Annotated in this window: 51 protein-coding genes, 1 tRNA gene and 1 pseudogene (2 of these 53 only partly in view); 34 read left to right on the top strand and 19 right to left on the bottom strand. The window is 67.4% G+C overall.

What is annotated here, in order from left to right:
• From ABD743_RS17935 to ABD743_RS17925, 3 genes are all read left to right on the top strand, one after another.
• Positions 1 to 794 carry the end of an NADH-quinone oxidoreductase subunit M gene (locus tag ABD743_RS17935; RefSeq protein WP_344723218.1) on the top strand. The gene continues 835 nt to the left of window position 1, outside the view, so the window shows 794 of its 1,629 coding nt (coding positions 836-1,629); its start codon lies beyond the left edge, outside the window; it ends in the stop codon at positions 792 to 794.
• A gap of 23 nt (positions 795 to 817) precedes the next feature.
• The gene (gene nuoN / locus ABD743_RS17930) at positions 818 to 2,386 is read left to right on the top strand and encodes an NADH-quinone oxidoreductase subunit NuoN (protein WP_379658903.1); all 1,569 of its coding nucleotides are present in this window, start codon (positions 818 to 820) and stop codon (positions 2,384 to 2,386) included.
• A gap of 98 nt (positions 2,387 to 2,484) precedes the next feature.
• Positions 2,485 to 3,468 (top strand): polyprenyl synthetase family protein, encoded by a 984-nt coding sequence (locus ABD743_RS17925; protein WP_344723234.1) that lies wholly within the window; start codon positions 2,485 to 2,487, stop codon positions 3,466 to 3,468.
• Here the strand turns inward: ABD743_RS17925 and rarD are convergent.
• Positions 3,444 to 4,373, bottom strand: coding sequence for an EamA family transporter RarD (gene rarD, locus ABD743_RS17920; RefSeq protein ID WP_344723217.1), 930 nt, complete (start codon positions 4,371 to 4,373; stop codon positions 3,444 to 3,446). The two genes, ABD743_RS17925 and rarD, sit on opposite strands and share 25 nt — an antisense overlap.
• Before the next feature lie 243 nt (positions 4,374 to 4,616).
• On the opposite strand from rarD, the gene ABD743_RS17915 reads away from it, so the two are divergent.
• Entirely contained in the window at positions 4,617 to 5,135 is a 519-nt protein-coding gene (locus tag ABD743_RS17915; RefSeq protein WP_344723216.1) for a hypothetical protein, read from the top strand.
• A gap of 74 nt (positions 5,136 to 5,209) precedes the next feature.
• On the opposite strand, the gene ABD743_RS17910 is transcribed toward ABD743_RS17915, so the two are convergent.
• From ABD743_RS17910 to ABD743_RS17900, 3 genes are all read right to left on the bottom strand, one after another.
• A complete protein-coding gene (locus ABD743_RS17910; RefSeq protein ID WP_344723214.1) occupies positions 5,210 to 6,283 on the bottom strand; it encodes a 2-oxoacid:ferredoxin oxidoreductase subunit beta in 1,074 nt (357 codons plus the stop codon).
• Complete coding sequence (locus ABD743_RS17905) at positions 6,280 to 8,211, bottom strand: 2-oxoacid:acceptor oxidoreductase subunit alpha (protein ID WP_344723213.1); 1,932 nt, start codon at positions 8,209 to 8,211, stop codon at positions 6,280 to 6,282. The genes ABD743_RS17910 and ABD743_RS17905 overlap by 4 nt, the downstream gene beginning before the upstream one ends.
• 129 nt (positions 8,212 to 8,340) lie before the next feature.
• On the bottom strand, positions 8,341 to 9,108 hold the full coding sequence (locus tag ABD743_RS17900) for an enoyl-CoA hydratase (RefSeq protein WP_344723212.1): 768 nt from the start codon (positions 9,106 to 9,108) through the stop codon (positions 8,341 to 8,343).
• Between the two features lie 124 nt (positions 9,109 to 9,232).
• Between ABD743_RS17900 and htpX the strand changes: the two genes are divergently transcribed.
• On the top strand, positions 9,233 to 10,096 hold the full coding sequence (gene htpX / locus ABD743_RS17895; RefSeq protein WP_344723211.1) for a zinc metalloprotease HtpX: 864 nt from the start codon (positions 9,233 to 9,235) through the stop codon (positions 10,094 to 10,096).
• Between the two features lie 15 nt (positions 10,097 to 10,111).
• Here the strand turns inward: htpX and ABD743_RS17890 are convergent, their stop codons facing one another.
• Genes ABD743_RS17890 through ABD743_RS17875 form a run of 4 tightly spaced genes read right to left on the bottom strand, consistent with a single transcriptional unit; the run spans position 10,112 to position 12,502 of the window.
• Positions 10,112 to 10,906 (bottom strand): SRPBCC family protein, encoded by a 795-nt coding sequence (locus ABD743_RS17890; protein ID WP_344723210.1) that lies wholly within the window; start codon positions 10,904 to 10,906, stop codon positions 10,112 to 10,114.
• Complete coding sequence (locus tag ABD743_RS17885; RefSeq protein WP_344723209.1) at positions 10,903 to 11,526, bottom strand: ArsR/SmtB family transcription factor; 624 nt, start codon at positions 11,524 to 11,526, stop codon at positions 10,903 to 10,905. Before ABD743_RS17885 ends, ABD743_RS17890 begins: the two co-directional genes overlap by 4 nt.
• Before the next feature lie 50 nt (positions 11,527 to 11,576).
• The gene (locus ABD743_RS17880) at positions 11,577 to 11,933 is read right to left on the bottom strand and encodes a nuclear transport factor 2 family protein (protein ID WP_344723208.1); all 357 of its coding nucleotides are present in this window, start codon (positions 11,931 to 11,933) and stop codon (positions 11,577 to 11,579) included.
• Positions 11,930 to 12,502 carry a TIGR03086 family metal-binding protein gene (locus ABD743_RS17875; protein ID WP_344723206.1) on the bottom strand — a complete coding sequence of 191 codons (573 nt, stop codon included), beginning with the start codon at positions 12,500 to 12,502 and terminating at the stop codon, positions 11,930 to 11,932. Before ABD743_RS17875 ends, ABD743_RS17880 begins: the two co-directional genes overlap by 4 nt.
• Positions 12,503 to 12,609: 107 nt before the next feature.
• On the opposite strand from ABD743_RS17875, the gene ABD743_RS17870 reads away from it, so the two are divergent.
• Both ABD743_RS17870 and ABD743_RS17865 read left to right on the top strand, forming a co-directional pair.
• On the top strand, positions 12,610 to 13,437 hold the full coding sequence (locus tag ABD743_RS17870; RefSeq protein WP_344723205.1) for a DUF6597 domain-containing transcriptional factor: 828 nt from the start codon (positions 12,610 to 12,612) through the stop codon (positions 13,435 to 13,437).
• A gap of 28 nt (positions 13,438 to 13,465) precedes the next feature.
• Positions 13,466 to 14,191, top strand: coding sequence for an alpha/beta fold hydrolase (locus ABD743_RS17865; RefSeq protein WP_344723204.1), 726 nt, complete (start codon positions 13,466 to 13,468; stop codon positions 14,189 to 14,191).
• Between the two features lie 24 nt (positions 14,192 to 14,215).
• On the opposite strand, the gene ABD743_RS17860 is transcribed toward ABD743_RS17865, so the two are convergent.
• The gene (locus tag ABD743_RS17860; RefSeq protein WP_344723203.1) at positions 14,216 to 15,889 is read right to left on the bottom strand and encodes an alpha/beta hydrolase fold domain-containing protein; all 1,674 of its coding nucleotides are present in this window, start codon (positions 15,887 to 15,889) and stop codon (positions 14,216 to 14,218) included.
• Positions 15,890 to 16,011: 122 nt separating this feature from the next.
• Between ABD743_RS17860 and ABD743_RS17855 the strand changes: the two genes are divergently transcribed.
• Entirely contained in the window at positions 16,012 to 16,626 is a 615-nt protein-coding gene (locus ABD743_RS17855) for a PadR family transcriptional regulator (RefSeq protein WP_344723202.1), read from the top strand.
• Between the two features lie 141 nt (positions 16,627 to 16,767).
• Entirely contained in the window at positions 16,768 to 17,199 is a 432-nt protein-coding gene (locus ABD743_RS17850; protein ID WP_344723201.1) for an SgcJ/EcaC family oxidoreductase, read from the top strand.
• A gap of 88 nt (positions 17,200 to 17,287) precedes the next feature.
• Here ABD743_RS17850 and ABD743_RS17845 read toward each other — a convergent pair whose 3' ends face one another.
• Positions 17,288 to 17,779, bottom strand: coding sequence for a YajQ family cyclic di-GMP-binding protein (locus ABD743_RS17845; protein WP_344723200.1), 492 nt, complete (start codon positions 17,777 to 17,779; stop codon positions 17,288 to 17,290).
• Positions 17,780 to 17,859: 80 nt separating this feature from the next.
• Here ABD743_RS17845 and ABD743_RS17840 point away from each other — a divergent pair.
• The 4 genes and pseudogenes from ABD743_RS17840 (at position 17,860) to ABD743_RS17825 (ending at position 25,216) form a co-directional block, all read left to right on the top strand.
• Positions 17,860 to 17,941 (top strand) — tRNA-Tyr (locus ABD743_RS17840).
• A gap of 208 nt (positions 17,942 to 18,149) precedes the next feature.
• A pseudogene (locus ABD743_RS17835) lies at positions 18,150 to 18,297 on the top strand (integrase core domain-containing protein); the annotation flags it as partial.
• Between the two features lie 108 nt (positions 18,298 to 18,405).
• On the top strand, positions 18,406 to 20,751 hold the full coding sequence (locus ABD743_RS17830; protein ID WP_344723199.1) for a hypothetical protein: 2,346 nt from the start codon (positions 18,406 to 18,408) through the stop codon (positions 20,749 to 20,751).
• Positions 20,752 to 21,352: 601 nt separating this feature from the next.
• Positions 21,353 to 25,216, top strand: a complete 3,864-nt coding sequence (locus ABD743_RS17825; protein WP_344723198.1) for an AAA family ATPase — start codon at positions 21,353 to 21,355, stop codon at positions 25,214 to 25,216.
• An 85-nt stretch (positions 25,217 to 25,301) separates the two neighbouring features.
• On the opposite strand, the gene ABD743_RS17820 is transcribed toward ABD743_RS17825, so the two are convergent.
• Positions 25,302 to 26,048, bottom strand: coding sequence for an HNH endonuclease (locus tag ABD743_RS17820; protein ID WP_344723197.1), 747 nt, complete (start codon positions 26,046 to 26,048; stop codon positions 25,302 to 25,304).
• 580 nt (positions 26,049 to 26,628) lie between these two features.
• Between ABD743_RS17820 and ABD743_RS17815 the strand changes: the two genes are divergently transcribed.
• The gene (locus tag ABD743_RS17815; protein ID WP_344723196.1) at positions 26,629 to 27,318 is read left to right on the top strand and encodes a Panacea domain-containing protein; all 690 of its coding nucleotides are present in this window, start codon (positions 26,629 to 26,631) and stop codon (positions 27,316 to 27,318) included.
• Between the two features lie 34 nt (positions 27,319 to 27,352).
• Here ABD743_RS17815 and ABD743_RS17810 read toward each other — a convergent pair whose 3' ends face one another.
• Positions 27,353 to 27,637 carry a hypothetical protein gene (locus ABD743_RS17810; protein ID WP_344723195.1) on the bottom strand — a complete coding sequence of 95 codons (285 nt, stop codon included), beginning with the start codon at positions 27,635 to 27,637 and terminating at the stop codon, positions 27,353 to 27,355.
• 885 nt (positions 27,638 to 28,522) lie between these two features.
• Between ABD743_RS17810 and ABD743_RS17805 the strand changes: the two genes are divergently transcribed.
• From ABD743_RS17805 to ABD743_RS17795, 3 genes are all read left to right on the top strand, one after another.
• Entirely contained in the window at positions 28,523 to 28,828 is a 306-nt protein-coding gene (locus ABD743_RS17805; protein WP_344723194.1) for a nucleoside triphosphate pyrophosphohydrolase, read from the top strand.
• A gap of 285 nt (positions 28,829 to 29,113) precedes the next feature.
• A complete protein-coding gene (locus ABD743_RS17800) occupies positions 29,114 to 29,521 on the top strand; it encodes a nucleotide pyrophosphohydrolase (RefSeq protein WP_344723193.1) in 408 nt (135 codons plus the stop codon).
• A 5-nt stretch (positions 29,522 to 29,526) separates the two neighbouring features.
• Entirely contained in the window at positions 29,527 to 30,552 is a 1,026-nt protein-coding gene (locus tag ABD743_RS17795) for a hypothetical protein (protein ID WP_344723192.1), read from the top strand.
• 89 nt (positions 30,553 to 30,641) lie between these two features.
• Here the strand turns inward: ABD743_RS17795 and ABD743_RS17790 are convergent, their stop codons facing one another.
• Positions 30,642 to 30,950 carry a hypothetical protein gene (locus tag ABD743_RS17790; RefSeq protein WP_344723191.1) on the bottom strand — a complete coding sequence of 103 codons (309 nt, stop codon included), beginning with the start codon at positions 30,948 to 30,950 and terminating at the stop codon, positions 30,642 to 30,644.
• Between the two features lie 559 nt (positions 30,951 to 31,509).
• Here ABD743_RS17790 and ABD743_RS17785 point away from each other — a divergent pair.
• Together ABD743_RS17785 and ABD743_RS17780 are read left to right on the top strand one after the other, a co-directional pair.
• Complete coding sequence (locus ABD743_RS17785) at positions 31,510 to 32,841, top strand: HEPN/Toprim-associated domain-containing protein (protein ID WP_344723190.1); 1,332 nt, start codon at positions 31,510 to 31,512, stop codon at positions 32,839 to 32,841.
• Between the two features lie 187 nt (positions 32,842 to 33,028).
• Positions 33,029 to 33,610, top strand: a complete 582-nt coding sequence (locus tag ABD743_RS17780; protein WP_344723189.1) for a hypothetical protein — start codon at positions 33,029 to 33,031, stop codon at positions 33,608 to 33,610.
• 274 nt (positions 33,611 to 33,884) lie between these two features.
• Here the strand turns inward: ABD743_RS17780 and ABD743_RS17775 are convergent, their stop codons facing one another.
• A complete protein-coding gene (locus ABD743_RS17775; RefSeq protein WP_344723188.1) occupies positions 33,885 to 34,949 on the bottom strand; it encodes a YaaC family protein in 1,065 nt (354 codons plus the stop codon).
• A gap of 405 nt (positions 34,950 to 35,354) precedes the next feature.
• Between ABD743_RS17775 and cutA the strand changes: the two genes are divergently transcribed.
• On the top strand, positions 35,355 to 35,693 hold the full coding sequence (gene cutA, locus ABD743_RS17770; RefSeq protein ID WP_344723187.1) for a divalent-cation tolerance protein CutA: 339 nt from the start codon (positions 35,355 to 35,357) through the stop codon (positions 35,691 to 35,693).
• Here the strand turns inward: cutA and ABD743_RS17765 are convergent.
• Positions 35,631 to 36,935, bottom strand: a complete 1,305-nt coding sequence (locus tag ABD743_RS17765) for an NsdA family TPR-like regulatory protein (RefSeq protein WP_486362891.1) — start codon at positions 36,933 to 36,935, stop codon at positions 35,631 to 35,633. The genes cutA and ABD743_RS17765 overlap by 63 nt on opposite strands.
• Before the next feature lie 211 nt (positions 36,936 to 37,146).
• On the opposite strand from ABD743_RS17765, the gene ABD743_RS17760 reads away from it, so the two are divergent.
• Complete coding sequence (locus ABD743_RS17760) at positions 37,147 to 37,350, top strand: hypothetical protein (RefSeq protein WP_344723185.1); 204 nt, start codon at positions 37,147 to 37,149, stop codon at positions 37,348 to 37,350.
• A gap of 5 nt (positions 37,351 to 37,355) precedes the next feature.
• On the opposite strand, the gene ABD743_RS17755 is transcribed toward ABD743_RS17760, so the two are convergent.
• Positions 37,356 to 37,694 carry a helix-turn-helix domain-containing protein gene (locus ABD743_RS17755; RefSeq protein ID WP_344723184.1) on the bottom strand — a complete coding sequence of 113 codons (339 nt, stop codon included), beginning with the start codon at positions 37,692 to 37,694 and terminating at the stop codon, positions 37,356 to 37,358.
• 145 nt (positions 37,695 to 37,839) lie between these two features.
• Between ABD743_RS17755 and ABD743_RS17750 the strand changes: the two genes are divergently transcribed.
• The 12 genes from ABD743_RS17750 to ABD743_RS17695 all read left to right on the top strand — a co-directional run bounded on the left by ABD743_RS17750 (position 37,840) and on the right by ABD743_RS17695 (position 48,911).
• Positions 37,840 to 38,088, top strand: coding sequence for a hypothetical protein (locus ABD743_RS17750; protein WP_344723183.1), 249 nt, complete (start codon positions 37,840 to 37,842; stop codon positions 38,086 to 38,088).
• 92 nt (positions 38,089 to 38,180) lie between these two features.
• Positions 38,181 to 38,333 (top strand): hypothetical protein, encoded by a 153-nt coding sequence (locus ABD743_RS17745; protein ID WP_344723182.1) that lies wholly within the window; start codon positions 38,181 to 38,183, stop codon positions 38,331 to 38,333.
• Positions 38,334 to 38,412: 79 nt separating this feature from the next.
• Positions 38,413 to 38,685: a hypothetical protein gene (locus tag ABD743_RS17740; RefSeq protein WP_344723181.1), complete on the top strand. Its 273-nt coding sequence runs from the start codon at positions 38,413 to 38,415 to the stop codon at positions 38,683 to 38,685.
• Positions 38,682 to 39,515 (top strand): ABC transporter permease, encoded by an 834-nt coding sequence (locus ABD743_RS17735; protein WP_344723180.1) that lies wholly within the window; start codon positions 38,682 to 38,684, stop codon positions 39,513 to 39,515. Before ABD743_RS17740 ends, ABD743_RS17735 begins: the two co-directional genes overlap by 4 nt.
• Positions 39,512 to 41,656 carry a cell division protein FtsK gene (locus tag ABD743_RS17730; protein ID WP_344723179.1) on the top strand — a complete coding sequence of 715 codons (2,145 nt, stop codon included), beginning with the start codon at positions 39,512 to 39,514 and terminating at the stop codon, positions 41,654 to 41,656. The genes ABD743_RS17735 and ABD743_RS17730 overlap by 4 nt, the downstream gene beginning before the upstream one ends.
• A 233-nt stretch (positions 41,657 to 41,889) precedes the next feature.
• Positions 41,890 to 42,333: an RRQRL motif-containing zinc-binding protein gene (locus ABD743_RS17725; RefSeq protein ID WP_344723178.1), complete on the top strand. Its 444-nt coding sequence runs from the start codon at positions 41,890 to 41,892 to the stop codon at positions 42,331 to 42,333.
• Positions 42,330 to 43,472, top strand: coding sequence for a deazapurine DNA modification protein DpdA family protein (locus ABD743_RS17720; protein WP_344723177.1), 1,143 nt, complete (start codon positions 42,330 to 42,332; stop codon positions 43,470 to 43,472). Before ABD743_RS17725 ends, ABD743_RS17720 begins: the two co-directional genes overlap by 4 nt.
• Entirely contained in the window at positions 43,469 to 44,437 is a 969-nt protein-coding gene (locus ABD743_RS17715; protein ID WP_344723176.1) for a bifunctional DNA primase/polymerase, read from the top strand. The genes ABD743_RS17720 and ABD743_RS17715 overlap by 4 nt, the downstream gene beginning before the upstream one ends.
• A gap of 124 nt (positions 44,438 to 44,561) precedes the next feature.
• A complete protein-coding gene (locus ABD743_RS17710) occupies positions 44,562 to 46,172 on the top strand; it encodes a hypothetical protein (protein WP_344723175.1) in 1,611 nt (536 codons plus the stop codon).
• Positions 46,173 to 46,542: 370 nt separating this feature from the next.
• Positions 46,543 to 46,737, top strand: a complete 195-nt coding sequence (locus ABD743_RS17705) for a helix-turn-helix transcriptional regulator (RefSeq protein ID WP_344723174.1) — start codon at positions 46,543 to 46,545, stop codon at positions 46,735 to 46,737.
• A complete protein-coding gene (locus ABD743_RS17700; protein WP_344723173.1) occupies positions 46,737 to 48,104 on the top strand; it encodes a tyrosine-type recombinase/integrase in 1,368 nt (455 codons plus the stop codon). Before ABD743_RS17705 ends, ABD743_RS17700 begins: the two co-directional genes overlap by 1 nt.
• 246 nt (positions 48,105 to 48,350) lie before the next feature.
• On the top strand, positions 48,351 to 48,911 hold the full coding sequence (locus ABD743_RS17695) for a hypothetical protein (protein ID WP_344723172.1): 561 nt from the start codon (positions 48,351 to 48,353) through the stop codon (positions 48,909 to 48,911).
• A gap of 123 nt (positions 48,912 to 49,034) precedes the next feature.
• Here the strand turns inward: ABD743_RS17695 and ABD743_RS17690 are convergent, their stop codons facing one another.
• Positions 49,035 to 51,023, bottom strand: a complete 1,989-nt coding sequence (locus ABD743_RS17690; protein WP_344723171.1) for a restriction endonuclease — start codon at positions 51,021 to 51,023, stop codon at positions 49,035 to 49,037.
• Positions 51,024 to 51,834: 811 nt separating this feature from the next.
• On the opposite strand from ABD743_RS17690, the gene ABD743_RS17685 reads away from it, so the two are divergent.
• Positions 51,835 to 54,771 (top strand): tetratricopeptide repeat protein, encoded by a 2,937-nt coding sequence (locus ABD743_RS17685; RefSeq protein ID WP_344723170.1) that lies wholly within the window; start codon positions 51,835 to 51,837, stop codon positions 54,769 to 54,771.
• 1,241 nt (positions 54,772 to 56,012) lie between these two features.
• On the opposite strand, the gene ABD743_RS17680 is transcribed toward ABD743_RS17685, so the two are convergent.
• Positions 56,013 to 56,747 carry an alpha/beta fold hydrolase gene (locus ABD743_RS17680; protein ID WP_344723169.1) on the bottom strand — a complete coding sequence of 245 codons (735 nt, stop codon included), beginning with the start codon at positions 56,745 to 56,747 and terminating at the stop codon, positions 56,013 to 56,015.
• Positions 56,748 to 57,259: 512 nt separating this feature from the next.
• Positions 57,260 to 57,671: the 3' portion of a tyrosine-type recombinase/integrase gene (locus ABD743_RS17675; protein WP_344723168.1), read on the bottom strand. Its footprint extends 269 nt past the window's final position; the window shows 412 of its 681 coding nt (coding positions 270-681); its start codon lies beyond the right edge, outside the window — the gene reads right to left on this strand; it ends in the stop codon at positions 57,260 to 57,262.

Genomic DNA, 57,671 nt, shown 5'->3' with positions numbered 1-57,671 from the left:
TCCTGCGCTACTGCCTCCCGCTGTTCCCGCTCGCGTCACAGCAGCTCGCGCCGCTGGTGCTCACCCTGGCCGTGATCGGGATCCTGTACGGCGGGCTGCTCGCGGTGGGGCAGACGGACATGAAGCGGTTCGTCGCCTACACCTCGATCGCGCACTTCGGGTTCATCGCGCTCGGGATCTTCGCGTTCTCCACGCAGGCGTTCGCCGGGTCCACGCTGTACATGGTCAACCACGGCATCTCCACGGGGATGCTGTTCATCGTGGTCGGCCTGCTCATCGCGCGTGGCGGGTCGCGGCTGGTCACCGACTACGGGGGCGTCCACAAGCTCGCCCCGCTGCTGGCCGGCACGTTCCTGCTCGCCGGGCTCTCGTCGCTGGCGCTGCCGGGCACCAACTCGTTCGTCAGCGAGTTCCTGGTGCTCGTCGGCTCCTACCCGCGCGAGCCCGTGTACACGATCCTGGCCACCGTCGGCATCATCTTCGCGGCGCTCTACGTCCTGTGGATGTACCAGCGCACCATGCAGGGCCCGGTGCGCGGCGCCGCCGTTCTCGGCGCGCTGGAGCGTGCGGGAGGCCCGGGCACAATGCTCGACCCCGGCGTCGCCGCCAAGCGCGGCGGATCCGGGTTCCCGGACCTGTCGAAGCGTGAGATCGGCGTGCTGACGCCGCTGATCGTGCTGATCATCGTGCTCGGGTTCTTCCCGGGTCCGGTGCTCGACGTCATCAACCCGTCCGTGGTGGCCACCATGAACGAAGTGGGTCTCACCGACCCGGTGGGAGGACAGTCCCGGTGACCAGCCTGGCTCAGGCGCCCCTGATGGCGCCGCCCATCGACTACGCCGCGATCGCGCCGCTGCTGATCGTGCTCGCCGCGGCGTGCATCTCTGTGCTGGTGGAGGCGTTCCTGCCACGCCACCAGCGCTGGCCTGCCCAGGTGACGCTGTCGATCGTCGCCGTCGGCGTGGCCGGGCTCGCGCTCGGCCTGTACGCAGGCGGCACTCCCGACGGCATCACCACGCTGGCCGACGCGCTGGCGGTGGACCGGCCCACGCTCTTCCTGTGGGGCACGCTGCTCGCGCTCGGCCTCGGCGGCATCCTGCTGATCGCCGACCGTTCCGTGGAGCCCGGGGGGGCGTTCGTCGCCTCGGCGGCGTCGCGGGCCGCGGTCGGTGCCGGCGGTGGTGGCGGAAGGCTCGACGTCCCGGAGGACCGCTCCTACGGCACGCCGGGCCTCGCGCCCACGATGCAGACCGAGGTCTTCCCGTTCACGCTGTTCGCGCTCAGCGGGATGATGGCGTTCGTCGCCGCGAACGACCTGCTCACGATGTTCGTCGCGCTCGAGGTGCTCTCGCTTCCGCTCTACCTGATGTGCGGGCTCGCCCGGCGCAGGCGGCTGCTCTCCCAGGAAGCGGCGGTCAAGTACTTCCTGCTCGGCGCGTTCGCGTCCGCCTTCTTCCTGTACGGCCTCGCGTTGATCTACGGCTACGCGGGCTCGGTGCGCTTCACCGACATCGCCACCGCGGCCGCCGGGTCGGCGCGCTCCGACGCGCTGCTGCTCGGCGGGCTCGCCCTTCTCATCGTCGGTCTGATGTTCAAGGGCTCGGTGGCGCCGTTCCACACCTGGACGCCGGACGTCTACCAGGGCGCACCCACGCCCGTCACGGCGTTCATGGCGGCCTGCACCAAGGTCGCCGCGTTCGGCGCCATCCTGCGGGTGCTGCACGTGGCCTTCGGGGACACGCGGTGGGAGTGGCGCGGGGTGCTCTGGGCGATCGTCATCGTGTCGATGGTGGTCGGTGCTGTGCTCGGTCTCACACAGACCGACATGAAGCGGATGATCGCCTACTCATCCATCGCACACGCCGGTTTCCTGCTGCTCGGTGCGATCTCGATCACAGAGCAGGGTGTCTCGAGCACGCTGTTCTACCTGCTGGCCTACGGCTTCACCACGCTTGCCGTGTTCGCCGTGATCAGCCTGGTTCGCAACGCCGACGGCGAGGCCACCCATCTCTCTCAGTGGGCCGGGCTCGCCAAGCGGTCCCCGGTGGTGGCCGGCGTGATGACGTTCCTCCTCCTCGCGCTCGCCGGAATCCCGCTGACCAGCGGATTCACCGCCAAGTTCGCCGTGTTCTCCGCGGCGCTCGCCGACGGGATGGCCCCGCTCGTGGTGATCGCGCTGGTGGCGAGCGCCATCGCCGCGTTCTTCTACGTCCGTGTGATCGTGCTGATGTACTTCAGCGAGCCGGCCGCCGACGGCCCGACCGTCACCGTGCCCGGAGCGTTCACCACGGCGGCCATCACCCTCGGTGTGCTGATCACGCTGCTGCTCGGAATCGTTCCGACACTGGCCTTGGACTGGGCGGGTGGCGGCGGGTTCGTAGGGTAGGTACGTCATCGAGCTCGCGGGCTCACACTGAACACAGCAGTGACGCTGAGGCGGCCGACGAGCGTCACCGAGGAGCGTGCGTGGGTACGAATGCGATTATGGGTGTCGAGCTCGGCGACGCCGAGCTCGCCGCGGCCACTGCCACAGGTCTGGACAGGGTCGAGGAGCTGCTGCGCCGCGAGGTGCGCAGCGACTACGGGTTCGTCACCGAGACGTCGCTACATCTCATCGATGCGGGCGGCAAGCGGTTCCGCCCGCTGTTCACGCTGCTCGGGGCGCAGATCGGGCCGCACCCCGACGTGCCCGAGGTCATCACGGCCGCGGCCGTCGTCGAGCTGATTCATCTGGCGACGCTCTACCACGACGACGTCATGGACTCGGCCACGATGCGCCGCGGGGCGGAGAGCGCCAACTCGCGGTGGGACAACAGCGTCGCGATCCTCACCGGCGACTTCCTCTTCGCCCACGCCTCACGGCTCGTCGCCGATCTCGGGCCCGACGCCGTGCGCATCATCGCCGAGACGTTCGCCGAACTGGTGACGGGCCAGATGCGGGAGACCCGTGGCCCGCGTCCCGGCGAGGACCCTGTGCAGCACTACCTGCAGGTGATCGCGGAGAAGACGGGGTCGCTGATCGCCACCTCCGGCCGGTACGGCGGCATATTCTCCGGCTGCCCGCCCGAGCACGTCGACGCGTTGCAGCGCTTCGGGGCCACGATCGGCACCGCCTTCCAGATCTCGGACGACATCATCGACATCGCGTCGGCCTCGGACAGGTCGGGCAAGACGCCCGGCACCGACCTGCGCGAGGGCGTGCTCACGCTGCCGATGCTGTACGCGCTGCAGGACACCGGTGCGGACGCCGACCGGCTCCGGGTGCTGCTGGCGCGGCCGCTCACCGATGACGCCGAGGTCGACGAGGCGCTCACGCTGTTGCGCACGGGTTCCGGGCTCGAGCGTGCGCGCACGACGCTCGCCGCCGAGGCCGCGAGCGCCCGCGCAGAGCTCGGGAAGCTCCCGGAGAGCCCCGCCGCCGAGGCTCTCGCCTCCCTCACCAGCTACGTGGTGGATCGCACGGGCTGACGCCCCGTCAGGCCACCTCGATCCGCGCGGGCGGCCCGCACCAGGTCGACGGTGAGGATCGCGAGCGCCACCCACACCAGGGCGAAGCCGGCCCAGCGCACGGCCGGCATCGCCTCGCCGACGACCAGCACACCCCAGAGGAACTGCAGCGTCGGCGTCAGGTACATGAGGGTGCCGAGCGTGGTGAGCGGGATCCGGCGGGCAGCGGCGCCGTAGAGCACCAGCGGGAGCGCGGTGACGGGGCCGGCGGCCATGAGCAGCACGATGTGCCACGCACCGTGGTTCACGAGCGTGCCCGTCCCGCCGATCTGCAGCACCACGATCAGCACGGCTGCGATCGGGCCCAGCACCACGCCCTCGGCCGTGAGGCCGGCCGCTGAGCTCAGCGGAACGGCCTTCTTCAGCAGTCCGTACACACCGAACGAGACAGCGAGTGCCAGCCCGAGCCACGGTGGGCTGCCGTTGCTGACACTGATGATCAGCACGGCCGACGTGGCGACGCCCAGTGCCACCCATTCCAGGGCTCGCGGGCGCTCGTGCAACACCAGGACCCCGAGAAGCACGCTGACCAGCGGACTCATGTAATAGCCGAGGGCGATCTCGACGACATGCCCGATCGCGACGCCGTAGATGAAAACACCCCAGTTCACGGCGATGCACACCGCTGCCGTCGTGACCGTCAACCAGTGGCGCAGCGCGAGCCCGCGCAGGTCGGACCAGCGGTGCAGCAGCGACAGGACCGCGGCCATCAGCACGAGAGTCCACAGGATCCGGTGGGCGAGCACCTCGATCGGTGCGGCCGGATCGAGGAGCGGCCAGAACGCCGGGAAGAGGCCCCACGTCACGTACGCCCCGACGCCGAGCACCACGCCGCGACGATCGAGATGGGTGAACGGGGCAGTCACCCTCCTATCAGAACATTCGACGCAGGCAGCTCCGCTGGCGCCACCGGTGTCGCATTGCGTCAGGTCACCGCTTATCGAGGCGGTTCCGGCCGAACGGGTGGTGGCCGTGCACTGTTCGTGTCGATTCGCCGAGAACTTTCACCCACGGGTGAACCCTCCGGCATGGTCCGATCGAGGGAGGGCGATGCGCGTAGCGAGCGTGGCCCTGACGTGCCGAGATCGTCGTCTCGAGGGGGGAACGACATGTGGTGGCTCGTCGGCCAGGTGTGGCTCCTGTGCGCGATCGCGTTTCTCGCCGGGGCCGGTGTGACGTGGCTGGTGTTCGTGCGGCCGGCGGTGCCACTGCGCCCCACGATCCTGCCCGGGCCCACCGGAATGGCGCCGTGGTCGGGCAAACCGCCGCCCCCACGACCCGCGCCCCCGACACCGACCGAGCAGCAGGAACCGCTCCGACCGCCCGTCGACCCGGCTCTCGCGGTGCTCGACCACGAGCGGGAGGTTGCCCGGCGCGAGCGGGAGCTCGCGCGGCGTCACAGGAGCATCGGCGAGGCCGCGGCAGCCGCGCTCGACGGGCTCGGCGTGGCTCCGGCGTCCCGGTCGTCCCCCGAACGGGGCGGACCGGACGGCTCCACGTGTGCGAAGGATGATGCACGAGCGGACGGGCGGGCTCGGTCCGGCGCCACGCCTCAGCGTCCGCGCAGGGCGACCACGCCGTCCGAGATACCGGCGCAGCGAGGCCCGGTCGAGCCGGCTTCGCCCTGACCGAAGCCAGAAATGCAAAGGGTCGGCCGACCGGATCGGTCGGCCGACCCGAAGCGGTCGGTCTCTCGTGTGCGTCAGCCCGCGACGGTCCAGGTGTCGCGACCGTTGATCAGGGCCTGCAGGTCGGCCGTGCGGGTGCGGCGGGCCTCGTCCACCTGCGCCCTGGCGGCGTCGTCGTAGGTGCTCCGCTCCGCGTTGCGGAAGATCCCCGTGACCGTGTGCGTGAGGTTCTGGTCGGACAGCCGGGACAACGCGAACGCCAGGTTGTGGTCGGTGGCGTCGTGCACGACCACCTTGTCGGCGCCGACCTCGTCGACCTTCGCCACGCCCAGGCCGAATCCCTCCTGGACGACGGCGTAGCTGCCCAGCCCGTCCTCGGCCTCGGGGCCGAAGCGGATGGGCTCGCCGTGCCGAACGGGGATGAGGCGCTCGGTGGCCTCCTCGCCCTTCCGCAGGACGTCGAAGCTGCCGTCGTTGAAGATCGGGCAGTCCTGGTAGATCTCGACGAGAGCCGTGCCGCGGTGTGCCGCGGCCGCGCCGAGCACCTCGGTGAGACCCTTGCGGTCGGAGTCGAGCGCCCGGCCGACGAACGTGGCCTCGGCCCCCAGAGCCACCGAGATCGGGTTGAACGGGTGGTCGACCGACCCCATCGGGGTCGACTTGGTGACCTTCCCCTCCTCGCTCGTGGGCGAGTACTGACCCTTGGTCAGCCCGTAGATTCGGTTGTTGAACAGCAGGATCTTGAGGTTGACGTTGCGCCGCAGCGCGTGGATCAGATGGTTGCCGCCGATCGAGAGGGCATCGCCGTCGCCCGTGACGACCCACACCGACAGGTCGGGCCGGGTGACGGCCAGACCGGTGGCGATGGCCGGGGCACGCCCGTGGATCGAGTGCATCCCGTAGGTGTTGAGGTAGTACGGGAACCGCGACGAGCACCCGATGCCCGAGACGAACACGGTGTTCTCGCGCTTGATCCCGAGGGTGGGGAGGAACTGGCGGACCGCGGCCAGCACGGCGTAGTCACCGCAGCCGGGACACCAGCGCACTTCCTGGTCGGAGGTGAAGTCCTTTGCCGTCTGCTTCTCGTCGGTCGTCGGGACGCCGTCGAGCCCACCGAGCTGCGGAAGCCCGAGGTCGATCGCGGTCATGCATGCACCCCATTGATGCGATTCGGGTTGATGCTGTGCGGGTTCAGGTAGTCCAGGAAGACATCCTGCAGTTCCTCGGCCTTGAAGGGCAGGCCTGAGACCTTCGTGTAGCTCTTGGCGTCCACGAGGTAGCGGGCGCGCAGCAACACCGACAGCTGGCCGAGGTTCATCTCGGGTACCAGCACGGTGCGGTAACGGGCGAGCACCTCGCCGAGGTTGGCGGGCAGGGGGTGGAGGTGGCGCAGGTGAGCCTGCGCGACCTTCTTGCCCATGGCGCGGACGCGGCGGGCGCCCGCACCGATCGGACCGTAGGTGGAGCCCCAGCCCAGCACCAGCAGCTCGGCGTCGCCGGTGGGGTCGTCGACCTCGATGTCGGGCACGGTGACGCCGTCGATCTTCGCGGCCCGCAGCCGGACCATGCGGTCGTGGTTGTCGGGGTCGTAGGAGATGGAGCCGCGTCCGTCGGCCTTCTCCAGGCCGCCGATGCGGTGCTCCAGCCCCGGTGTGCCGGGCACGGCCCACGGGCGCGCGAGCGTCTCGTCATCGCGCAGGTAGGGCCAGAACTCGTCGGTGCCGTTCGGCGCGTTCGTCTCTGTGGCGAAGTTCGGGTCGATGGCCTCGAGCGTGGACGCGTCGGGCACCTTCCACGGCTCGGAGCCGTTGGCGAGCGACCCGTCGGAGAGCAGCAGCACCGGCGTGCGATAGGTGACAGCGATGCGCACGGCCTCGAGGGTGGCGTCGAAGCAGTCGCCGGGCGAGCGCGGCGCGATGATCGGCACCGGCGCCTCGCCGTTGCGGCCGAACATCGCCTGCAGCAGATCGGCCTGCTCGGTCTTGGTGGGCAGACCGGTGGACGGGCCACCGCGCTGCACGTCCACGATCAGCAGCGGCAGCTCCAGGGCGACCGCGAGCCCGATGGTCTCCGACTTGAGCGCGATGCCGGGACCCGACGTGGTGGTGACACCGAGCGCGCCGCCGAACGCCGCACCGAGCGCCGACCCCACACCGGAGATCTCGTCCTCGGCCTGGAACGTGGTGACGTTGAACGACTTGTGCCGGGACAGCTCGTGCAGGATGTCCGACGCCGGGGTGATCGGGTACGAGCCGAGGAACACCGGGAGGCCGCTGACCTGGCCGGCGGCGATGATCCCGTAGGCGAGGGCGGTGTTGCCGGTGATCTGCCGGTAGGTGCCGACCTCGAGCTTCGCGGGCGCCACCTCGTAGGTGACCGCGAACGCCTCCGTGGTCTCGCCGTAGGCGTGACCCGCGCGGAACGCGAGGATGTTGGCCTCGGCCAGCTCCGGGCGCCGCGCGAACTTCTCGCGCAGGAACCGCTCCGTGCCCTCGTGCGGCCGGTGGTACATCCAGGACAGCAGCCCGAGCGCGAACATGTTCTTCGCCCGCTCCGCGTCCTTCTTGGACAGTCCCGTCTCCTCGAGGGCGCCACGGGTGAGGGTGGCCATCGCGACGGGGAACACGGAGAACTGCTCGAGGGAGTCGTCCTCCAGCGGGTTGGCCTCGTAGCCGACCTTCGCCAGGTTCCGCTTGCTGAATTCATCAGTGTTGACGATCAGCACGCCGCCGGGAGGAAGGTCACCGATGTTGGCCTTCAACGCGGCGGGGTTCATCGCGACCAGGACGTCGGGGCGATCGCCGGGGGTCAGGATGTCGTAGTTCGCGAAGTGCAGCTGGAACGACGAGACACCCGGCAGCGTGCCGGCAGGGGCCCGGATCTCCGCGGGGAAGTTGGGCAGGGTCGACAGATCGTTGCCGAAGGCGGCGGTCTCGGAGGTGAACCGGTCGCCCGTGAGCTGCATGCCGTCGCCGGAGTCACCGGCGAAGCGGATGACGACTCGATCGCGCTGGATTACCTCAGGGCCGCCGCCGGGTTGCGTTGTGGGCTGGTCGACGGCGGTGTCAGAAGTCATTCGAGGTCGGTCCTCGGGTCGTCGGAGCTTACTGAGGCTTGCCTTGGGAGGTTAACTCCCGCTACGTCTGAGTGTCCTCGCACCCCGGTGGATGTCACACCTCACCGTTCGTACGGGTGCTTGTGCTCGTTACCCCTTTTGTCCGCGGGCTGAGCTGCTGATCTTCGCCTGGAGGGCCGCCAGCCGCTGTTGGAACTCGTCGGAGTTCACCGACGCCGCCTGTGCTCGCACCTCTACCTCAACAGCCTCGGCCTGCGTGCTCATCCCAGCGGTGAGACGCAATGTCGACTTTGTTGTGCGGACGAGATCGGGCGGCGCCGCCGCGGCCCGGGCAGCGAGCTCCACAGCCGCCGCCACGACGTCGTCGACCGCCCGGTAGACCAAGCCGATCCGCGCGGCCTCCTCGGCGTCGAGAACATCACCGAAAAGCGTGAGCGCCGCCGCCCCCTGCGGGCCGAGCACGCGCTGCGCCATCCATGTGTAGCCGCCGCCCGGGTGCAGTCCGAGCGGCAGGAACCGGGCGTCGAACCTCGCGCGCGGGCCGGCGAGGCGCAGGTCGCACGCCAGTGCGAGGTTGAGTCCGGCCCCGACCGCCGCGCCGTTCACGGCCGCGATCGTCGGCAGTGGGCACTCGGCGATCGCGAGGAAGCCCGCATAGACGTCGAGGAGAGTCGCGGGGTCCGCCTTGGCGAGCTCGCCCAGGTCGCCGCCGGCACAGAAGGCCGGGTCCTCGCCCGTGACCACGACGGCGCCCACCGCGTCGTCGGCGGTGACGGTCCGCACGGCGTCGGCAAGTTTGCCGGACAGGTCGAGGTTCATGGCGTTGCGGCGTTCGGGGTTGGACAAGGTCAGAACGGCGACGCGGTCGGTGATCTCGGTGCGGACTGCGGTGGCCATGGCCGCATCTTGCTCTACGCGAGCCCCGATCGCGCCGTCACGCCGGTCACGTCGCGCTCCTTTGCTCGTCCGGAACACGCTCAGGTCGTTGTTCGTTCACAGATCGGGACAGGAGGGACCCGAAGTGCACAGGTCGTGGAACGGGTTGAAGACCGCGATGCTGCTCGGTGGGCTGAGCGCGTTGGTGCTGCTCGTCGGGTCGCTGTTCGGGCGTGGTGGCTTGGTGATCGCGTTCGTCGTCGCTCTGGGGATGAACGGCTATGCCTACTTCAACTCCGACAAGATCGCGCTACGTGCCATGCACGCGCGCCCGATCACCGAGCCGGAGCACCCGGTCATGTACCGGATCGTGCGCGAGCTCTCGCAGACCGCGCGCCAGCCGATGCCGCGCCTCTACATCTCGCCCACCGCTGCGCCCAACGCCTTCGCCACCGGCCGCGACCCTCGCCATGCCGCAGTCTGTGCCACCACGGGCCTGCTCTCCCTCCTCGACGAGCGGGAGCTGCGAGCCGTGCTGGGCCACGAGCTGAGCCACGTCTACAACCGCGACATCCTGATCTCCTCGGTGGCCGGGGCCCTCGCCTCGATGGTGAGCCTGCTGGCCAACATCGCGATGTTCGCCGGCCTGTTCGGGGGCGGCGACGAGGATCGCCCCAACCCGATCGCGCTGCTGCTGATCGCATTGCTCGGGCCGGTCGCCGCCGGTCTCGTGCAGATGGCCGTGAGTCGATCCCGCGAGTACCAGGCCGACGCGAGCGGCGCCGCGCTCACCCGCGACCCGTTGGCGCTGGCCTCGGCCCTGCGCAAGCTCGAACGCGGCACCCAGCTCGCTCCGCTGCCGCCCGAGCCGAAGCTGATGTCCCAGTCGCACCTGATGATCGCCAGCCCGTTCCGCGCGGGCGAGCAGGCGGCCCGGCTGTTCTCCACCCACCCGCCGATGCAGGACCGCATCCGGCGGCTGGAGGAGATGGGCATGCGGTACCGCTGAGCCGAGAGCCGCGGCTCAGCGCGCGTCCGCGGTGCCGGCGGGCACAGGGAAGTGGTGCGTGAGCCAGGCCTGCCACTCCTGCGTCAGCGCGGCCGCGTCCACGGGCTCACCGTAGAAATAGTGGTAGGCACTCACGCCGCAGCCGTCGGAGCCCTCCGCACCGAAGCGGTGCAGGCCGCGCGCCGACCGGACGCCGAGGAACTCCTCGGTCATGACGTCCACGACACCGGTGATCGGCGCAGGTCCGTCCGGCGTGAGGGTGACCTCGCTGCCGAGATCGGGACGCCCGGCGAGCCCGAGCCCGCCGTACAGCACGGGCCAGACCGTGTGGCCTGTGCCGGGCGTCCAGCCCATCGTCACCACGTTCTGTGCACGCAGGCCACGGAAGTGCGCGAAGTAGCTGCGCAGGTTCTCGAAGAACAGGCTCCAGCCCGCGTCGAAGCTGTCGTACTCGCCGTCCCAGTCGGTGCCGTCGAGGAAGCCGCTCTGCACGAACCTCACCACTGTGCCGCCGCCCGCGCGGCCTTCCACGAGGAACTCGAAGGCATAGTCGGGTCCGTCGGCCGGCGGCTCGACGGATCCGTAGGCGAACCGGCCCCGTCCGTCGGCCGAGACCGGCTCCCATGCCGTGATCCGGCCGGTCGTCTCGAAGCCGGAGCCGTAGTCCTGCCCGACGGTGCCACCTTCGTGCGGCTCCACGCGGTGCGGCACGAACCAGGTGGCGATGCCGGGCTCGGTCGCGATCGCCTCCCACACCTGCTCCGGGTCGGCGTCCAGCTCGATGTCCTTCTCCAGTCGTCGCTCGCTCACGTCGTCTGCTCCCGCGTGGTGTCGGCGCGCGCCGGATCGTCGGTACGCGCGCTGGGGTGCACCGCGACGACCACCCGGTGCGGGCGGCCCCCCGGTGCCGTCTCGTCGTGGTACTTGGACACGAGCGCCGTGACCGCGTTCGCCAACTCCTCGGCGAAGGCCGCCCGGTCACTCGCCGAGGCGAACCGGACCTCGCCGTCGATCGTGAAGGTCGCGAGCCGCTTGCCTGCGGTCGTGGCGCCCCGCACGAGGTCGCCGACCTCCCGAACGGTTCGGGCGGCGACGGCGATCAGCCAGCGTGCCGAGAGCCGGTCGGGCGCCCGCTCCGGATCGGGCGCAACGGCGCCGAGCGCGGCAGGCGAGATCACGTAGCTCGACGCGGTGGCCTGCAGGATCCGCTCGGTCATGTTGCCCTTGCGGCGCTCCTCGACCAGTTCGACGAGGCCGTGGTGCTCCAGCGTGCGCAGGTGGTAGTTGATCTTCTGCCGGGGCAGGCCCACCTTCGCGGCGAGGCTGCTGGCCGAACCCGGCTCGGCCAGCTCGGCCAGCAGCCGGGCGCGCACCGGGTCGAGGGAGACACCGGCCGCGGCCGGATCGTCGATGACAGCAAGCTCGTGCACCGGCGTACGGTCCCTCCGACAAGAAAGTTTGTCAAGGGCTGGCCGGCGTGTCAGCCCTTCACGTAGGCGAGCTTCTCGGCCACCAGCCCGTCGCGGACGGCGAACACATCCACGCCCCGCACGTGTCCGGACCCCCATGCGTAGCGCCAGCGCACCACCACCCGGTCGCCGGCCTCGATCAGCTCCTCGGTGGTGAAACCCCCGTCCGGCGCCCCGGCGAACAGCGCCGTCCAGGCCTCCCGCACCGCGTCGGCGCCGACGTGCCTGCGCCCGTCCGGCGGGGTGGTGTCCTCGAAGACGCAGTCACGTGTCATCGCGGCCATGATCGCGTCGACGTCCTGGGCGTCGAAGGCCGTCTGGAAGCGCTGGACGGCGGCGAGGGCACTGTCCGAAATCCCCCTGCTCATGGCGTCCTCCCCATCATTCCCAGCAGCTCGGCCTGCGCGCCCGCTCCGGCCGGAACCTCGACCCGCGGACCGATCACCCCGATCTTGCGGTAAACGGCCTCCATCGGGCCGAACCACTGCCGCACGGCCACGACCACCTCGACATCCATCGTCTCGTCGGCACGTAGCGCACGCGCCAGGTCGACGGCATGGACGAGGTGGTCGGCGGCGAGCTGCAAGGCGTACTCGCTGCCCGGGTGGTCGCCGAACGACAGGTGCACGACGCGGTCCATCGCTCCGTCCGCGAAGACGGCGGAGAGCGCCCGGGCCGCGGCGTCGTCGAACGCACTCACCGGGTCGTCGCCGAGCAGGTCGCCTGCGAAGCGGTCACCGACCTCATCGATCGTCTCGCCGGCGAGGAGCGGTGGGGCCCACCGCTCCTCCTCGACGATGTGGCGCACGAGGTCCCGCACCGTCCAGCCGGGAAGCGGCGTCGGTGCGTCCCAGCGGCCGTCGACGGCGTGCACCTGCGCCCCGAACTCTGCGCTGCACCGGGCGTAGATCTGGCAGACGTCCACCGCTGTGAGCATGCCCCTCACCTGCGCTTTCGAGAAGCCCCGTCCGGGTGCGCACGACGCCCGGCGTGTGGCATCGCACGACTCGCCGAATTGTCGGGGTTTGCGGGCATCCTTAGTACGTGACGCAGGTGCCGGTGCCCACCACGAGCGAACACGGTGTGCTCGGGGAGCACGCCACGGGATTCTCCGTCGACCGATTCCCGCCCGCTCCCGATCTCGCCTATCTCGTCGAACGCCACTGGCTCGTGTCCTGGGAGCTGGAGCCGGGGCACGAGGAGTCGGTCACCCTGCTGCCGCATCCGTGCGTCAACCTCGTGCTCGACGGCGGCCAGCTCGCCGTCTCCGGGGTCGGGCGCGATCGCTTCACCTACGTCTACCGCGGATCCGGCCGCGTGTTCGGCGTCAAGTTCCGGCCGGGCGCGTTCCTGCCGTTCCTTCGTGGGCCGGTCTCCGACATCACTGATGCGGTGCTGCCGGCCGAGCAACTGTGGGGCCCGGCTGCAGCCGGGCTGGCCGCGCGGATGACGGCAGCGCCGGGCGTCGACGAACTGGTCGCGCTGGTCGAGGCCTTCGTGCGGGAGCGTCTGCCGCCGCCTGATCCTCAGGTGGAGCTGGTCGGCCGGATCGTCGCGGCGCTGCTCCACGACCGCACCATCAGCCGGGTCGACGACGTCACCGAGCGGTTCAACATCAACCCGCGCACCTTGCAGCGGCTGTTCCAGCGCTACGTCGGGGTGAGCCCCAAGTGGGTGCTGCGCCGCTACCGGCTCCACGAGGCCGCCGCAGTGCTCGCCCGCGAGCAACACCGGCCGTGGGCGGAGGTCGCGGCCGAGCTGGGCTACTACGACCAGTCCCATTTCATCCGCGACTTCACAGCGGCCGTCGGCCTCACCCCGGTGGCGTACGCGCAGGCCTGCCTGCGGGCCGAGGCCCCGGTGAGTGCCTGAGCGTGATCGGATACGGGATGCTGCCGGCGTGACTTCGCTGCGTGTGCGTCGCGGCGGCGCAGAGGCGCCCGTCGTGCTGCTGCTCCATGGGCTGGGTGCCACCTCCGAGGTGTGGGAAGGGGTCGTCGCGGCCCTCGGCGACCGGGCCTGGGTGGCGCCCGACCTGCCCGGCCACGGGCGCTCGTACCCGCTGCCGCAGTACACGTTCTCCGCCACGGCCGAGGCGGTGGCCGACCTGGTCGATCCGGCCGGCACGGTGATCGTCGGCCACTCGTTCGGCGGGGTGGTCGGCCTGCACCTTGCGAGCCGCCCCGGTGTGCGCGCAGTGGTGGGGCTCGGGATCAAGGTCGCCTGGACGCCCGACGAGCTCGCCCGCGCCGCGAAGCTCGCTGCCAGGGAGCCCGCCCGCTTCGACACGCGTGATGAGGCCGTGGCCCGCCACCTGCGGGTCGCCGGACTCGACGGCCTCGTCGACGTGGATCACCCGGCCGTGGCCGCCGGTGTCGTCGAGGAGGACGGTCGCTGGCGCCCGGCGCTCGACCCGCGGGCCTTCGGCGTCGGCGAGCCGGGAGTGGCCGCCCTGCTCGCCGCGGCCCCGGTGCCGGTGGTGCTGGCCCGGGGGCAGCACGACGCGCTCGTCGGCTCCGAGGACCTGCTGGAGCTCGTCCCGAATGCCGTCGACCTGCCCGGACTCGGTCACAACGCTCACGTGGAGGACCCCGCCGCGGTCGCCGCCCTGGTCACGCGTTTCTGATCGCTGACGAGCCAGCGGCGGCAGTCATGCCGATCGTGTCGTCGAGGTCCAGGTCTCGCCGAACTCCAGGGTCACGACCTTGATCCGCTGCTCGTGCCCTGCGAGGTCTGCTGCGAGCTGGGCGGGGGCCGGGTCGCCGGGCGGATAGTGCACCGGGATCACGGTGTGCACGCCCAGCCACATCGCGGCGATCGCAGCCTCCGCCGGGGGCAGTTCGGTGACCGTGACCGGTCCGACGCGTGCGCCGCCGATGCCGAGCACGGCGATCTGCGGCCGGTACAGCTCACGCCAGGTTTTGAGGTCGGCAGACAGCGAGAAGTCGCCTCCGCACAGGATCCGGGTGCCGGCGGCGGTGGTCAGCAGGTAGCTCATCGGCTGGTCCGAGAGGAATTGGCCGTCGGAGCACATGCTCGAGGAGTGGCGGGCGTCCAGCGCCTTGATCGTGACGTCCCGGCAGTGGAACTCGACGCCGGAGACCATGGGCGCGCAGCGCCTGGACGGGACGGCGTGGCTCAGGGCGTGCTGATAGAGCGCGGGACCGCAGACGAGGATCGCCTGTCCACTCCGGACGATCTCGATGGCCTGGCCGCGGTGGTCGTAACCGGCGTGGGTGACGGCGACGACGTCGGAGTCGGACAGCTCCTCCGGCGTGACACGGCTCTCGGGGAGTCCACTGTGGATGCCCTCCGGGTCGGCCTGGTACGGGTCGACCAGCACACGCGTGCCCTGCTCCGTCGTGATCTGGTAGCCGGCCCAGCCGACCCGGCGGATGGTCAGCGGCTGCGGCTGGCGTTCGAGGCCGCCGGCCAACCACGACGTACAGAACTCGGCGATCCGGTCGAACATCGTCTCTGCCGCCCTGGCGCAGACGACGGGGAAGCCGTGGATCATCCCGTCGAAGAGGTCGAGGTCGACCTCCGCTCCGGCGGCGTCGGCGCGTTCGGCGAAGCGGAGAGTGTCGTCGAGGAGCAGTTCGTTGCCGCCGGCACACAGAAGCAGCGGCGGAAAGCCGGCGAGATCGCCGAAGAGAGGTGATTGCGGCGACCCCGCCGGATCGGCCTCACCGAGATAGGCCTGGCGGGCAGCGTCCAACTCCGCCCTGTCGACGACGTCGGTGCCGTCGTTCGTCGTGATCGAGGCGCCGGAGAACGTGAAGTCGGCGATGGGGGAGACGCAGACGGCGGCCGTGGGCAGCGCGTGTCCGGTGCCGGCCAGTTCGGTCAGCGCCGACAACGCGAGGGTGGCCCCGGCGGAATGGCCGACGAGCAGCACACGCGAGGCGGGGCGCCGTCCGAGAAGTGCGTGAAAGGCCGTCAGCACGTCCTGCAGCGCGGCCGGATAGGGGTGGGCCGGCGCGAGCCGGTAGTGCAGGAGCAGCACCGGCAGGCCGAGCGCGTGCGACAGCGGGGCGGCGAACACGTCCGGAGGCTCCTCGTACCGGAAGCGCCGCCCGTGCAGATACAGCGCCACCGCCTCGCCCCCGGTGCCTGCCGCGGCCACCCACTCGCCGGTCGTGTCGTCGGCCCGCCAGGGGGTGGTCGCGAAGGTCGGGGTGCGCGATGCCCGGCCGTGGTCGAGCATCACCTGCCCGCTGCCGGCGGCAGCAGGGGCGTCGCCGGCTGCGGCACGTGTCTTCCTGAGTACGTCGCTGATCACGCCCAGGTCGTCGGGCGATGCCGGATGACGCGTGGTTCGCACGTCTCCTCCTCGGACGAGCACACGACTACGCCCCCCATCTCCCAGGATGCGCCGAGGCGCAAGGATTGTGGCGATTATGGCGATCTGCCATAGTGCGATCTGCATGAAGAGGGGTGGCGGACGTGGCACTGCGTCGTGCGGATCGGGACCTGCCGGGTCTCACCGTGCTCGCGTTGCTGATGACCGGCCCGCGCCACACCTACGAGATGCACCGGATGATGATCGACACGCACAAGGACTTCGTCACCGGACTGCCGCGGAGCATGTACCACTCCGTGGAGCGGCTGCTCCGCGACGAGCACATCGTCGTCGCCGACACGATTCGCGACGGTTCACGGCCGGAACGGATCGTCTATGCGCTGACGGACGCCGGCCGGGCCGAGCTGGTGGCCCGCGTACGCAGGCTGCTGGAGACACCGGATCCAGATGCGACCCTGCTCGTGGCGGGCCTGTCCTTCGTCGCCTGTCTGCCGCCCACCGAGGCGGCGGCCGCGCTCCGCGCCCGCCGCGACGCCCTGGCCGGACGGTGTACGGAACTGGAACGCGTCCTCGCCGAGACGCCGGTGCCGCGCATGCTTCTGCTCGAGGTCGAGTACGAGCTCGCCCGCGCTGCGTCCGAACGCGACTGGCTGGGAACGATCGTTGCCGACCTGGATTCGGGGCAGCTCGACTGGCCCGAGGACGTCGCGGAGCTGACGGCTCTCGCCGGACCTGATCCGGAGGCGCCACTGAGCTGATCGACAAGACGGCCCGGGGCGGCGTTGGCGCGCCGCTCCCGGACCGGAACCGCATGCACGCAACCGATGGTCACGCGGCGCGGCTCGGGATAGCACCTGTGAGCGTAGTGCGGCGTGGTCACGTCCACAGAAGGGTTCACCATGTCCGCAACAACCCCTGGCCTCGTCGACGACACGCTCGCCCGCATGGCCGCGGCCTGGAATGCCGGTGACGCCGCGGCGTACGCGTCGCTGTTCACCGCCGACGCCACGTACGTCGCGTTCAACGGGCAGATGATGCGCGGGCGTACCGCGATCGAGGACGGCCACCGCTGGCTCTTCGAGGGACCGCTGCGCTCCTCGCGGATGACCCACGCGGCGGGAACCGCTGCCGCGGAGCACCACATCCGGTTCATCCGCCCCGACGTCGCGCTCGTCCACACCGCGGGAGGCGGCGTCCAGCTCGCCGGAACCGCCGAGCTGACTCCCGACCGGGAGTCTGTGGTGTCGCTGGTCCTCGTCGAGGACGGCGGCTCCTGGCAGATCGCGGCATTCCAGAACACCCGGCGTCAGCACGCGGGGCCGAAGCCGTGAGCCGCTGACGTGTGGGCCGCACGTGCTCCTCCTCGAAGGAGCACGTGCGCGCCCCCGTCATTGCTCGGTGCGGGGCGGAGTTGCTGCGTCAGCGGTAGTTGGTGAACTGCAGAGCGATCCCGAAGTCCCGGTTCTTGAGCAGCGCGATCACGGCCTGGAGGTCGTCCTTCTTCTTGCCCGAGACGCGCAGCTGGTCGCCCTGGATCTGGGCCTGCACGCCCTTGAGCTTCTCGTCCCGGATGACCTTGCTGATCTCCTTCGCCTTGTCCGACTCGATGCCCTGAAGGATCTTGCCGCTGATCTTGTAGGTCTTCCCGGAGATGGCAGGCTCGCCCGCCTCGAACGCCTTCAGCGAGATGCTGCGCTTGATCAACTTCTCCTTGAAGACCTCGACGGCCGCCATCGCCCGCTCCTCGGTCTCCGACTCGATCGTCAGGGCCTCCTCGCCCGACCAGGCGATCGACGTCCCGGTCCCCCGGAAGTCGAAGCGCTGCGATAGCTCCTTCGCCGCCTGGTTGAGGGCGTTGTCGACCTCTTGCCGGTCGACCTTGCTCACCACGTCGAACGACGGGTCGGCCATCACGTGCCTCCTTGGCGACCGGGCCCCTGCTCGGCCCGGTTCATCGCTGTCGTATCCTTCATCCGCGCCACGGCGCACCTGGCAGGTTGCCCGAGTGGCCAAAGGGAGCGGACTGTAAATCCGTCGGCTTAGCCTACGAAGGTTCGAATCCTTCACCTGCCACACCCAGGCCGAACGGCCCCTGAACTGCGGAAACGCGGGACAGGGGCCGTTCTGCTGTGGTCCGGCTGTGTCCGGTTCCTACCGGCTCTGAGCGGCTGTCTGTGGGCCCTCCGTGGGCCGCTGCTCGGGGAGGCGCGGCCAGCGCTGCCCTGAGACTTCGGCGGTGCGCTAGGCGTGGGCGTCAGTGACGGCTTTACAGAGCGCTCTCACCGAACGGGCCTACCGTCGAGTCTTCACCAGCAACGTACGAACGCACCGCCGCGCTCAACCCCTGGCTCGAGCACTACAACAACGAACGACGCCACTCAGCCCTCGGAGGCCAGCCACCGATCAGCCGACGGCAACCAATCTCATGACCGGATACAGCTAGAGCCTGGCCTGCGTACCCTCGCCGGCTCGGGTGCCGTAGGGCGCGGTCTTCAGGTCGCCGGAAACGTCGGCGGCCGCCACCGCGATCAGCTGGTGTGACCAGGACCGACGGGCAGATGTCGATCGCCAACCGGCTGGCCGCCGCCCTGCATACCGGCGCCGAACTGGACCTAATCCCGAATACGCCCGTCGGGGACCCGCTCAGCGACGAGGTGATGCGCGGTTGGGGCCCCGATCACGAGGTGGACGCCGAGATGCTGCGCGAGCTACTGCTGCGCCGCGGCCTTGGCGACGAAACCGTGGATCCGCACGGCCTACACCTGCGGGGCGCCCGGATCCGTGGGCGACTCGACCTCGACCTCGTCGACACCCTGGTGGCGCTGCGCCTCTACGACTGTCTGCTCGAGCTCGGCGTCTCCGCCGAGCAGGCCCACCTGCCGCTCCTCGCCCTAGTTCGGTGCCGGGTGGGCCATCCCAATCTGCCGGCTCTATTGGGTGACGCCCTGCAACTCGACGGCCAGCTGCAGCTTGACGGTTCGGTGATCACGGCCACTAGTGCTCATGGCGCGGTCCGTCTGCTCTCCGCGCAGATCGGCAGCCAGCTCAACCTCGTGTCCACCACCGTGCGTAACTCCGGAGGCCCGGCCTTGGCCGCCGACGGGCTGCAGATCGGTAGCGATGCGCGCTTCCTCGAGGGTTTCACCGCCGAGGGCAGCGGCGGGGATGGCGCTATCCGCCTGCATGGTGCGCGGATCGGCGGCCAGCTCAATTTCGCGAGCGGCACCGTGCGCAACTCCACCGGCCCGGCCCTGTACGCCGACAGGCTGCAGACCGACGGCGATGTGTACTTCTTCGAGGGTTTCACCGCCGAGGGCAGCGGCGAGGATGGCGCTATCCGCCTGCCTGGCGCGCGGATCGGCGGCGAGCTCACCCTGCAGGGTGCCACCGTGCGCAACTCCACCGGCCCGGCCCTGTACGCCGATGGGCTGCAGACCGGTAGCGATGTGTACTTCTTCGAGGGTTTCACCGCCGAGGCCAGCGGCGGGGATGGCGCTATCCGCCTTCCTGGTGCGCGGATCGGCGGCCAGCTCAATTTCGTGAGCGGCACCGTGCGCAACTCCACCGGCCCGGCCCTGTACGCCGACAGGCTGCAGACCGACGGCGATGTGCACTTCTTCGAGGGCTTCACTGCCGAGGGCGCCGCCGGGGCTGGCGCGATCTGCCTGTTCGGTGCGCGGATCGGTGGCCAGCTCACCCTGCAGGGTGCAACCCTCCGTAACCCTGATGGCCCGGCCTTTGTCGCTGACAGGCTGCAGACCGACGGCGATGTGCACTTCATCGAGGGCTTCACTGCCGAGGGCGCTGGCGAGAACGGCGCGGTCCGCCTGCCCGGTGCGCGGATCGGCGGCCAGCTCGCCCTGCGGGGCGCCATCCGTAACACCACTGGCCCGGCCCTATACGCCGACAGGCTGCAGACCCACGGCGATGCGTTCCTCGACACCGGTTTCGATGCCGAGGGGGCCGGCGGAGATGGCGCGCTCCGCATGCCGGGCGCGCGGATCGGCGGCCAGCTGTCCCTACGGGGCGCCACCGTGCGTAACTCCGATGGACCGGCCCTGCGCGCCGACGGGCTGCAGACCGACGAGGATGTGTACCTCGACTGGAGCTTCACCGCCGAGGGTGCCGGCGATGAAGGCGCGGTCCGCCTGCAGGGTGCCCGGATCGGCGGCCGGCTCAGTCTGGCGGGCGCTACCGTTCTCAGCTCATCCGATGAGCGGCACCGATGGGAGATTGGCGGGCTGACCTATACCGGGGTCCCGCGGCTGGCAGAGGAGAGAAATCGGCAGGCCTGGCTTGAGCTGCTGCGCAGCGGTACCCCCAGGTATGCGGCGCAGCCGTATCAGCAGCTGGCCGCCGCCTACCGGGCGGAGGGGCACGACAGCGACGTAAGGGCGATTCTGATCGCGCAGCGGGAGGACCAGATCGCCCGCGGTGGGCTGAGCCGGGCGGACCGGTGGTGGGGGCGGATCACAGGGGCTCTGCTGGGGTACGGCTATCAGCCGTGGCGGGCGCTGCTGTACCTGGGTGCTGTCCTCGCCGTGTCTGTGACGCTCACCGTCGTGCTCGGCGCGTACGGCGCCCTTACTCGCACACCGGACCGCCCCGTCGCAGCTGCTCCTGCCCCGCAAGTGGCCACCGCTGCGCCCGCTCCGTTCACAGCCCTCGCGGAGGCGCAGCCGTGCCCTTTGATCGAACGCATCGGCAAGGGCCTCGACCTCGGTACCCCGTTCCTGCCCCGCACCATGACCACCCGTTGCGAGCCCACCAGCACCGTCACCGGCACCGCCCTGACCCTGAGCGCCTGGCTGCTCCAGGTCGCCGCATGGGCCCTCGCCGCCCTGTTCGTGGCCGGATTCACCGGCATCGTCCGCAGGACCTGACCGCATCGTCCGCCGAGGAGCCGCCGATGGAGGGCGCCTACCGCGACCGACTCTCCGTGTGAATCCCCGCGTGGCGCAGGGGTGAGTGCCCGAGAGGCCAGGACGCCGTCGAGGAGTGGGGCGACGCGACGCCGCTCGACCTAGAGCGCTGCGGCATGCTGGCACACATTTGGCCCAGCGATCCGATGACAGCCCGACGACGCCGTACAGCACTGGACACGGTGGAACGCCTGCGTGTGGCAGGTGAAGGATTCGAGCCCTCGTAGGCTAAGCCGACAGGTCTACAGTGGACTGTCCTTTGACCTGCGGCGGAGCCGCGGACACGCGGAAGCGCTGCGGACACCCGCGGTCCGCGTCCGTAGATAGTCCGCGCGCGCCGTTCTCGTCCTTGCAAGCTGGGTGCTGGTGGTGACCTCCTCACGGCGCGGGTTCATCCCTGTCGGCCGGTGTCGTGGGGGCAAGGCACGCCGTTCTGCCTTGCCCCCACCACACGGTCTGGCTGCCTCCTCTACGGGGTGCCCGCCGTCGACGGATCTGCAGTGCGTTGACAGGCGATGTCTGACCTGCGGTGGAGTTACCTCTGTCTCTCTAGTCCTCGCCCATGCTCATGACGATCATGACGCCCCGGGCGATGTCGGTCCAAGGTGATAAACATCCACACATGGCCGGTATCCAGCACCTCTCGATGAGGGTTCCGTGGCGGGACCGTCCTTGGGATCAGTTCATCTGCAACGACCCGTTGGGGAACTCCTCGTGCACCCTGCTTGCCGCGATCGGCAAGCGCCGAGATGACCCGTTCGAAGAGGCCGGAGCCGGCGCGGCCATCGATAACCTGGACCACGACCGACTCCCGTGCCTCAGTGAGCGCGCGACGTTCATGTCCCCGCTCGGTTATACAGTGGTCAAGCAGCATCCCTACCGGCTCAATCGTGCGCTCCGAGACAAGCTCCATGACACGCCGGTGACGCTACCGGGGCACGCCTTCGAGGCTGTCCCCTTCCGCTGGATGAATCGCGAGTCGTTCGCTCACGAGATCGGCCACGACCGGGTCCCGTCGTTCAACTTGAATTCGGAAGTCGCCGCGGACGCGGCCCTCGACTATGCCCCGCCATGGGTGATGGACGGCGACAACCAGCGTGCGATCATGGCGGCGTTCTTCGAACCCGTCGCGCCGGGTGACTCCCTGGTCTTCGTCTATCTGAAGCACTCACCACTCCAGGAGCAGCGGACGGATCGTCTACTGGTCGGAGCTGCGCGCGTGACCCGGCTCACGCCACCGCCGATGTGGAACCAGTCGGGGAAACCGCCTTTCCGGTCGTCCATGTGGGAGACGATCGTCGAGCACTCGCTGCGCCCAGACATGGCCGACGGCGTGCTGCTGCCGTACCAGGAACTTATCCCTCTGCTGGACGGCGGGGTCGACGTCGATAAGGCGCTGGCATGGGCGCCAGAGGGGCGCGACGTCGAATTCTCGTACGTCACTGAGCACCTGTCTGACGACGCCGCCATCGAGGCACTCCTCGCCCTGCAGTCCGCGACCGAGGGCATGGCCGAGCTCGGGATCACGGTTCCCGAGGCGGGTCGGGACTGGCTGCGCGCCCACATCGAGCGGCTCTGGCAGCTGCGCGGTCCCGCGCCGGGGCTGCCGGGTGTCCTCTCGATGCTCGGCGTTCAGCAGCCGTACGTCGCGGCCCGCGCGGTGTTGACCGAGGCTGGTGACGAGGCCAACCCGTGGGATGTGCTTGATTCGGTGCTCACCAACCCGTCAGCCGGGCCCGCCCGGATCACGGCGCACATCGGGCCGATGCAGGTGAGGGTGTGGAAGAAGGTTCCACCAACACGCCAGTCGGTGCTTCGGCTGCTCTCCGGCCTCGACATCTCCCCAGCGCAGGTCCAGATGCTGCTGGAGGGCAACACCGAGGTGGAGATGGTGGCAGAGGATCTGCTGGACAATCCCTACCTCGCTGTGACGTGCACATACGGTGTCCCGGAGCACGTACCGTTCGCCACGGTTGATCGCGCCCTCTTCCCGCCGACGTATGTGACGTGGAAGCCTCCGCTGCCTGACGAGGTCAAGCTGGAAGGCCACCTCGACAGGCGCCGGATCGAAGCCCTTCTGGCCGACGTGCTTGAGCGGCAGGGCCGGCAGGGTGACACCGTCGTTCCAGAAGGCGAGGTCATCGCCCTAGCGAACGACGTCCCGCTCGCCCAGCCACCCAACCTGAGCAGGATGATCCTCACGGGCCTCGATCTCGACCACGCCGGCATGCGCGGATGGGACGAGTGGTCGCCGCTCACGAGCGTGTCGCTCGCGGACAGGACCCCCGCGTACAAGCTGGCCCGATTCGAGAGCACCTCCTTGGTCATTCGGGAGTGGATCGACGCCCAGGCGGGGCGGCCCAGCCTGGGGCCGGTCACGGCCGCCCGGGCGGTCCTCGACAGCGCGCTCGACCGCAACCAGGAGGTCACGGGCGAGCTCGACGAGCTCGAGGAGCGCGCCCGGACCGAGAAAGCCGCCGGTCTCTCCTCCCTTCACGACGCACCCCTGTCACTGCTCATCGGCCCCGCGGGGACTGGCAAGACGACCCTGCTCCGTGCGCTGGTCGAATACCCGGGCGTCGCCGCCGGGAACGTCCTCCTCCTGGCCCCCACAGGCAAGGCCAAGGTCCAGCTGGAGACAAGGGTGGGGTTGCCCGCCAAGACCTTGGCATCGCATCTCCGCGCGACGAAGAGGTACGACGGCGACACCAACCGGTACCTCGTCTGGGGGGATCAGCAACCGCGGCAGACATACGCCCTGGTCGTGATCGACGAGGCATCGATGCTCACCGAGGAGATGTTGGCCGCGACGCTCGACTCCTTCGCGGGCGTCAAGCGGCTCATCCTGGTGGGCGATCCCCGTCAGCTCCCGCCGATCGGGGCTGGCCGGCCCTTCGTCGACCTCGTCAACAAGGTGCGCCCGAAGACGTTCCAAGACTGGGTCCGCGTCGCGGCGGGCTACGTCGAGCTCCAGGTGCCCCGACGTCAACTAGCCGATGGAACCCATGGCGCCCGATACGACCTCGACCTGGCGGCGTGGTTCGGCGACAGCACCAGGGGTGCGGGCGACGAGGCGATCTGGACCGAGCTCGCGGCGAACCCCGATCTCCCGACCCTGCGCTACGTCCATTGGGGCGACCGAACGGCCGTCGAGACCCTGACCGACGAGTTGCGGCACAACCTGACGCTCGACGGCGATCCCGACCCTTCGCGAGCGTTCGCTCTGACGTACGGCGGCGTCATGAACGGCACCTACCTCAACTGGAACCTCGGTGCTGGCCAACGGGCCGAGGACTGGCAGATTCTCTCCCCCACCCGCTCGCGCGCGTTCGGCACGGTGGAGCTCAACCGGCACATCAAACGCACCTACCGCGCGGGCGACACGAAGTGGGCGCAGCGAAATACGCCGAGGGGGAACATCCCGAAACCGATGGGGCCTGAACTCGTCGTCCGAGGCGACAAGGTCATGCAGACCGTCAACATGCCTCTCAGCGCACGACCCAAGCAGGGCGCCATGAACTATGTGGCGAACGGCGAGATCGGTGTGGCCATCGGCTTCGTCACGCCGGCGCAAAAGGCGCCGAAGCACACCCTGCCGCTGAACGTCGAGTTCTCCTCCCAGCCAGCATTCCAGTACACCTACTCGCCGTCCAGTTCCGAGGACCCGCCTTTGGAGCTCGCCTGGGCAGTCACCGTCCACAAGTCCCAGGGATCCGAGTTCGGCACGACATTCCTCATCCTGCCCGCCCGCGCGAACGTTTCAAGGGAGTTGATGTACACCGCGCTGACCAGGCAAAAGGACAAAGTCATCATCCTTCACGAGGGCACACTGTCCGACCTGCGGGACCTCGCCCAACCCTCGCGCTCGGAGACGGCACGACGGCTAACCGACCTGTTCGACGCACCCGAGCCGATCACGCTGCAGATCCGCGGCATGGCCAGCCGCTTCGACCGTAAGCTTTTGCACGTCTCGGCCAACGGCACCCCGATGGCCTCCAAGAACGAAGTCATTATCGCCGGCCTGCTCGATCAACTCGCACCCGGCCACTGGCACTACGAGGCCCCGCTGACCGGCATGGACAGCCGCATAGTTCACCCGGACTTCACGATCACGACGCAGGACGGCCGAACGGTCTACTGGGAGCACGCCGGCATGCTCGACCTCCCGGACTACGCGACGAAGTGGGATCTCAAAAAGGCGTGGTACGCGAACAACGGGATCCTTCCCCACGATCAGGGCGGCGGCCCGAACGGCACTCTCATGTGGACCGACGATCTCAACGGTGCCGATGCACAAGCATGGTTGACGTTCGCGTCCGAGGTTCTCGGGGCAACGCCCGCTGTATCAGAGATCTCAATGAAAAGCGACTCAGGGCGCGGCCGGAGAGTTGCCAGGCGGGCACCGCGACGCCCGCCGAAGAATTAGTGCTAGGTGACCCAGCCGGTGTTATCGACACTGAAAACGTCGAGACGGAGCGGATTTCAGGAGAGGGCGGACACGCGTAGCACTGTCAACCTCGCGTCCTGAGCGCGCCGTTGCTAACAAGCGCACCGAGTTCTTCGACGGTGAGCCATGGCCGGTAACGGTGGATCATGCGATGACAGTTCGAGCACAAGAGGGCTAGATCGCGAAGCGCTGTCTTACGGGGTCCGGTGACGCTGAGTGGATCGCGGTGGTGGCACTCGATGAAGTCCCGGCCGCGGTGGCCGTAGGCGGCTTCGAAGTCGAATCCACATGCCTCACATCGCACACACCCGAGGTCGTGCCGGGCTTGTTGGATCCTGCGCCGTCGGGAATCGGCGTTACGCTCCCGAGCGAGATGGCGACGCTCGAAGGTGCGTCCCTCCTCGAAGGTCGCGTCCTCATCCACGTCGGGCAGCGACGGCAACGGCTCGGGGTCGGTGATAGCAGCGCGGAACGCGTTTGCCAGCTCGTGCATACGTTCTGGATGAGAGATGAACGCATCCACGACATCCGCGGTGGTCTTGCCGCCCTTCGTCTGTCCACCGTTGTATTCTGGGTGTGCAGTCGCAATATCGTTCGACTTGCGCTTGACTCCGTTCGGGTTCCGAAACTTCGGGCTCGCCGCCGCGTGGACCGGCGAGCCTTGACGGAGCAATCGCGAGAGCTCGACGACGCGTTCGTCGGCAGCGTTGTTGATCGCTCGCCAGCCGTTGCTGACAACGGCGTTGCAGACGAGGACGATCTCCTCGTAGGTCCAGTCAACGCGGGGCTGCTGGGCGGACGACTGGGACACGCTCGCAGGATATGGTGCTAGTCCGTCTGGGCTTGAGCCGACGTGGCTCCGCACCGCGCGGCTGGAGGCGTCGCCTCGGTGACATGCGCTCGGGTCGGCGAGTTGATCGCCGAGGTGAGCCAACCTGCATCAAGCAAGTCGCGCTTCAGCGAGGAGTCTCATGACTGTGCGCGGCCATTTACGAGTGCAATCGGGACTGCAATGGTTGATCCGAGCCCGCCTTCACTTCAGCTTGCTTCGGCAAGGGCGACGCCGCTGCCGATGGTCGGTGGATCGGTAAGAGCAGAGATGCGCGGGCGCTGCGGCATGGGCGTGAGGTCGGGGTGCGGGGTGGCAGCGGGGGGCGGGTGCCGCGCCTTGGCGCTCGCGAGCGCGCCGGGTAGCCATCCGCCGACTAGCGGTCCGGGCCAATCGGCGCTTGCAACTGGCGCCCTCCCAGTCTGAACCGCCGCCCCGGAGGGTCAGAGAAGATGACTTCACGGTGGTAACGGTCGGGCTCCGGTTCACGCTTTACATATGGATGCTCGCCACAAGCACGTGACATCAGGCGGTGTTCGCCTTTACGGTACGTTGGACCAAAGTGTCAGACGAGCTTGACAACTCTAGCTACGATGGTGTAGACGCCCCCCGCCACGCAGACGCGCTGCTCGGTGGGAGCCCGGAAGGACCCGCCACCATGACCTCCGCCACGATCTCCTACGACAGCCGGAAGTTCGAAGAGCTTCTCCTCTACATCGCAGAGGAGTCTGTTGGCGACCCGAAGTTCGGCAAGACCAAGCTGAACAAGATTCTGTACTATGTCGACTTCTCGGCGTACGGTTCATTCGGAAAGTCGGTCACGGGCGCGGAATACCAGCGCCGGCCGTATGGGCCTGTCCCACGCCAGATCACTGCTGCGCGGAACGCGCTGCTAGCACGCGAGGATGCGGCAGTCGAGGTGGTTGAGCGGTTCGGGTACCCACAGGAACGGCTCGTCGCGAAGCGACCGCCGAACCTCTCGTTGTTTTCCAACGAGGAGAAGCAACTTGTCGACGACGTGATCAAGGCATTGTGGGACCGGAACGGCAGCGAGGCTTCGGAGCTGTCGCACCGGGAGCTAGGTTGGAAATTCGCGACCGACGGCGCCCTCATCCCCTACTCAACGGTTTTCCTGAGCTGTAGGCCAATGAACTCGGACGATATTCAGCGAGGTCACGAGATCGCAGGAATCCTGGAAAGGGATCCGAAGAGTATCGCCGAGGTCGAAATGATCATCGCTAGCGCGGCATAGTCGCCAGGTCGACCGCGACTCCGACGGGCGGTGATCAGCCGTCCGTCGGATCGTTGGGATCCTGCCTGAGGACCTCGATCCACTTCAGATCGACGATCTCGTCGCTCTCGATCCGGAACAAGACGATCATTTCGGGCACCCCGGGCCAAGGATCGGTAGCGATCCAGCCCAACGGGGAGCCGGGCACCGTCTGCAGATCCTCAGCGGCGTTGGCCACGGCCCACACCACGCTCTCCAGCACCTCGTCCAGCCTCTTCACCTCAAGCCCGAGCTGTTGACATTGCTCGGTGAAGAGCGCTGACTCGCGGACGTCCCGCATGACTCCGACCCACCTCTCGGTCACAACCGCCACGACCGGATGGAGCACTGGGGAGCGCATCCGAATGGCGTTCTTGCTGAGAGTACCGGACAGGACCTCCGCGGAACGGAAAGCGGACGGACGGTGGATCCCCCGAAGTCGTCTAGTTCCGCAGGTCAAGTGCCATCCACAGGTGACACCGTCGACTATCCACAATGTTGTCCACACGCCCAGTTGGCGGAACGGCTGCGGTGAACGGTGTGTCAGGCGGCACGAGGGGATTGGATCGGATCGGCAGACCCCACTCGACCGATGGCGTCAAGATCGTTAACGCCGCTCACCGATTGCTCTCTATCCACAACCGTCACGCCGACAATGTGATGCGGATCACCATATGGCTACGGTCGCTCGCGTGTCGCCGCAGCAGGTAGCTCGGCGTTCGGCCACCGACTGCGGGCCTGTCAAGCGTCAACACCTGCTTACATGTTCAAGTGTGACGGACAGGCGGGACGAGGTTCTCTCGAAACTGGCATGGGCGCATCAGGATGCATGCGCCAGGCGAAGCCATGGGCTCGTCCATAAGAAGTCGTGTTGGAGCAACGCGCTGAACCCGGCCCGATCCCGGGCGACCCGGAAAACGATCCGGAAGGCTTCCTGCCCGGCAAGCCGAAGCCGGCGGTGTCATGTCGGTCAGGCGTGGTCGAAGCGCCGCGATAACCAACATGTCGTGGCAGCTACCTGACCTCGAGCCGACCGAAGCGGGCATGCCCAGGCGCGCCTTTCCGAGGTCGAACTTGTAGGTGCATGAGTACGCCTATTAGCACGACGAATCGCTACGAGCGCGAGGAGTCGGGTCGGCACGGTAGAACTCCGCGCAGCCAGTCTGACCAAGGAGTACGGACACAGATGGGCAAGCTCGTCCGCGACAAGATCCCCGACATCATCCGCGCTGATGGCCGGGAGCCTGACCTGCGGAGGCTCGACGCGCAGGAGTACGTGCGTGAGTTGCACGCCAAGCTCTTCGAAGAAGCCACCGAGCTAGCCAACGCGTCGAACAGCCAGGTCGCCGAAGAACTCGCCGACGTGCTGGAGGTCCTTCGTGCCATCGCTCGAATTAACGGGGTCACCATGGCGGAAGTTGACGACGTGGCCAAGCAGAAGCGCGCCGACCGGGGCGCGTTCGACCAGCGCTGGTACCTCAACTCTTGGTAACAGCAACGGAGATTCCCGTCGGTCGGAGACCACACACACTCGGCGTACGACTCACCGCTGCGGAGCGACAGGAAGGGTCAGTCGATGAGCACGTCGCCCTCGCTTCAGCAACTCCCGCTCGACGGCGATGGCCAGCCAGCACACGTTCGCCGAATAACAGTCAGCCCCGTCCGGGGCGACAGATGATCATGCGGTTCGCCCGGAGGCACCTCGTGGTACCTCGCGACGGCCACCACCTCGCGGAGTGCTCCGCACTCGCGGCGAACTGCTAGATACGGTGCCGCAATGCGCGACTTCGAGGACTTGGCCGATCGCCTGCGCGCCTTCGCCGCCGACCGGGAGTGGGAGACGTTCCACTCCCCCAAGAACCTCGCCATGGCACTGGCCGGCGAGGTCGGTGAACTCGCCGCAGAGCTTCAGTGGCTGTCGGAGGCAGATGCGCAACCACACCGGTTCGACGACAGCCTCCGCCAACGGCTGGCCGACGAAGTCGCGGACGTGCTGATCTACCTCGTCCGGTTCGCCGACGTGTGTCGGATTGACCTTCTTACCGAGGCCTATGCGAAGATCGGCCGAAACGAGTCGCGGTACCCGGTCGAGCTGTCGCGCGGCAACGCCGTCAAGTACACGAGCCTGCCGGGACACGACCGCCATCTCGGGGATGATCCCCCGACGGGAGATTGGGAGCGGTAGCCGACGTGGCTCAGGTGGTCATTCAACCGTCATACGGTAGTACGGATGCGCGCAAGCATTGGGACCGCACGCTCAAGGCGAAGATCAATTTCGCCGACGGTGAGTTGCAAGAGGCGTTGACCAATGAGCAACTCACTGCCCTGATGGCGATGCACCCGGAAGGCGCCGCACGGTTTTGGGGCGCAACACCCAACCATGACAAGCGGATGAGCACGCTTCGGCCCGGCGACGTTATCCTCTTCACCGGGCAGAAGATCGTCAGGGGTGTCGGCGAGGTGGGGCACAGCTTCCGCAATGCCCCGTTCGCCAACGCGCTGTGGAATCCACACCCCACCAACGGAAGCTTCCACAACGTCTACAGTCTGTTGACCTTCCAGCCCGTGCACATCCCGTACGAGGAGATCTGGGACCTGCCAAGCTTCAACCCCGGTGACATGTTCATGGGGCTGCGCTTCCTCGACGAAGGCAAAGGCGAGGAAATCCTCGCCGGCCTGGCGATCGAAACCTTTGTGGCCGGGCAGCTCGCGAACGAGCAGGAGCAGATGGTCGAAGCGGCCCTCGCCGGCGGCACGGTCATCCCTGCCGAGGCGGTAAACGCGGTCCACACGTCCTACGACAAGAGTGGCGGGACGGTCCTCGTCCACCGGGCCGAGGCGCTGCTCGTCAAGGAGTACATCGAGTCGCTCAACCTCGACGCTGGGAAGCGGTTCAAGACGCCCGACGGAGGTATCGCCGATCTCTATGTCGAGGGGCCGGAAGGCGTCGAGATCGTCGAGGCTAAGCGGGGCGCCGACCGACAGTTCGTGCGCCAGACGCTGAGCCAACTGCTGGACTACGCGCCGCACAGCCCGAAACCTGCTGATCGCCTTACTGCCCTGTTCCCATCGCAGCCCGCCAGCAGCAGTATCGAGTTGCTACACCGTTACGGGGTCGACTGCGTTTACCGCGCCGGGTCCGGCGCGTTCACGCGGCTTGCAGCAGCTGACGATATCCGCTTCTACCTTCAGCAGCGCTGGACCGCTGTGACCTGAATAGTCCCTCACGCAGAAAGCCCGCTGACAGATACGAAGGCGCCCCACTCGCCGAGGTGCGAGGCTCCTGCGATCGCTGCTAGTCGTCCTCAAATCGTTGAGCCCGTCAAACGCCGGACTGGCGCTTGATTGTCTCGCCGCCTCCACCGCAGGCCGTTCGCGTCGGCGAACTCGATGGTGAAGCTGTCTGGTGCCGGTGCACGGGTGAGCAGGGTGCTGGGGTTAACCGGTCCGACGCTTCGCCTGAAGTCTGTCTCGGGGGCGAGGACACGAGCCGAGAGGCCCAGGTCGTCGTCACCAAGGTTGATTTGGTCGGGGTCCTTGTACAAGCCACAGACCTCGACACTGACGATCTCGACACCGAAGACTGGCCGAGTACTGGCGTTCTGCACGCGCACGATGACCTCCGGGTCTCGCGCAGGCGCGCTGACGGGGTACTCAGGCTCGATGGTGATTAGCCTGGCCTGCGCAGCGTCACGATCGTCCTGGTCTGTCTTACGCCACCGACCGTCGCGCCGTGCGAGCCAGATAGCGATTATCCACCGCAACTACGGTGCTGGCTGCGCCGCCGATTTGCCCCCAGGCGGCGAGCCAGTCGGCGGCAGTCGGCGTGTCTGCTGCGATCACGCCATAGAAGGTAACCAGGGCCGACTTAGCTCATTCGGTCGGGTTCTGTAGAAGCCTCAATCGCCATCACACGGCCTGTGCTCAGGGGTCGCGGGGTCCAACGCCCGCTCCATGACGTCCTGACAGTCCACGGGCCGACGTGCTCCTTGATTGCCACAGACCAGCGGACTGTGGAGCGCCTGCCTCTATAACTGCCTGCCAGGCTCACCTGCTCTGCCTCCGAGCTCCGCCGTGTGGTATCCCTTAGAGCGGGCTCCAGGATATCGTCCCCGGTCGCCGGGAGACCCGTAAATTGCGCGCTTATTGGCCCGACTTCAATCGGAGACTGCGATGGGTGACAGGTGGAGGCTGCTGCTAGGCGAGCAGCAGATCCTGTGGGGCAAGAATAGCTTTCCGTCTAGGCTCATGACGATCTTCCAAGAGCAAGACAAATACATGCGGGAGGACTGGGCTAGGGCTCTCGATGAATTGAATTCACTCGCTGGTGACCAGGTGACGCCTGAAGCCTTGGAAGTGACGAGCGAGAATCGTGATGAGATGCAGGCCTCCGAACTCTTCGGCTACCGAACGAAAGTTGGAACGGCTCTTAGTCGCCTAAAACTGATGGGTTTCACTCCGGAAGCCAGCCGGCAAGCAATGGCCGAGATTCGCAGGTCGCGACTTCGAGAAGACCTACTAGCCGAAGATGTCCTCTACGTTGGAGCCGCTAGGGGTCGCGATGCTACGTCTCATCGGATGTCGTGTGAACAGGTTGTCGAGACGGGGCTCGATGCCTTCATCAACGGCTGCACGTCCTACGGGTTTTCTGATGACCTCAGTCCATTGGACGCTGCCTGCCTTGAAGAACTGGAGCTCTACTTCGAAGACGAAAAAGATGATCCTCGATTCCTCCTCAGCGCCCTCCTTAAGGGCCAGGATGCTCAAAAGCTGCTGACGATGGATCTGTCAGATCTCCTTGCTGCCGGTTATTGCAGCAGTACAGAGGACTTGTCTGCCCAGGCCGGCCGGGAGCTGAGCATTACGACTGTGAGCACCGGACCCATCATTGTCATCACCGAAGGTAAGTTCGACTCGCAGGTTCTACCTAGAGGAATTCAACTAGTCCGTCCAGACATCGCCGGATACTTCAGATTCTGGGATCTGGAGAGCACGAAGGCGGCTGGAGGCACCGATCAGGTCGTCAAGAATCTTCGCAGTTTCGCGGCGGCTGGTGTTATGAATAGAGTAATCGGAATCCTTGACAACGATACGGCTGGTCGGCAGGCGGAGAAGCAGCTAGGCAGAACTATTCTGCCTGAAAATTTTGCCGTCTGCCGCTTGCCCGATGTGGACTATGGCCATTCGTATCCCACCCTCGGTCCATCGGGGGCGTCGCAGGAAGACGTCACAGGTCGTGCCTGCTCCGTGGAGTTTTACTTTGGCAAAGAGTGTTTGCGTGAAAAGGACGGAAACCTAGCTCCAGTTCGCTGGAAGAGTTACATAGAGGCAATGTCGGACTATCAGGGTGAACTGGTCAACAAGGCCTCCGTTCAGGAACGTATCGAGGAAAAGTTGCGATTGGCCGAGAGGGGCGGCCGACCACTTGATAGTGAATGGGATTCGATGCGAAAGATAGCTCAGGTCCTGGTTGACTTGGCTGCGCCCGAACCGGGGCTATTCTAAGCTCGCGGCTTCAGCCCCACAACCCGTCCTGGAGATGCCCTTGATAGTCGAGTCAATCTACTGGCGTCGCGAGCTCTACCGGTCAGCCGCTAGGCTACGAGCCAAAGCGACTCAGAGGCGGTGGCCAGAATCTTCCATCTCGTTGATGGAGAGGAACTTGATGGTCGGGAGCTTTAGTGTACGACGCTTGATTGAGAACTCTAAACTGCCCGACTCGTTCGCCGATCTCTCTATTCCTTGCGCAACCATCCCCAGGATCGACGACGTAAAGAGATCTATCAGCCTAATACGACCGGTAGATCTATTCGACGTCTACCACATTTTCGATTTGGCAAACGCGGCTCACGGGACGATCGCCGTACACCGTTTGATCAACCAGTTGATTCATAGCGATATGCTGGTCTACATCACGCCGATAGAGTGGGATGAGTCGCAAACGGCCTTGCTTGTAGCCTCGAATAACTCGGTCGACAAGAAATTGATCGGTGTCTGGGTCGGCGATATCGCCCTAATGTTCGAGAGAGCTGCACTTACGGAACCTGACTCGATAAGGACGATTTGGAGCGAGGAGCGGCGAGACTACGTTCGCAGTGTCGATTCCGGAACCCTCGATAACCGGCTTGAGGAGTGGGGATTTGCATCAAGCATGGAAATTGCGATAAGTATGCGTCGCCTCAAGGAGCGTACACGCGGTCCGAAGCTTGACTTCGCGTTGCGTCTACTGCATGGCGAAATTGAATCGTACGAGAATGGCCTCGAAAGAGGATAGGACTTTGGCCAACCCGCGCCGGAGATCTCTTCGGCGTCTTGATCGCTGGGGTGGAATCAGGTTCTCGGGTTCAACGATCGCGGCGACAAACTAGATAGGGTTGGATCCATCCGGTTCAGGTCTCAGTTTGGCCAGTCCTCAGGCCGCACCTATTGCACTACTCTGCTCCAGTTGGGAGTCGCCCCGCGGTGCCTATCCACGCGATCCGGGCCGGCTCTACGCGGGTTCGGACGGTGTCGACCCGGAGCCCACGATCACGCTAGCAGGCGTTCGTCTATTCGCTCTGCTCGTCCTCAAAGAAAGCGGCCCGCTCTACGATTGCGAACGCGTCGAGTATCAGGTTCACACATACCCGGTGCGCCTCGTCGAGCAGATATTCCACCGCCGGAGCGTCCGGCGAAGAGTCGATGTCTAACATCTTGGTCCAGCTGCTCGGCTGATACCTCGCCAACATGGACAGGGTGAACAGTACTGCCCACCACGTAACGATAGGTTTGAGTGGTTCATCGTTGCCAGCCAGCGTCGGGATGACCCACGTCGACTTCGACAATGCATTGCGGTCTGAATAGATCTCAGGTCCGCAGCTAGTGATCATCACGTTATCGATGTAGCCGGTCTGAACGTCCGACTCGGCAACTAGACTAATAGTCCCCCGATCTGACCAGGCGTTTATGAGGGTATGAACCCTACCGTCCTCGGCCACGAGCGGGCTGAAGCGCCGCATGCTCGGATAGCGTTCACGCAGCACCTGCCGCAGTTCGTCCACCGACCGGTGGCGCGGGAGGCCGAATAGGCTTGCAGCAGCCTTGGGATACGCCAGCGTGGTGCCGTTGGAGCCGAGGTGCTGCGTTGACGCAAAGAGGCGCAGGGCCATGCAGATGTCGTGGCTGCCTTGTAGCGGCACCGTCGCGCCCTCGGGTAGCGATGCCCAAAGCTCACGAAGCTGCACCTTCACAGGTAATGTGGGGCACCAGGTGTACTTCGCCAGCATCTGGAAACTCTTTCCTGACCCCTGGTCGACCACTGTGACGTCGCCGATGGTGCGTGCCTCGTTGAGGTTGGGACATGTCAGGCCATGCGCGTTGAGTTCCCACGGCTCGTTCGGACGGGCTGCGGCTGCTATCAGCCCGCGTGCCGCCTGGTTCAGGCCGTAGTACAGGAGTATCGGCTTCGTCTCATACCCAGCAAGGTCAGACAGTCGGAAGAACTGCTCAGACTGTTTCATGGCGGCGGCGAAGAGGAGCCTTCGCGGCTTCCTGTGCGCGTTGGCTGGAGGCTGATGGCGCTTGGCGCGGATTTCCCGCCATGCTTCCTCGGTTGTACGCCTGTACTCCACCACCGCGGTAGTCTACCAGCGAAAGGAAACAGTTCGCCTCGTGACCCGACACGCTGTAGCTGTCGATAGCTCAGACTGGGAGGATGTTTTCGCTCGACTAAGTAGAAGGATTTACAAGACCAGAAACGCGCTAGTTCACAGCATGGACGAATCGAAGGACCGTTTCTTGCCGTCCGTCGATTATCGCAAGATTCTGCCTGAGCCTTCTTCTCTGATGGATGCAGTGGATCACGTGCGCGCTGCGGGCGGCTGCGACACCTGCGGGCACTCTAGTTGTGCCGCGCAGGGATCGGCTGTTTGGGCGGCGGCACGCCCCGCGAGCGGTGCGGTCTGATTGCGCAGACGCTGCGCGGCGCCGGAGGTGCCGTCCTGACGGAGTGATCGGGCGCGCCTCGTAGTCTTGGACGCATGACCGACATCTTCGAGGTGGCGACCGCTACTCCCACCCGCGAGGCTGCGTTGGAACTCGCCGAGTCGGCGATCAGAGCATCGCTGGCGGCGGGAGGGCAGGTCTCGGGACCGGTGGTTTCGTTCTTCTGGCACGACGGCCAGTTTGGGCAGGGCGAGGAGTGGAAGGTGTCGTTCAAGACGACCGAGGCCCGATACCGAGATCTGGAGGCGCACCTGATGGCGAATCACGTGTGGAGCAATCCAGAGGTGACCGCCGTTCCCCTCGTGCGTGCGTCAGCGTCGTACGTCGAGTGGGTTGAGCGCGTTACTACTCAGCACGTCGCGAACGACGGTTAGCTCTCGGTACTCTGAGAGGCGACTTGCTACTACGGCGAGGCGCTGCCGAGGTCGGACGGACGCGACGTTCCCCATGATTTCGAAGCTTGACCGCACCACATCTGCGGCCTGTTCGATCTCTCCGGCATCAATGTAAGACTCGGCAAGCCACGACGAGTACAGCGCCTTGTCGCGGGCGTGTAGGTCGCTGTAGCGCGCAAGGGCTGATTCGAGGACGGGGACGGCACGCAGGGGCCGGCGGAGTTCACTCCAGCATCGGCCGGTCATGATCGCGAGTTCGGTATCGTCGATCCAGGCCGCGTAGTCGGGAGTCTCGCCAGCGCGTTCGGTCAAGGCTTCCTCGGCGAGACCGAGGTTACGTGCCGTGGCGTCCGCGTCGCCGTCGAGCGCAAACGTCCAAGCTGCTCGCGAGTGGAGGAGTGCGCGCACTCCGGGGTCCACGCCGTTCTGCAGGGCGGCATGAATTGACTTCTCCGATACCTCGCGAGCCGGTTGGCCGAGCGCGATCAGTTGATAGGCGTGAAAGGCTAGTGCGTTGCCGGCCAGGCCTGTATCACCGGCCTCGACGGCGGCGCCGTGGCCCTCGCGGTAGTGCTCTTCGGCGAGGTTGTGCCAGCCCGCATCGAATGCGGCCCACCCGGCCTGCTGGGACTGCTCGGCATGGATTGCGAGTAGCTCGCGGCGAACCGACTCTCGGCTCACGCCGGAGCGTAGTAGATGTTCCGAGACGCGCGCTTCGGCGGCGTAGAGGTCGTAGGTGTCGGCTCCGCCGAGATGTTCATCGAGCTTGCGGAGCCGGATCAGGCGGCGGCGGAGTTCCTCGGCGACATCGCCGGAAGAGCGGGCCCCGGCGTCCGATCCGAGGGCAGACGCGAGAAGGCCGCCAATCGCCATCGCGGAGCCTGCTCGCAGGAACTCTCGTCGGTGCACTGAAGGGTCACCGTCTCCCGTTGCCGTCGTCTCAACCTCGAACGAGGGCGAAACTACGACGCCGGCTGGCGGAGGGGCAGGGCAATCAGGGGGCATTCGGGGGGCTGTGCGAGTGCCCTGTCTTGCGGGTGCCGGCGGTAGCGGCGCGCCGAGTTGACTGAGCAGTCGGCGGTACACAGCCTGAGGTCGGCTGACCGTGCCGCTCTCCCACCTGCCGACGAGGCGCGTGTCGAGTCGGGTTCCGCGGTCCTCGTTGGTCTCGAAAGCTTGCCTGACGACGTTGTCTACCAACTCCTGCTGCGACCACCGCATGGTCTCGTCGCGCCAGCGCCGCAGTTGGATCCCCCACGGCTCACCAGGCTCTGTCTGGGGTGAGGTCACACCGCCCTCCCGGCGCTCTGCGACTGGTTTGCCGGGTACATGCCCGGTGTTGCCGTCCATCCGACCTGAGATTTCCCGACTTCAGCCGAGATCGTCAATGGCACAACGCAAACGATCGAGACGCAGTAGCTGGGAGGTCGTGATGGCTCGCAAGACCACGATGATGCCGGTGACGAACGGGGGCGGTGCGGGCCGGCGCGTGCTCGCCACCTTGGTGTGCCTCGTGCTGCTCGTCCTGGTGGTCCGGGACCCTGTCGGCGCGGCTGCGGTTGTCAGCCAGGTCGGCCGGTCGGTCGATGCGGCGCTCGACGCGCTGAGCGCGTTCGGCGCAGCTCTCTCGCGATGAGAACGTCAGGATTCGCGCTGGGCGGCCTCGACCTTCGCGAGGCGCTGCTGAACTTCGCTGAGGTCTGCACGAAGGGCGGCAACCTCGTCCCTCAGGGCAGTCGCCGAGTCACTGGGTGCCTGCGCGCCGTCCGACAGCGTCTGGAGGTAGTTCGGCGCCCAGCCAAGCGCGACTGACAGTGCCATCAGGACCGGCTTGCCGCGGTCGGCCGGCTCAGCCTTCTGGAGCTTTCGGAGCGTCGCCACGCTCACGCCGGACGCTTCGGCCAATGCCCTCTGAGTCATGCCGCGCTCGGCCAAACGAGTGTTGATCGCGTCTGCCACGGCCTGCCAGTCCCTGGCCACTAAGCCTCCTCGCAAGGTCTTCCACCTGCGCAAATCCTAGCGCTCATATCGTCCCCCACGGGGCGGCGGCGTGCGGAAAGTCGGTTTGAGCAGCTTGGCTAGCGCTAGAATAAGCGCTACTTTGAGCGCATTGAAAGGAGAGTCGATGGATACCGAGGTCAACGGCGCGGAGCTAGCGGAGTGCGTCCGCTCGCTGGACGAGGAGGGCCGGCGTGCGGTGCGCGCGTACTGGGAGCAGGTGATTCAGGAGGAGTGGGTGCTGGCTGCGCGGCGTATACCGCGGGCGGTGTCGCTGGCGGAGGTGGACGAGTGTCGGGCGGTGGCTGAGGTGGTGCGTCTAGCGCCACGTGGCGGTCGTGTTGGCGTAACCCCGCTGGGGCCGGAAGCGGCGTGATCGAGCGCTACTCGCCTGGCCGGTCACCACACCGGCGCCCGGCCAGGCCGTGAGGCGCTCGACCAGCGAGCCCCAACAGACAGGAACCGCCAATGACGTCGCGCAACTGGGACAAGAGCCCGGAGACCGAGAAGGACAGCAAGTTCCACGACCTGCGAGACAGCGGCTACCGCGGGCCGATCGATCAGGACGGCAACAACCTCGAGGACGTCAACGCCTGGGCCGACGAGCAGCTCGGCCGCTGATCAGCGAGACGGCTCGGCAGCGGGACTGGACTCCCGCGGCCGGGCCTAACCGAACCCCTTTCAGGCAAGGAGAACGGCTTTGGACATCGAACTACACAACCCGATCGTCATCGATGGCGAGATCCTCCCCAGCCCGTTGGAGTTCCCGCCGGCCATCCCGGCCTCCCCGGTGCGCATCACGTGTCCGTGTGGCAAGGACGGCTCCGACTACGCCCACGGCGGGATCGGCGACCGCGTCCCGTTCACCTGTGACGAGGTGCGCGCGATCCGCCGCCGAGTGGAGTCCGGGGCGGCGCAACCGCGCCGCGCCGTCCGTCGCCTGTTCCGTCGCATCGCTGGGGGTGCGCGATGACCTCCGCCTACCCCCTAGCCCACGACGTCCTGGTCGCCCGCGTGCGGCAGATGATCGCCGATCTGGGGCGGGTTCCGTCGCAGCGGCAGGTGATGCAGGTCTGCGCGGTCGGCCGCGATCGGGCCAAGACGGCCCTCGCCGAGGCCACCGCCCCGGCACCGCAGGTCACCCCGGTCGTAGACGCACCGGACAGCACCCTCCCCATCGGCGCCGAGAACGAGCAGGGCGCCCCTGCGGAGCGGACCCTGCACGCGGTCCCTGACCTGGAAGCTGACCCGGCACCGGGCCACACGGACGGCGCTGAGATCGCGCCAGAGACGCGCGCCGACGCCCCCGCGGCGCCGAGCACCCCCGAACCGGTCGCGCCGGTGGCGCCGAAGCGGGTGCGCGTCCCCCGGTGGCCGATCTCGATCATCGCCCTGGGCGCGTTCGTCTCGATCTGGGGTGGCTGGGTCGGCCTCGGGCGGATGACCGGGTTCGGCAAGGTGCAGCTCCTGCCGGGCATCGCCGACAGCTTCGTCATCGACTCTGCGATCACGCTGCCGTTGGGTGTGGAGGCCTACGCCGCCTACGCCCTGTGGGTGTGGCTCGCCCCGCCGACCGCGCAGATCACGACGCGGGCGCGCCGGTTCGCGTGCTGGTCGGCCATCGCCGGGCTCGCCCTCGGCGTGTTCGGCCAGGCCACCTACCACCTGTTGGTCACCACCGGCGCTACGACGGCGCCGTGGCCGGTCGTGACGTTCGTGTCCTGCCTGCCGGTGCTCGTCCTCGGCGCCGGCGCCGCTCTGGCCCACCTCGCCCACCAGCACGACGAGGAGACCGACCGATGACCATCGCCATCCGCGACAACGACCACGACGGCAACGGCGACGGGCGGCGGCCGGCGGTGATCGAGGGTGAGGTACTGCCCGCCCCGCGGCAGCGGCGGATCATCGACGCCACCACCACCGTGCGCCGCAACAGCGTCGCGGTGATCACCACCGCTGCCGCTCACCCGCACACCCGCCGCACCCTGGCCACCGGCCTGACCGTGGCGCAGGGCTTCGAGAGCTGGGGCAAGCGGGCATGGGACGGCTCGACAATGGGCACCTACCGCCGCGCGATCCGTGCCGCGGAGGCGGCCGGGGACCGGCAGGCACTCGCGGAGTGGCTGGACCGTAAGGAGCGGGCCGGGCTGATGCGGCACAAGCGGCTGATGGACGCCCCCAAGCTCGCGTTCGGCATCGTCAAGGCCGTGGGTGGGGCGCTGATCGGGCTGGTCGGGCTGGTGCTGGTGCTGGCCATCGTCGCGCAGCTCTCCGGTGTCGGGTCGTTCCTCGGGGTACTGGCCGGGGTGCTGGCGCTGATCGGGTTTATCGCCGCCGCGATCGCGTTCCTGTGGACCCCGCTGCTGGCCGCGTTACCCGCTCTGATCGTGGTGGCCGCGTATCGGGAGGGGAAGCGGCGGGGCAAGGCGCCGGCGTGGGCGGCCACCTCGTCGGATGCGGATGTCGACGTGACGATCGATGAGACCACGATCGCCGCGGCGTTGGCGGCGTTGCGGATCCCGCAGATCACCGACTACCTCAAGGCCGGCACGCCGCTGCAGTTCCTCACCCCCGCCCGGGTCGACGGCCGTGGCACGCACGCGGTGATCCGGCTGCCGATCGGTGTCCCGGCGGAGAAGATCGCCAAACGCCGCCTGGACCTGGCCACGGGGCTGCACCGCCAGGCGAAGGAGGTGTGGCCGACCACCGGCAGCGAGGCCGGGATCCTGGACCTGTGGGTGGCCGACAAGGGCGCCCTCGCCGAGGGCGCGGGCCGCTACCCGCTGCTCGAGGCCGGGCTGACCGACGTGTTCAAGGGCGTGCCCGCGGGCAAGAGCTTGCGGGGTGAGCCGATCACCGCGCCGTTGATGGAGCGCAACACCATCACCGGTGGCCAGCCCGGTCAGGGCAAGAGCGCGTCGGCGCGGGTGCTCATGGTGGGTGCAGCGTTGGATCCGACGGCTGAGCTGCAGATCTTCGTGCCGGACACCAACTTCGACTTCGAAGTCTTCAAGCCCCGCTGCTCCCGCTACGTCATGGGCGCCGAGGACGAGAAGATCGCCGAGATCCTGGCCCACCTGCGCGAGCTGCACGCCGATGTGCAGCACCGCGGGCAGATCCTCGTGGATCACGAGACCGCCGCGGTTACCCGGGAGCTGGCCAACCGCGGGATCGGGCTGCACCCCAAGTTCGCCCTGATCGAGGAAGCCCACGTCGCGATCCAGCACCCCACCCATGGCAAGGAGATCGCCCAGCTGCTGGTCGACATCGTGAAGCTCGGGCGCAAGCGCGGGATCCATCTGATCGTGTCGACGCAGGCGCCGACGAAGGACTCGATGCCCCGCGATGTGACCCGCAACTGCTCCAACGGCATCGCCTTCGCCGTGGGCGACCACGTCGCCAACGACGGGCTGCTGGGGCAGGGCGCCTACCGGGCCGGGCACCGGGCCACCGAGCTCATCCCCGGCACCGACCGCGGCACCGCCGTGGTCAAGGGCTTCACCGGGGCCCGCAGCGAGATCCTGCAGTGGTACTTCCTGTCCGTGGATGAGGGCAACGACGACGTCACCCCGCTGATCACACGAGCCCTCGATGCGATCGCCCGGCGGGGGAAGGGCCTGCCCGGCGCCGACCGCCCCGCCCCGGTCGTGGAGCGGGTCGATCACCTCGCCGACATCGCCGACGTGCTGGCTGGGGAGAAGCGGATGCGCACCGTGGAGCTGCTCTCCCGCCTCGGCGAGCACAACCGCAACACCTACGGCACCTGGGACGCCAGCAAGCTCACCGCCGTCCTGGCCGGCGAGGACATCCGTACGGTCAAGGTCCAAGGCGTGATGTGTGTGCGGGCCGCCGACGTCCATGAGCGCCTCGCTGACCGCCTCCTCGACGCCGAGCCGGACACGGACGGTGACGACAAGGCGATCGAGGACGCCAACGACCGGTAGTGGTTGGCCGGGGGGAGGCGCCCGCTCCTGGGGGAGTTCTCCCCTCCCGCCTCCCTCCTGCTGCCTCCCCTGCCTGACCTGCGCCTCCCCTTCCCGGGGAGGCGGGGGAGCCACTCCCCGCTGACCTGCTGAAACCCCCTCAAACCCAGGGATCGAGGTACCTCGCGTGCCTCCCTCCCTCGACCCTGCATGCCCACGTGTCGCTACACACCGTAACTAGTGAGGGACGGACGATGAGCACCCGACACCAGACCCACCCCGCCGCGGGCCCTGTCCGGCGCCGCCGGCTCGGGGTGATGACCGAGCAGTGGGGGTGGCAGCCCACCGCGTGGATGCAGGACGGGTTGCCCACCTGGCGGTGGCGTGGCGCCCCGGCCGGGCTGCTGACCCGGCGGCAGATGCGGGCGGCGGGGCTGGCGCCCGGCGGGGCGCAGCCGGTCGCGCAGGTGGTCTGCTGGGGTGGGCGGCGGCGCGGGTTGCTCTATGACCCGGCCCATCTCGCTCCGAAACGGGTCCCGACCCCGGCGCAACTGGTCGCGGTCGGGCGGGCGCTGGCGGCGCGGCGCTGGTGCCCGACGTGTCGCCGCGATGTCGGCTACTGCATCCCGACCTCCCTCGGTGAGTGCATCGACTGCCGCTACCCCACCACCGACGGTCGGGAAGCGGGGGCGGCGTGAGGTTCTTCCTGGGTACGCATCGCCCGAACTGGCTGTCCTTGACGTCGGTGCCGCTGTTCGTGTCCGACCGCACCCTGCGCGGCTACAAGACCCTGCCCACAGCCAAGGGCACCTGGGCGCTGGACTCCGGCGGGTTCACCGAGTTGTCGACCCACGGCAGTTGGGATCACGGGCCGACACCGCGCCAGTACGCCGCCCGGGTCCGCCGCTACGCCGAGGAGATCGGCGGTTTGGTGTGGGCGGCACCGCAGGACTGGATGTGCGAGCCGTTCGTCACGAACAAGACCGGGCTCAGCCGCCTCGAGCACCAGAAACGCACCGTGCACAACGGCCTCGAATTCCGTTCGATCGCGCCGGACCTGCCGATCATCCTGGTGGTGCAGGGCTTGTTCGAGGACGAGTACCTGGCGTGCCTGGACATGTACCGCAGCGCCGGGGTGGACCTGGCCGCTGAGCCGGTGGTGGGGGTGGGGTCGGTGTGCCGCCGACAAGGCACCCGGGAGGCCGCGAGCATCATCGCCGCGATCTGCCGGGCTGTCCCCGGGATCCGGCTGCACGGTTTCGGGATCAAAACCTCGGGGCTGCGTGACTACGGCAGCCTGCTGCACAGCGCGGACTCGATGGCCTGGTCCTACGCCGCCCGCAGGGCCCCCCGCCTGCCCGGCTGCACCGGGCACGCCAACTGCGCCAACTGCGCCCGATTCGCCTTCGGGTGGCGCGAGCGCGTGCTGGCCTCGCTGGCCGGACACGCCACCCGACCCGCCGGCCCAACGGGGCGCGGGGCGTCCAGAAAACTAGACACCTCACGCCGGCTGGCGTTGTCCGCGTTCCGACACGAAGCCGCCCGCCTCGAGCGCGACAGCACAATCCGCTGCGCCAACCGCGACGGGCTATCGGTACGGGCCATCGCGACGGTGATCGACCTCAGCCCGGCCCGCGTCGGGCAAATCCTCACCGAACCCGACACCCCCGTGCTCGAGCAACTCCGGCAGTTGCGCGCGCGGTGGGGCGTCGATGACGACCCCGCCTCACGCGCCGCCGCGGACATGATCATCGCCAACATCACCACCGGGGAACTCACCACCAACAGCGTCGGCGAACTCGACGGCGCTGCGCCAGCCGGGGGTGTGCAGTCATGACCGCAGCGAGCGACCTGCTCGACGTCGCGCTCGCGACCGCCGCACGGGGGTGGCCAGTGATCCCGCTGGTGCCCGGAGGCAAGCGACCGGCACTGCACGGAATCGACCACTGCGCCAGCACCGGGGTCTGCGCGGGCGGGCACCAGGGGTGGGAGCAGCGCGCCACCTGCGACCCGCAGCGGATCCGGCGCGCCTGGTCGACCGGGCCGTTCAACGTCGGGATCGCCTGTGGCCCGGCCGGGCTGGTCGTGATCGACCTGGACACAATCGACCCGGACGATCCCGAGGACGTCCCACCCGCGAAGTGGATGCAACTCGGCATTACCAGCGGCGCGGACGTGCTGGCCGTACTCGCCGAGCGGGCCGGGCAACCGATGCCGGCCACCCGCACCGTGGACACCCCGTCAGGCGGGCGACACCTCTACTTCCTCGCTCCCGACGGACCCGCGGCACCGGCGCTGCGCAACACCAGCGGGGCACGCGGCAACGGCCTCGGGTGGAAGATCGACACTCGGGCCCACGGGGGGCAGGTCGTCGCGGCCGGGTCTCGCACCCCGGACGGGGTCTACCGGCTCGTGGATGCCCGGGAGCCGGTGCCGCTGCCCGGCTGGCTGTTGCAGCGCCTGCGCCCGGCACCGCCACCACCGATACCGGCCGGACCGGTCCACACCGGACACGGCCGCCGCGCCCGCTACCTCGCCGCCGCGATCACCGCTGAAACAGCCCGCGTGCACAACGCCGCGGCCGGGCAACGCAACGCCTGCCTCTACGTCGCCTCGGTAGCGCTGGGCCAACTCGTGGCCGGCGGCACCCTGCCCGAGGCCGACGCCCGCGCCGCACTGATATCCGCCGCCGGCCGACACCTCGCGCTGCGCGCCTACAGCCCCCGGCAAGCCGAGCAAACGATCACCTCCGGGCTCCGCGCTGGCGCCCGGCGGCCGAGAAGGGTCGAGGACGCCGCATGACACCCCCACCCCACCCGACAACCCCCGACCATCACCCCACCACCACCGTGATCGGCCCGCAGAACGCCACTCAGGCCGCGATCAGGGGCCCTCTCCGGCAGGTGTGTCGGCGGGGGGTGGCGACGTGACCGAGGCCGTGGCCGGCCCGTCGCGGCCGTCTCTGCGCCCGGTCGGGCCCGACGGACGACCGAGGGTCCGGGTCGGCGCGGCACCGGAGACGATCCGGGTGCTCACCGACGCGGTCAACTCCCGGGTCATCCCGCACACCTACGTCACCGACGGCACCCCGGTCGTGATCGAAGTCGTGTCCGGAGCCGCCGGCCCCACCGCCGGGGACGAGGACGTCCCGCTCCCGCTGACCGCGAGCCCGCTGCGGCCGCCGCTGCTGGCCGCCTTGCTGGCCGAGCACGCCGACGTGATCCGGCTACGGGTCAACGAACGCGGCGAACAGGTCGACGAAGAGATCTCCCCACCCGCCCACGTCCTCGCCGCAGTCCTTGCACGCCAGTCCTGGACCGGGCTGCCGGTGCTGCGGCGGATCATCTCTACCCCGGTCCTGCGCCAGGACGGCACCCTGCTGCAGACCCCCGGCTACGACGAAGCCACCGGATTCTTCCTGGCCTCCTCCCGGCCAATGGAGCCGGTCCCTGACCGGCCCAGCGCGGCACAGGTGGCCGCGTCGCGGGAGTTCCTGCTCGAGCGGTTCCTGCGCGACTTCCCCTGGCGGTCGGCGGCGGACCGGGCCAACTACCTGGCCATGCTCGTCTCGCCGATCATCCGCCCCTACACCCGCAGCCTGTCCCCGTTCGGAGTCATTGATGCGACCATGCCCGGCTCCGGCAAAACCATCCTCGCCGGCTGCGTCGGACTGCTGGTCGGGCAACGCGTGCTCACCTGGACCGACTCCGACGACGAGCTCCGCAAATCCATCACCACCGTGCTCGCCGATGCGGTCGGAGTGGTCGTGTTCGACAACCTCATCGAAGGCGCCGTCATCGATTCCGCCGTGCTCGCCCGGCTGGTCACCGAACGCACCTGGACCGACCGCAAACTGGGCACCAACACCGCCTCCACGTACGCGAACGATCGGCTGTGGCTGGCCACCGGGAACAACCTGCGCACCGGCGGGGACATGGCCTCCCGCGCAGTCTGGGTGCGCCTGGACCCGGACTGCCCGCGCCCGGAGGCCCGGACCGGGTTCACCATCCCCAACCTGGACTCCTGGATCCTGCACCCGGCCAACCAGGCCACCGTGCTGCGCCACGTCCTGACCCTGATCCTGGACTGGACCGCGGCTGGCGCCCCCACCTCCAGCCGGGTGCCGGAGATGCGGCAGTTCACCCGCTGGGCCCAGCACCTGGGCGGGTTCCTCGACCACCACCAGATCCCCGGATTCCTCGCCAACGCCGAGAGTGCCCGCGGCCTGGACGACGATGCCGCGGAATGGCGCGCGTTCCTGCTGCGCATGCGGACTCTCTACGGAGACCGCCGGATGACTGCGCACGAACTGCGGCAAAGCGCTGAAACAGCCGGGGGGTTCGGCGGTACCGATCCGTGGGCCGGAACCTTCCCGCTCAGCTCCAGCGGGCGCCTGCCCACCGTGCGGTCCCTCGGCAAGCTGCTCACCGGCCAGATGGACCGCTGGCGCGGCGACGCGGTTCTACGCAGCGTTATTGACAGCCACGCCAACGTCCGCCGCTACTGGGTCGACATCCACAACCCAGAGCCCCGGTAGCTCGACCCCCCAAATCAAACCTCGCAAACCCGCAAACCCGCGAACAACGCTCTGACCAGGAGAAACATGGATATGGATCTTGCGGGTTTGCTCGACGGTCCACCCCTCTAAACCCGCAAACCCGCGGGTTTGCGGGTTTGACCACCCCCGACCGGCACCAAACCCGCCCACCAAACCCGCAGGCCACCCCTGTTGCAGCGAGGTTTGCGGGTTTGAAACCGCCCCCATCGCCCCCGCATATTTCCGGCCCGCCGGCCGCCACGACGGTCACTCCGACCACCACCCGCGCGACAACAGGCAGTCACGACCGCCTCCCGTGACGCACCTCGATCCCGCCACCGCCCCACCACCCGTATCCAGGGAGACAGCAATGAGCCGGCCACCCGCCGCCCGTCTCACCGTCCGCGAGTTCTGCGCCGAACTCGACATCTCCCGCTCCACCTTTTACGAATGGCGCGCCAAAGGCCGCGCACCCCGCTGCATCAAACTCCCCAACGGCGAAATCCGCATCCGCCGAACCGACTTCGAGCGCTGGCTCGACAGCCTGGAAGAGGAAGCAGCTTGATGGACTCCGCATACGACGTCCGCGTGTGGGCAATCCAGACCCGATACAAGACAGAGGGGAGCAAGAAGAAGCCGCTCCGCTACGTCGTTCGCTGGATGGTCAGTGGCGAGCGGTTCCAGCGATCCTACAAAATTCGTGCCCAGGCCGACAGCTTCCGCTCCGAACTACTGGCCGCGGCACGCAACGGGGAACTCTTCGACACGCTCACGGGCATCCCACGGGCAAAGCTGCGGACGACCAAACGCATGACGTGGTTCGAGTTCGCCTGTGCGTACGTAGATTCCAAGTGGCAGGACAGCGCGCCGAAGAGCCGCAAGAGCACTGCCGACAACCTGATCGCCATAACACGAGCTCTGCTCGCTGGGCGACCCGGTGAGCCCGATCGGAAGCTCATTGGCTCGGCACTGCGCCACGCCTTCAACACGAATGAACGGAAGAAGGCGCCGAATACGGATGTTCGGTCCGCGCTCCGCTGGATAGAGGGTGCCGCACCATCGGTCGCGCGGTTGGCGGAACCCGCCGAGCTCCGGAGTCTGCTCAGCGCCCTCGACCAGAAGCACGACGGAGGGCTATGTGCCCCCGACACCATCCGGCTACGCCGGACGACGCTGAGGAATGCGCTCGACTATGCGGTTGAACTATCGTTGCTGGACACCAACCCCATCACCGAGATTAAGACTCGGAAACACAAGACCACGCTGCGCGAGGTAGACCGCAGGTCCGTCGCTAACCCGGTGCAGGCGAGGACGCTGCTGCTGGCCATGAGAGAAATCAATCCGCGCCTGACCGCGTTTTTCGGGGTCATGTACTACGCGGCATTGCGGCCGGAGGAAGCCGTAAACCTCAGGCGCGAGAACCTGAGTTTGCCGGGGGATGGGTGGGGCGAACTTCACCTCGAACGTGCTGCACCGGAAGTCGGCGCCGAGTGGACCGACAGTGACTCGCGGACAGAGGAACGCAGCCTGAAACACCGCCATACCGGTGTAGGCCGGACCGTGCCGTGCGCGCCAGAGTTGAGCACGTTGCTGCGCGAGCACCTTCGGGCCAACGGCACGGCCGCCGATGGCCGGCTCTTCCGAGCCATGCGCAGCGACGGGCCGCTCTCGAGCACTGTCTACGGTCGGGCATGGGCAACAGCGAGGACCGCCACGTTCACGCCGGACGTCCTTGCGTCACCACTCGCCAAGCGTCCGTACGACCTTCGCCACGCCGCGGTCTCGACGTGGCTCAACGCGACGGGCGACCCAACCCGGGTAGCGGAGTGGGCCGGGCACACAGTGAGCGTTCTGCTCCGCGTCTACGCCAGGTGTCTTGACGGCGGTGAGCAAGACGCGCGCAAGAAGGTCGCCGACCGGCTCAGAGGATGAAACGAGAGCGACGAGCCCGTCGGTACGAACTCATGACAGCGTCGTTGCTTGGGGGCATCGTGCGAGGTCGGTCGGGATGTCCGAGGGTCCGTCGGGCGGCGGCTGGCGTAGCCGTAGTCCGTGTATACGCCTGCCTCCCGACCCGGACGGGCGTACGAGACCTAGCTTTCGAGCTCGATTGACCACGCTCGGGCTGTCGCTCAAATGACGCGTGTGGTGAGATCCATCCAGATATAGCATCCATGCGTGTCAGGTATAGATTGGGGAACTGTTCCAGATTGGCTGGCCGGCGGTGGTGCTGTTGTAGCACTCCTGTTCGCAGGTGTAGCCGCGCGAGCAGCCCTCCGTGCCAACGGCCAACAGAGTCGACAACTTGTTAACCTCGAAGAACAGCAACGAGAAAGGAACGAGCGCGAGAAACGATCGCAGGCTGCTTTGATCGCAGCATGGATTCAACCTGACGGGGAAGGCCTGCTGCAGGTCTATTTCATCAACGGAAGCCCCTTACCGATTTATCGACTCAGGGTGATCTTGCATGTTGCCTCGGAGACCTTTGCCGTCGAGTACGCCGTGCGAGGACCGGACTCTGCTCCTGTCAAGATTATGCGCGCTACTACGAAGTTTCGTGCTGTGCTAGATGCACGACAGATCATGAAATGGCGAAAGATGCTCGGCGACGGCAGAATAAGCGTGTCAATGTCGTTTATGGACGCAAACAGCACTCGCTGGAATCGTGATTCCAGCGGGCTGCTTTCGCTAGATACCTCTGATCAATCATCGACGATCGACGGGGCGCAGTCCGAGTGACGAACTGACTAACTTGAGACTCCGGCGGGCTGCCGCCGGCCTCTTAGCTGGACCGTGTCCTAAACTGCACCGAGTACGCACGTTCAGCCACCATCGCCTACATCAACATCGCCTACATCAACGCTATGCAATTGAGCTCCTGCTCATTCCAACGCCGAGACCAGCTAAACGTCGCTTGATATTGACAGGAGCATCTGCCAATTTATACTTGGTGCCATTTCGCACTACGCCCCTGACGAGGTCGTGTCCCAGAAACTGTAGACTCTCCTCGACGGCGCCCTGGGTCGGCCGGGGAGTGAACTCCTTCCGCAGGGCGTAACTAACGGCTTCGAGACTGATATATCCTTCCAGAAGGGGATCATCCTCGCATGCCTCCTCGTAGAGCAGTTCCACGATCTTGGCCAGCAATGCCGCAGATCGGGAAGAGGCGGCGTACTGTTCTTCTATGTCCGCGAGATCATCGCCCTCGCGCTGAAAGAGCATGCGTAGCTCAATAAGCGTGAGGGGGTGCGTCGAGTGTCGTGCCATCAGATTAGCCAGGTCTTCGATCGTGAGCAAAGTAAATTTGTTATTGGATGCCCATTCGCGCACGCGGTCAGCAAAGTCAGGTCCGACCACCGCACCAAAGTCGGCCCGGTGCTTCTTTTGGTGGTCCTTCAGGGCGTCAAACTTTACGGCGTTGTCTGAAATGATACCAGTGCCCGACGCTTTCGCATCGACGATCACCCGGTAAGAGTCCTTTCCTGGCAATTCGGCATCGACGACAACGTCAGTTCGGCCAGCACCTCCCATGTGCTGCGTTGAGAATCCTAAGAAGCTGAAGGCGTAGGCGACCGTACGCTCAAATTCTTCGCTCCGATCTGCGCGCCGACCATATTCTCGCAAGTCAGCGATGATGCGTTCAGTTTCGTCTGAGTCCGAGCCCGTGGCGTCACTCTCGTCAATCGAATGCTCAGCCTCGCTGCCTAGCGGTGATTCAAGAGTTAGTTCCTCGACCAACATCTTGCCGAGAGATGTGGCTCGATATCGCGTCCAGTCGATTCGGTCGACGAGGCCCGCGTCGGCCAGGAATCCCATTCTGATCCGGATTTCGCTGCTGTCGATGGAAGTGAAGCCGTAGCGTTCGCTTGCGATCCTAGCCACTTCGGGGACAGGTGTTGCTTCGTCGAGGTGCGCAAGCACTTCGCCGATAAAGTGGTAGCGAGAATGAAGATATCGGACGAAGTCGAGCTCGTTGCCGAGGTCGAGGAGTTCGACAACGTCGGGGTTTGGGCCATACTGATTGTAGGCCACCATGTCGAACACCCTCATCTGGCGCATTGTGTGCATCGTCTGCGTCGCCGACGACTGCTTTACTCCTAATTGATCGAGGCATCGCTTGGAGTACTCTTCGACAGTCACACTCTCTCCGACCAGGGCGACGAGAGTCCGAATAGCATCCAACGGTGCCTGGGAACTCGCCGTTGAATCGCGCTCCGGAGCCTTCCTTCCCCGTGGAATGTACCCGATGGTCATTCGACGCTCGGCTGAACTTCTCAGGAGTGCTTCAACAACATTACCTGGTGGGGGAAGTGTAACCTCATCATCAGAAACTTCGGACTCGACACCGACGGCTTCGGCCGCGGTAGTGAGCGTTACGCGACGAAGGAATTCTTTGCCGTCTTCAGTGATAACGCATTTATTGCTTCCCCATCGCTCGACCAGGCCCAGCATCTCCATCCACCCGACACGACGATAGAGCTGGTCGGTACTCGCCCAAGGCAGACCGTATCGATTTGCAATGCCAATAAAATCGTTTTTGGAGCGCGCGCCTTCGATGTTTTCAAGGAGCTCGCCAAAAAGCTTCACGTTGGCGTGGAGGTACTCGGCAAACTTGACATCGTCATCATCGTTCAGCCAGTCGGTCACGGCGTCGGCTGGGTGCCACCGGCCATCCCCATCTCGTCTCACGAGTGCCCCCCGCGACAACTGCTTGACGCATAGATCGTCGACGGAAACCGATACTTCCTCGCCGGATGCCATGGCAATCCGAATTGCCGTTCCCGACTGGGCCGGAAGTTGTGCCAGGATCTCACGTAAGGCCTCTCGGCGGTTCTGCTTCTTGCCTGGCACGATCCCGATCGTATTAGACCGATCAGCCCAAGCTCGGACACTTTCTGTCACTCGCTACTCCGTAGGTGAAGGTGGCGCAACTGTCTTTCCGAGGTCCTCGATTCGCACAGTACCAAGGGTCGCCGACAGTCTGATCTCAGTACCTACAAGCACATTGGCGGCCCACCAGAAGCTGGTCGTCACTCGTGTCCATCCCCGCGATCCTGGCCGACTCTGGCGGGACGGGACGGTGTCAACCCGGCACCCCCGATCCCGCTTTCGGACCCCGACGGCGCCGCCACGATTCTGCTCGTCGTTACCACTGCGGGATCGGGGCGCGCAGAGGGTCGAGACCGTCCGGGCACGCTAAGACGAGCTGCGGCCAGTGGGGATGACCTCCTCCACGTCGCCCAGGCGTATGGCCGGCGGCCAATAGGCGCGGCCGCCCGGAGCCGCCAGGCGGAGGAGCGGACGCGCATGCCGTCGGGCGCGGTCCGGCCCGTCCCGGCAAGGGACGTCGACGCGCGCTCGCTTGTCGAACTATCGAGCGTTTCGGTGTGAACTTGCGGCGCTCCGGTCACTTGCGGCGTCGTGAGAGGTCGACGGCTTGGAGGCGGTCGCGGGCTGATGGCGTTGCTGTACTTCGCGGCTTTACTGCCAGAATGCTGTGTCTGGAACGGGAACGCCGCTGACCATTGCCGGGGTGGTTCGGCGCCAGGGATCGATGGTGGGTGCGGTGGTGGGGGGTCGAGGACGCATGGCGCCGGCTTCTGCTTCGCGTCCCGTCCGGCGTTGGGTAGCTCCGGCCTTAGCGTTCACCCTCGCGCTGTGTATGGCCGCGTTGGCTGCTGCGACGAACTGGGCGACCGCGCTACCGATCCCGGACTGGTTGAACAACGGCGACGTGTTGTGGCCAACCGTCGGGGTGCTGGTGCTGCTGTCGGCGGTGCTGGCGGCTTTTACGGCACGCGCCTCGCCCTCGGAGTCCGACGGGCCGAGAACGGTGCTCACGGCAGGCGCTCAATCCGCGGTGTCGGAGAGTGGTCCCGCGATCGGATCGGTCAGCGCGACCACTGGGTCCGTGGTGATCGTTGCGCCGCAGGGGCCGGTGACCGTGCCGATGCCGGCACCGCCGCCGGCCAGCCAGCTAGGCCGGCTGGTGGTGGGCGAGCTGCCCGGTACACCGCCTGGGTTCCTCGATCGTCCGGAGCTGCCCGAACTCGAGGCGGCGTTCGCGGATGGTGACCGGGTGGCAGTGGTGTGCTCGCTGACCGGTGCTCGGGGGGTGGGCAAGACCCAACTGGCGGCGGCCTACGCCCGCCGCGCGGCGGAACAGGGCTGCCCGCTGGTGGCGTGGGTGTCCGCCGAGACGCCCGGGGCGTGCATCGTCGGGTTCGCCGAGGTGGCCCACAAGCTGGGACTGGCCGACCCGGAGGGCGATTCGGCGGTATCGGCGGCCAACCTGCGCGAACACCTCCAGACCCGCCCCGACCCCGCCGTACTCGTGATCGATAACGCGGTCGATGCCGACGACGTACGCCCGTGGCTGCCCGCCGTCGGAACCACCCGGGTGATCATCACGAGTACCGACCGGGCGTTCACCAGGCTGGGCGCCGCGGTGGAGGTGTCGGTGTTCACCCGCGAGCAGTCATTGGCTTACCTGCGGGAACGGACCGAGCTCGACGACGACGCCGGCGCCGCCGCGGTAGCGGACGAGCTGGGAGACCTGCCGGTGGCCTTGGCCCAGGCGGCCTCGGTGGTAACCCTCGACCGGCTTGACTACTCGACCTATCTCGAACGGCTGCGGGCGCTGCCCGTTACGGAGATGCTGCCCCGCCGCGCTGGGGACGCGTACTCGAAGGGCGTGGCCGAGGCGATCCTGCTGTCCTTGGAAGCGGCGATCCGGGCGGTCGATAGCGGGGACGACGGCCTCACCAAAGACGTAATGACGGCCATGGCCGTGCTGTCCCCGACCGGCGTGCAGCGCGACGTCCTGTACGCGATCGCCGCGCCTGATGGGGGCGCAGCCGAACATGCTCGGGTCGACCGCATGCTCGGGCGGCTGGCTGCGTTGTCGCTCCTGGTGTGGGCCGAGGCCGGCGCCTCGGTCGTCATGCACAACCTGGTCGGACGAGTCGTCCGAGAAAATGCCGCGACCAACGGGACTTTGACCGCTGCGATCGACCACGTCGCTGACGCCCTGGAGCGGCTGCTGATTCCCAGACGAGAGGCGTGGGCACACCGCGAACTGGGCACGCAGCTCGTTCCGCACATTCTGGCGCTCTGGCGTGTCGGTCTCGGCCCTGCAGTTCCACCAACCGATCTCCCCGTCGGGCTAGTGATCTGGGCGGTACAACACATGACTGAAATTGCCGACCTCAGCCAGGCGACGCAAGTCGGCGTACAGATCGTCGCCGACTGTGAGCGGGTGCTCGGCCCCGACCATCCCGACACCCTCGCCTCGTGCAACAACCTCGCCTCCGCCTATGCGTCGGCGGGTCGGCTGGAGGAGGCCCTTCCGCTGTTCGAGGCCACCCTGGCCGATCGGGAGCGGGTGCTGGGTCCCGACCATCCCGCCACCCTCGCCTCGCGCAACAACCTCGCCTCCGTCTACGAGTCGGCGGGTCGGCTGGAGGAGGCCACCTCGCTGTTCGAGGCCGTCGTTCCCGAGTGCGAGCGGGTGCTCGGTCCCGACCATCCCGACACCCTCGCCTCGCGCAACAACCTCGCCTCCGTCTACGAGTCGGCGGGTCGGCTGGACGAGGCCTTTCCGCTGTTCGAGGCCACCCTCGCCGACTGTGAGCGGGTGCTCGGTCCCGACCATCCCGACACCCTCGCCTCGCGCATCAACCTCGGCCGCGTCTATGCGTCGGCGGGTCGGCTCTACGAGGCCATCTCGTTGTACGAGGCCGTCGCTCCCGAGTGCGAGCGCGCGCTCGGTCCGGACCACCCCGCCACCCTCGCCTCGCGCAACAACCTCGCCTCCGTCTACGAGTCGGCGGGTCGGCTAGACGAGGCCCTCTCGCTGTACGAGGCCACCCTGGCCGATCGGGAGCGGGTGCTGGGTCCCGACCATCCCGACACCCTCACCTCGCGCAACAACCTCGCCTATACCTATGCGTCGGCGGGTCGGCTGGAGGAGGCCCTCCCGCTGTACGAGGCCACCCTGGCCGATCGGGAGCGGGTGCTGGGTCCCGACCATCCCGACACCCTCACCTCGCGCGACAACCTCGCCTCCGTCTACGAGTCGGCGGGTCGGCTAGACGAGGCCCTCCCGCTGTTTGAGGCGAGCCTGGCCGATCGGGAGCGGGTGCTGGGTCCCGACCATCCCGCCACCCTCGCCTCGCGCAACTACCTCGCCTCCGTCTACGAGTCGGCGGGTCGGCTAGACGAGGCCCTCTCGCTGTACGAGGCCACCCTGGCCGATCGGGAGCGGGTGCTGGGTCCCGACCATCCCGACACCCTCGCCTCGCGCAACAACCTCGCCTATACCTATGCGTCGGCGGGTCGGCTGGAGGAGGCCCTCCCGCTGTACGAGGCCACCCTGGCCGATCGGGAGCGGGTGCTGGGTCCCGACCATCCCGACACCCTCACCTCGCGCGACAACCTCGCCTATACCTATGCGTCGGCGGGTCGGCTGGAGGAGGCCCTCCCGCTGTTTGAGGCCAGCCTGGCCGATCGGGAGCGGGTGCTCGGTTGCGACCACCCGACGACGCGAGTCCTCCGCGACAACCTGCGTGGCGCTCGAGGTGATGGCCCCGCCCCGTAGGCTCGGCTTGGCCATCCCCGCGTTCCTGGCCGATCCTTGGCGGGAGTTGAGCGTCGTGGAGCAGCGCTATCACGCCGTGATGGAGGTTCTGTGCCCGGTGCCCGGTGCCCGGTGCCCGGTGGTCGAGGTCGCCGATCGCTTGTCTCCCGCAACACCGTGCACGCCTAGATCCGCCGCTAGCGCGAACACGGGCTGTCGGGCGTTGGTCGACCGGTCACACCGCCCGCACACCATCTCTAGACGTATAGAAAGCCTCACCACCAAGTATGTGCTTGCTACGGCCCCTTCACAGCGCCAATGCATCGACATTGCGCACAATCCGAGCTCGCTATGAGCCGTTCCTGCCCTCTAGTTGGAGATCTGGCGATCAGGGAGGTGGCCAGCCCAGTCAAGCCGATGGCACGCTCGTTGACGCGATATCGACTGCAACCGTGGGCCATCCGTGGGCCAGCAGATCGGCGGAGGGGTATGCGTCGGTCGAGACGCGCAGGTCAGGGCGTCTTTCTGATTGGCATGATTGGTTGCCTGTAAATCCGTCGGCTTAGCCTACGAAGGTTCGAATCCTTCACCTGCCACACCCAGGCCGAACGGCCCCTGAACTGCGGAAACGCAGGACAGGGGCCGTTCTGCTGTGTCCGGTGGCGTCCGGCGTCGGCCGGCCGTCCCTGGGTGGCTGTGGCAAATGCGTGGTTAGGCCGAGCCGTCGTGTCGTGTCAGACCGAGTGTCAGGGCGACGCGGTGTCGGGCGGCGTCCTCCTGGCCGGCGATGCACTTGGCGTAGACCCGCAGCAGGACAGCCACGCTGTGGCCGGCCCACTCCGCGACCTGCGCACGACCGGGAGGCCGAAAAGGGGGACCTCCAGCCAGCGGCCCACGGCTGACCCCGCTGAGTGGCAACGAGATCCGCCGTCTGCTCGCCGCGCTGGTGATCACACCTCTGGCTTGCATCGACCACGTCATGCACTGGTCGAGATGGCGCCGTGAACGCCAACACCAAGCCCGCGCCTGCCCCTACCGTCGCCGCGGCGAACGACCACCCAACTGATCAACTGCAGTACTAGGTCCGGTCCCTGAGCAGGTGGGTTGTTCGGACCAAGATGGCGGAATCGGGAACGCAGCCCGCACCGCATCTGCTGGCCGCCGCCATCGGGAAGGCCGGGACCTGTCCTCGATGAGCGGCATCCTGGCCGGCGCCGCCTACCGCCTGCTGTTGGCCCTGGCGGCGGAGCCCCGGCCCGCGGCTAGCGCAGATGCCGGGCGAAGAACCCGGCCGCGTCCTCCCCTGCGAACTGCGGGACACCGGTGTGCCCGCCCATGTTGGCGTGCAGCGTTTTCTCCTTGGAGCCGAAGGCGTCGAACAGGTCCAGGGCCGCCTGTCGGTCGTTGCCTTCGTCATCCCACTGCAGCAGGACATGCAGCGGAATGGTGACCTGTCGGGCCTCCTCGAACATGGTGCGAGGCACGAAACTCCCGGCGAAGAAGCCGGCGGCCACGATGCGCGGCTCGACCAGCGCCAGCCGGATGCCGATGGAGATCACTCCCCCTGAGTACCCGACCGGGCCGCCGATCTCGGGCAGCGACAGGAGGGCGTCCAGGGCGGCCTGCGATTCCGGGACCGCCTTGTCGACGAGCGGGAGGATGAGGGCGTCGATGATCTCGTCGCTGACCGGCTCGCCGGCCTCCATAGCCCGGCGCAGGTCGGCGCGGGCCTGCTCGGCGGCGGCCCAACGGGGCCGGTCACCGCTCCCGGGGAGCTCGATGGTGGCCGCAGCGAAGCCCTCCGCCGCAGAGTGCCGGGCCCGCGCCACCAGCCGGGGGTACATCTTGTGCAGTCCGAGCGGGGGGTGGCCGAGCAGGATCAGCGGGACCGGTGCGGATGCGGATGCGGGCGTCCACAGGATGCCGGGGATCTCGCCGAGGGTGAATTCGCGTTCGAGGACGCCGTTATCGAGGCGCTGTTCGGAAGTGAATCGCATGGTCGTGCCTTTCGGGAGTGCTCGTGAACGGCGCTCCCGGACGACCTATCGCCCGACCGTGACCCCGGAGGGGAGCACCCATGTCGATACTGCGTTCACGGGTACCACCTCCTCGATCTCTCGCACGGCCACCGGGAAAGTAGCGGTGGCCGCCGCGGTCCGCCAACGGGTTTTCGCGCAGGCTCCATGGCCGGACGCCACGGAGTCACTCGCCTCAAGGCCAAGGGCGTGCAGTCGAGGGCTTCGGCCTGTGGCGTGATCGCAGCATGGCGAAGCCACACCTCGTCAGCGGCTGGCACCGGGACAGCGCCCCGGCCTCTCCGGGCTCAGCCTCTCACGACACGCCGAAGTACCGTTGCAGTATTAGCCTACGAAGGTTCGAATCCTTCACCTGCCACACCCAGGCCGAACGGCCCCTGAACTGCGGAAACGCAAGACGGGGGCCGTTCTGCTGTGTCCGATAGCGTCCGGCGCCGTCCGGCCGTGCCTGGGTGGCTGTGGCAAATGCGTGGTTAAGCCGAGCCGTCGCGTGGCGGCAGACCGAGCGCCAGGGCGACGCGGTGTCGGGCGGCGTCCTCCTGGCCGGCGATGCACTTGGCGTAGACCCGCAGCAGGACCGCCACGCTGTGGCCGGCCCACTCTGCGACCTGTGTCGGCGGTACTCCGGCGTTGAGCCATGTCGAGACGGCGGCGTGGCGCAGGTCGTATGGCCGTCGCGCGAGCGGTGAGGCTGCCTCGTCAGGCGTCAGCGCCTCGGTGCGGGCGCTCGCCCACACGCGTCCGTAGACGCTGTCGGAGAGATCGCCGTCACCGGCGCGCATCGATCCGAACAGGCGTCCCTTGCCGTTCGCCCCGAACTCGTCCAGATGGGCCCGCAGGAGGGCTGTCAGCGGCGGAGGGGAGGGAACAATGCGGATCGCCTCT

The sequence above is a fragment of the Pseudonocardia yunnanensis genome (genome assembly GCF_039534065.1).
Lineage (GTDB): Bacteria > Actinomycetota > Actinomycetes > Mycobacteriales > Pseudonocardiaceae > Pseudonocardia > Pseudonocardia yunnanensis.
This window is presented reverse-complemented; position numbering and strand designations above follow the sequence as displayed.

Bases quoted from the DNA above. Each gene is read 5' to 3' on its own strand.
- nuoN (WP_379658903.1), top strand. From the start codon at position 818: ATGGCGCCGCCCATCGACTACGCCGCGATCGCGCCGCTGCTGATCGTG.
- ABD743_RS17925 (WP_344723234.1), top strand. From the start codon at position 2,485: ATGGGTGTCGAGCTCGGCGACGCCGAGCTCGCCGCGGCCACTGCCACA.
- ABD743_RS17915 (WP_344723216.1), top strand. From the start codon at position 4,617: ATGTGGTGGCTCGTCGGCCAGGTGTGGCTCCTGTGCGCGATCGCGTTT.
- ABD743_RS17910 (WP_344723214.1), bottom strand. From the start codon at position 6,283: ATGACCGCGATCGACCTCGGGCTTCCGCAGCTCGGTGGGCTCGACGGC.
- ABD743_RS17905 (WP_344723213.1), bottom strand. From the start codon at position 8,211: ATGACTTCTGACACCGCCGTCGACCAGCCCACAACGCAACCCGGCGGC.
- ABD743_RS17900 (WP_344723212.1), bottom strand. From the start codon at position 9,108: ATGGCCACCGCAGTCCGCACCGAGATCACCGACCGCGTCGCCGTTCTG.
- ABD743_RS17880 (WP_344723208.1), bottom strand. From the start codon at position 11,933: ATGAGCAGGGGGATTTCGGACAGTGCCCTCGCCGCCGTCCAGCGCTTC.
- ABD743_RS17875 (WP_344723206.1), bottom strand. From the start codon at position 12,502: ATGCTCACAGCGGTGGACGTCTGCCAGATCTACGCCCGGTGCAGCGCA.
- ABD743_RS17850 (WP_344723201.1), top strand. From the start codon at position 16,768: ATGTCCGCAACAACCCCTGGCCTCGTCGACGACACGCTCGCCCGCATG.
- ABD743_RS17845 (WP_344723200.1), bottom strand. From the start codon at position 17,779: ATGGCCGACCCGTCGTTCGACGTGGTGAGCAAGGTCGACCGGCAAGAG.
- ABD743_RS17825 (WP_344723198.1), top strand. From the start codon at position 21,353: ATGCTCATGACGATCATGACGCCCCGGGCGATGTCGGTCCAAGGTGAT.
- ABD743_RS17810 (WP_344723195.1), bottom strand. From the start codon at position 27,637: ATGCGGGACGTCCGCGAGTCAGCGCTCTTCACCGAGCAATGTCAACAG.
- ABD743_RS17805 (WP_344723194.1), top strand. From the start codon at position 28,523: ATGGGCAAGCTCGTCCGCGACAAGATCCCCGACATCATCCGCGCTGAT.
- ABD743_RS17800 (WP_344723193.1), top strand. From the start codon at position 29,114: ATGCGCGACTTCGAGGACTTGGCCGATCGCCTGCGCGCCTTCGCCGCC.
- ABD743_RS17785 (WP_344723190.1), top strand. From the start codon at position 31,510: ATGGGTGACAGGTGGAGGCTGCTGCTAGGCGAGCAGCAGATCCTGTGG.
- cutA (WP_344723187.1), top strand. From the start codon at position 35,355: ATGACCGACATCTTCGAGGTGGCGACCGCTACTCCCACCCGCGAGGCT.
- ABD743_RS17765 (WP_486362891.1), bottom strand. From the start codon at position 36,935: ATGCGGTGGTCGCAGCAGGAGTTGGTAGACAACGTCGTCAGGCAAGCT.
- ABD743_RS17760 (WP_344723185.1), top strand. From the start codon at position 37,147: ATGGCTCGCAAGACCACGATGATGCCGGTGACGAACGGGGGCGGTGCG.
- ABD743_RS17750 (WP_344723183.1), top strand. From the start codon at position 37,840: ATGGATACCGAGGTCAACGGCGCGGAGCTAGCGGAGTGCGTCCGCTCG.
- ABD743_RS17745 (WP_344723182.1), top strand. From the start codon at position 38,181: ATGACGTCGCGCAACTGGGACAAGAGCCCGGAGACCGAGAAGGACAGC.
- ABD743_RS17735 (WP_344723180.1), top strand. From the start codon at position 38,682: ATGACCTCCGCCTACCCCCTAGCCCACGACGTCCTGGTCGCCCGCGTG.
- ABD743_RS17730 (WP_344723179.1), top strand. From the start codon at position 39,512: ATGACCATCGCCATCCGCGACAACGACCACGACGGCAACGGCGACGGG.
- ABD743_RS17725 (WP_344723178.1), top strand. From the start codon at position 41,890: ATGAGCACCCGACACCAGACCCACCCCGCCGCGGGCCCTGTCCGGCGC.
- ABD743_RS17715 (WP_344723176.1), top strand. From the start codon at position 43,469: ATGACCGCAGCGAGCGACCTGCTCGACGTCGCGCTCGCGACCGCCGCA.
- ABD743_RS17705 (WP_344723174.1), top strand. From the start codon at position 46,543: ATGAGCCGGCCACCCGCCGCCCGTCTCACCGTCCGCGAGTTCTGCGCC.
- ABD743_RS17700 (WP_344723173.1), top strand. From the start codon at position 46,737: ATGGACTCCGCATACGACGTCCGCGTGTGGGCAATCCAGACCCGATAC.
- ABD743_RS17685 (WP_344723170.1), top strand. From the start codon at position 51,835: ATGGCCGCGTTGGCTGCTGCGACGAACTGGGCGACCGCGCTACCGATC.
- ABD743_RS17680 (WP_344723169.1), bottom strand. From the start codon at position 56,747: ATGCGATTCACTTCCGAACAGCGCCTCGATAACGGCGTCCTCGAACGC.